Source organism: Marinomonas hwangdonensis (genome assembly GCF_003721245.1).
Lineage (GTDB): Bacteria > Pseudomonadota > Gammaproteobacteria > Pseudomonadales > Marinomonadaceae > Marinomonas > Marinomonas hwangdonensis.
The window spans coordinates 115,173-172,843 of sequence record NZ_RIZG01000007.1; the positions used below are offsets into that span (position 1 = coordinate 115,173).

Consider the following 57,671-nt stretch of genomic DNA (forward strand, 5'->3'; position numbering starts at 1 on the left):
TATTGAGGGTGAATTAAAGTCAGGATTGCTGAGCCCTTATCTCGCTTTATTCGCTAATGATATTGCTGGAGCCAATTTCGAATTCAGCTTACAAAGCTTAAAACAACAAATTGAAGCGCGTTATTAAGCCGTGTTCTATGAATGAACGCGGCTTCTGTATTGAGAGGTTATTTTGTTAAGAGCGGATTTTGAGCGTTTGCTCAACGATACATTATCTCCCAGTCTTTTTAAGGATTTTGCTCCTAATGGTTTGCAGGTTGAGGGAAGGGAAACCATTAATCGTGTTGTTACGGGTGTCACTGCCACTCAGGCACTTATCGAGGCTGCGATAGCTTACAAAGCAGATGCGATTTTTGTCCATCACGGGTATTTTTGGAAAAACGAAGCGCCTCAAATTGTTGGCATGAAGTACCGACGTATTGCCTCCCTCATTAAACATGATATCAATCTTTATGGTTATCATCTCCCTTTGGATGCCCATCCTACTTTAGGTAATAACGCGGGTTTAGCTGATGCTATTGGTTTGATAAATCGACGAGGATTGCAATCAGGTGTGGCTTTGCATGAATCAATAGGCGTTGTTGGTGAATTGTCTAACGCTGTGTCGACAGACCGTTTTCGAGAGATTATTGAGCAAGCGGTTGATCGTAGTGTGCTTTTTGAGTGTGTTAGCGATAAGGAAATACGTCGAGTCTCTCTTTGTACTGGGGGCGCTCAAGGATATATAGAACAAGCTATTCAAGCCAATGCAGATGTTTTTATTACTGGTGAAATGTCTGAGCAGACAATTCATATTGCTCGTGAAATGGGCATTCATTTTGTCGCCGCTGGGCACCATGCAACTGAGCGGTTTGGTGCTAAAGCTATGGCAAAATTCTTATCTGAAGCGCATGGGCTAGAAGCCATTTTTATAGATGATAATAGCCCTGCATAAAAAGTAATACAGTAAAGCAAAAAAAATGGGCCTGATAGGCCCATTTTTTGTTTCAAATTTAGTAAAAATAATCGTCAGGCAGTCAGTTATGCGATGGCTAACGCTTTACTATGTCCATCAAAGACTTAGATAGTGCGTTTCGGCTCAAGGTCTCTTTCGTTATCATGAAGACCGAAGGAGTCACTTAGCATGCCTGTATCGTTATCTTGTTTGGACGCATAATCTTTTGGAGGTGAATGTTCTTCAAAATCCATAGGCGTCTGCAAAGTGCGGCTTTTGTCGCTTGGTTCAATCACGACATGACTTATCTGTGCGGCATTTTCTGCCAAGCTATCTCTTAGGCTGGCTAGGTTTTTTTCTACGGCCAATAATTTTTCACTGCTTTGAGTGAAAAAACTGTCAATCACAGCTTGTTTGCTATCAAGTTCTTCCTGCAAGGTTTTCATCGTTATGATGTTTGAGTGTGTGTTTGCTTTTTTATCACTGTTTTTGGCGCTGATGTTTTTAATGACCAATGTGACGATGCCGCCAATGATGATGCCGGTGACAAATATGATGATGTTAAATTCTTCTAAGTTCATGACTCTCTCCAAAAAACGGTTCATTTATTATAGCGAAAGCGTGCCACTGATAACAGTGTGATAGGTGTGGTTTAAGTTGCAATTTGGTAGAATGAGTATAAATCATTTATTTGAAAGTTAGAGCAACGATGACCCCAATATCACGATATAAGCAAGACTTGGAAAAACCCGATTTTAACTACGATCCAGCACAAGAAGAAGCGGTGGAAGCGCTGCAAGATTTGTTTGAGCGATTAACCTCGAACGATCAGAATTCATCCTCGGCTGGCCTATTGGGAAGATTCCTTAAAAAGAAAAAGCCAAGTGTTGTAACTGGTCTTTATTTTTGGGGGGGTGTTGGGCGTGGTAAGACGTATTTAATGGACACCTTCTATGATTGTTTGCCAACCGAAAGAAAAATGCGTCTGCATTTTCATCGGTTTATGCAAATGGTCCATCAAGAAATGCGCAAGCTTCACGACGTGAAGAATCCTCTAGAGATCGTAGGCAAGCAAATTTCGGACAAAGCACAAGTGTTGTGTTTTGATGAGTTTTTTGTCACCGACATCACAGATGCAATGATTTTGGCCGGGTTGCTAGAGGTGCTGTTTGAAAATGGCACTACGTTAGTGGCAACGTCTAACATTGAACCAGACGGTTTGTATAAAAATGGCTTGCAAAGAGCGCGATTCTTGCCCGCCATAGAGTTGGTCAAAAAGCATACCAAAGTCATGAATGTGGATGGTGGTGTTGATTACCGCTTGAGAACGTTAAAACAAGCGAAGTTGTACCATTATCCGCTAAGTGAGTCAGCTGATCTGGAGCTAAATGCGCGTTTTATGAGTTTAGTATCAGACTCTTCTCATGTGATTGAAGGGGGAGCGGTGGAGATTGAAGGCCGTGATATACCTCTGGTTAGGAGCTGTGAAGACATGGCGTGGTTTGATATTAAGGCTTTGTGTGATGGGCCAAGAAGTCAAGTAGACTACATAGAGATAGCGCGTATCTATACGACGGTAATCATTGCCAATTTGCCACAAATGGATTCTTCAAAAGACGATTTGGCTAGGCGCTTCATTAACCTTGTTGATGAGTTTTATGATCGACATGTTAAAGTGATTTTTTCCGCCGAAGTGGCCATTACGGATATTTATACGGGGAAAAGGCTCACTTTCGAGTACGATAGAACGATCAGTCGTTTGTTGGAAATGCAGTCTGAAGAATATTTGTCTTTAGAGCACCGCCCTTAATGGAATGGGCTTTTTTATCGGCATTTAATAGTGTACAATTCGTTCGCCTTTTTGAAGGTAAGTGTACGTTGATCTAATAATTTATTAGGTCAACCAATAATAATAGGTATAGCGTGTCATTGGACACGTGTATTGATAGGGTTTTTTGATGAAAACTTTTACAGCTAAACCTGCTGAAGTACGTCGCGACTGGTTCGTGGTCGATGCTGAAGGCAAAACTCTAGGCCGTTTGGCTACTGAAATCGCTCGCCGTCTACGCGGTAAGCACAAAGCGGAATATACTCCACACGTTGACACTGGCGATTACATCGTCGTTATCAATGCAGAGAAAGTTCACGTTACAGGTAACAAAGCAGCTGCAAAACAATACTACCGCCATACTGGTTATCCAGGCGGCTTGCGTTCTATGAATTTCGAGAAGTTGATTGATCACGCTCCTGAGCGCGTTCTTGAAATCGCCGTAAAAGGTATGTTGCCAAAAGGTCCTTTGGGCCGCGCAATGCACAAGAAAATGAAAGTGTACGCTGGTACTGAGCATCCACATACTGCTCAACAGCCTCAAGCCCTTAACATTTAATACGGAAGATCATTATGTCAGCTACTCAATACTACGGTACAGGTCGTCGTAAAACGTCTACCGCTCGTGTTTTCCTTAAAGCCGGTACTGGTAACCTAGTTATCAACAACCGTACGCTTTCTCAGTACTTTGGTCGTGAAACAGCTCAGATGGTTGTTCGTCAGCCTCTTGAACTTGTTGATGCTACTGAAAAATTTGACGTTTACATCACTGTTAAAGGTGGTGGTATCTCTGGTCAAGCTGGTGCGATCCGTCATGGTATCACACGTGCATTGATGCAATACGATGAGACTCTACGTCGTACTTTACGTTCTGCTGGATTCGTTACACGCGACTCTCGTGAAGTTGAACGTAAGAAAGTGGGTCTACGCAAAGCACGTCGTCGTCCTCAGTTCTCCAAGCGTTAATTTTCAGCTTGAGAATTATTTTAAAACGCTTGGTGTGTTCGCCAGGCGTTTTTTTTGTTTTAAATAAAGTTTATTATTTTTATATGCGATAAAGCGGGTTTTCGAAGAAAAACTCTTCTTAAATCGTGTTAGAATCTTTGTACATAATAATTTGTAGTTCGTCTCCTTTGCACAAAAGGAGATTTTGATGTTTTCAATATAGGGGTTAGACATGGGTGTTATTGCAAAGCGCTCCTCAATGACGTTCTTTTCCGATGGAGAGGATCATTACAGTCACAGAGTTCGTATTGTATTGGCTGAAAAGGCCGTCACAGTGGACATCATAGATGTAGACCCATTTAACAAGCCGGACGAATTGGCTGATGTTAATCCGTACAATGAATTGCCCGCTTTAGTCGATCGTGACTTGGTTCTATATGAGCCAAATACTATGATGGAATATTTAGATGAGCGTTTTCCTCATCCGCCTTTGCTTCCAGTTTATCCGGTTGCACGAGCTGAAAGTCGTCTTTTTATGTACCGTATTCAGCGTGATTGGGCTGATCTTGTCGATTTGATCCTATCAAGCAAAGACAAAGAAGCCGTCGCTAAAGCTCAGAAAGAATTGCGTGAAGGTCTTATTAGTGTTGCGCCAATTTTTGAAGAGAAGCCATATTTTATGAGCGATGAATTCACCATCGTTGATTGTTGTTTGGCACCTATCTTGTGGCGTCTTCCTATATTAGGTGTGGAAATACCCAAAGAGCAAGCAGGGCCATTGCACAAGTATATGGAGCTAGTGTTTGCTAGAGAGTCTTTCCAAGAGAGTCTTTCCGAAGCAGAACAAGACATGCGTCTAGACTAAAGAATCATTAGCCTAGTCTGTTGTACGTGTAAAAAAGGAGCTTCGGCTCCTTTTTTACACGTATTTTTTAGAAAAGTTTTTACAGATTTTTAATCAATCTGTGCAGTTGGAGAGAATATGTTACCAAAGCGATCGTACTTATTAAATGCCGCGTATGCTTGGGTTGCGGATAATGATATGACGCCTTATTTGCTGGTGGATGCGGAGCAAAAAAACGTCGTGATACCAACCGAGTTTGTGAAAGATGGCCAGATCGTCTTAAACATAGGTATGTCGGCAGTGCGGCACTTGATCATGGACAAAGATGCCATTTCTTTTGAGGCACGCTTTAGCGGTAAACCCATGCAGGTGTATGTCCCCATTCAAGCGGCCTTAGCTTTATATGCAAAAGAGAACGGAGATGGCTTTGTTTTCCCTGATGAAGTCTTTGAAAGCGAGCCGCCCCCAACGCCACCTGAACCAAAGAAAGGTTTTCAACTAAAAGTCGTTAAATGATTTTTAGTCTTCAAGGTGATGGCTTAAGCATGTCTCTGCACGACGCTTGAGGGCAGTGTTCTTATCTTGTCTGTCGAGTGCTTTAGTCATCACTGCCAAACAACTGGCGCTCTAGTAAGTCAACCAGTATGTGAATAACCGTAAGTTGGCATTCATGTACTCTCGCTGTGCCTAAAAGATTGATTTTAATTTCAGTGTCATCTTGTGAGGTCAAGGAAGAAACATTTTTTGCTTCAGGGCTAGTCAGTGCAACAATGCTCATTTTGCGCTCATGAGCGGCCTGTATTGCTTGGATGATAGGGGATGTGTTGCCTCGGTTAGCGACCACAAAAAGAATATCGCCCGAATTACCCAGTGCCGTAATTTGCTTAGAATAGACATCGTGGTAGCTGTCGTTATGGGTAATTGCCAGCAAAGCAGAACCATCACCACTTAGGTTTATAGCGGGCAGCCCAGGCCTTTCTCTGTCCATTCTGTCTAGCATTAGGGTGCTAAAATATTGTGATAAATGGGAGCCTGTGCTATTTCCGATACATATGATTTTACCGCCTGACACAATGCTTGAAAAAATCACCTTGGCGGCGTGCTCAATATAAGGTGGTAGGCTTTCCAGTGCTTGTTGTTGTGCCTCAAAGCTCTGGGCGAATTGTGTGTAAATTGCTTCTTGAAAATCCATAGTGATCAAAATACTGCTTTTAGCCAAGTTAAATGGTGTACGTCTATTTTTCCGTCGAATAATATCGCATCGAAACGACTCGTGTGGTGCACTTTATGGTTTTTTTGTAGCCAAAGAGCGGCGCTGTTGCGTACTCTTTTAAGCTTGGACTTACCTAGACTTTCTGCTGCCGTGCCATGTGCGCTGTTGGCACGAAAGCGAACTTCGATAAAAACAATGCTGTCTTTATCAATGAAAATTAAGTCGATTTCTCCTATTCGGCAGAAAAAATTTCTTTCTACAAAATGCAGGCCTTGGCTAAGTAGAAAGTATTCTGCTATCTGCTCGGCTTTTTCACCGTTATTCTTCGGTGATTTCCTCTTGCTCAAAGAATTGTTGACTGTTTGCATATACCAAATTTCCTTTTCGGTAAGTCATAATAATGGGCCGTTTGCGAAAGATGCCATTCTCATCCAGCGTAATAATGCCCGTGTTTGCTGAGATTTTTGTGCTAGGCAATAAGGTGAATAATAAATATTTGTTTGCTAACAGATACGAGTCTGCGCCAAGCGCTTGCAAACGTCGTAAGATATTTGAATCTTGATTCTTTGGTAGCTGGTTTAGTACCGTGCTTTTTGGCGCCAAAGCGGGGACTTCGGTAAATAAGATGCGTTCAATATCACCCGGTTTTATGGTGCGATCAGGCGCGCTATCGTTTAAGGTGCTGGCAGCAAGCATGGGGACTTTATCAGCGAAATAAAAGTCTAAAAGAGGTCGAATTTGTTTAGCATCATTGAGCTTACCTACATAGAAGACGTAGTCTAAGTCTTCTCGCGGACGGGCAATACTCTCTACGCTAGTGCCAGTCCATTGTTCGATTAAACGTTTGCGCGCGTTGCTCTCGTTGACAAGCAGTAAAGAATGAATGGCGTCTTGTCGACCTTGAGGGGTGTTGGCATAAGTTTGGTTTGACGTGACCGTGATATTTTCTTTATTCGCGGTGGAACGAAACTCATCGCTTTGTCTCAATGCCCATGTTTCGTTAGTGTTTAAAATGGCGGCCCTTGTCGCCCCTTCTTGTTTTGCAAAGGTGATTAATTCGCGAATTTCATCTTCCGCATTCAGCGAGAAATGAAACAGATTTTGTTTGTTTTGTACAAAATCCAATTGATTAAGTGCAATCACTGGGTAAGGCAAATCGAGTCTGTTCAATTGTGCTACGTTATTCTTTTGTAACGGGCCAATAATGACATCGGGTTCAAAATTATTGGCGACCGCTAGGGCTTCTTCGATGTTGTTATAGTCATCGACATTAACAAGGTGAACGCTGGGTCGTGATTCTTTTTGGTTATAAAAGGTGACGAAAAACCCATCAACAATGGCCTGAGACGCGCGTTTTAAATTACCGCTCATAGGTAACATTAAGACAATTTTTTCGGGTGCCATTTGTCTCACAGACGCCATAACCGCAAAGTCGACTGGTGGTTTGATGGCCGCTGGGTGATCGGCATTCTCTGATTGCCAATTTTCAAATACCGTCAGCTGCTGTTCTAGTGACAAAGATTGATTTCGTAAAATGCTACTGATCGTTAACCAGCCATTCAATAAAGGTTGTTCTTGTTCAAAAAGGTCGTCTATCTCATTCTGTGAGAGGTTTTGAATTGCCAACCAAAGCTTGGTTTTGTTGTCCTCACCTTCGTCAAGGGGCAAGCTGTAGGTTAGATCTAACCGCAGAGTGACGACGTTTGGCCAATTCCCAAAATGTTCAAAAATGCTCGCTTTGGTTTCTTTGAGTGCATTTTGATTGTTTGGATGGTTAGCAGCGACTAATTGGTTTGCTTGATTAATAAAGGCCATGGCGTCGGTGGCGTTACCCAGCTTTGACGAGGCGATTGCCGCCAACAAATAAGCGTTAAACTGAATAGACGAGGTTAAGGGCAGAACGTACATGGTTAAGGTGTCAACGGATTTCTGAAATTCGCCGTCTTCAAAATAGGTTTTGGCAATACGATAGTTTTCCGCCATAGCAGGTGAAATGTCAGAGGTATTTCTTGGGTGATATATGCTAGGCGGCGGTGTTCTTTCTTCTGTCTGTGCGCTGCTAATGAATTGAGCACTTGCTGGTGGTGCGTCTGTGTTTAAATTCACGGAATTACAAGCACTCAACAGAAAAGTACACAAGGTTAATGATATGATGCGGTAATTAGGTAGGCACATAAGCTTATAAAATGACAAAGAAAAAGAGGTTACATGGTATCACATAGTTCAAATGATGCGAGAGGGGCACTGTACATAGTTGCGACTCCAATAGGCAATTTAGACGATTTTAGTAAAAGGGCTGAGCAAACTCTCAGGGACGTGGATTATATCGCCGCGGAAGACACCAGACACACCCGCCGTTTATTGAACCATTTTGCGATTGAAGCCAAGCTCTTTTCGATCCATGATCACAACGAAAAAGACAAAGCGGCCTATGTGGCAAGCTTATTAGAGGACGGAAAGAATGTTGCTCTGGTGTCTGATGCTGGCACGCCCTTAATTTCTGATCCTGGTTACCATGTGGTCCATGCTCTGCGCGAACTGGGTCATAATGTTATCCCCATCCCTGGTGCCTGTGCCTTGGTTGCGGCTCTATGCGCTTCTGGGTTACCAACGGACCAATTCTTTTTTGCGGGATTTGTGCCGGCTAAGTCAAAAGGTCGTTGCGACTTATTTGAATCTTGGAAGAATCAGGTTGGCACGGTTGTATTTTATGAATCTACGCACCGCGTTTATGACTCCATAACGGATGTACAAAAAGTCTATGGCGATGACGCGCAATTAGTATTAGCTCGTGAAGTAACGAAAACCTTCGAGACGTTTTTGTCGGGGACAGCGTCTGAGATTCTTGCTAAGTTCGATGCCGATGCCAACCAAATGCGTGGCGAGTTTGTTGTTATGCTGAGTTTCACGCAAGAAAGCGGTAACGAAGCCGAGTTAGAAGCGAAGCGTATTCTGACTATTTTGTTGGAAGATTTACCGGTTAAGCAAGCGGCCGCAATGGCAGCCAAGTTAACTGGCGAAAAGAAAAATTATCTCTACAAAATGGCGCTGGAAATGCAAGACGAATAGTTTTTCGTACTAAACACCCATTGAAAATGTGGGTGTTTACATTCCGATAAGACTGAGTATACTCCACTCTACTTGTCGGAGTGCCATTTGGCTGAGATCGCATCATTGAATGCGGGATCCGCAGAACCTGATCGGGTTAATACCCGCGTAGGAAACAAGAAAGTCTCTATTTTTCTTTTCTGCATCGAATGAACTCCTGTCTTTTTACGACAATAGATTCGATGCTGGCTGTTACCACCGTTCCGCCTCACCCATCATTCGTCAGTAAAAATTCAGGGTTCATGTTTTGCAATCAACGCCTGTAGTGCGTTAATCGTTGTAAAGCAGCACCCCAGACAAGCCATTCTCCATTTTAATAATAAGGGAAGCGCTTATGTCTACTAGTAATGAGTTACACAACACCTCAGCGAATTTATCTAAAAAGCAGTCTCGTGAAGAATCACGCCAAGCGGCGAAATCCTTTATCGAGTCATTGCAGGCCAAACCTTTTCCTTCGTCCGAGCGCATTTATTTAACGGGCTCTGACGACTCCATCCGCGTTCCTATGCGTAAGATCAATCTGACCGATACCCCAATTGGATCGGATCCCGACAACTTAACCTTCGAGCCCAATGAAGCGATTTACGTTTACGACTGCTCTGGTCCTTATGCGGATCCACAAGAAAACATAGATGTGTATCGTGGCCTAGCGCCCATGCGTGAGTCTTGGATCGAAAAACGTGGCGACACGGAAATATTGCCAAGTGTGTCATCTGAGTTTGCTCAATCTCGTCTGGATAACGCGGCGCTGGACGAGTTACGCTTTAAAGCCTTACCTAAAGTGCGTAAAGCTCGCCCAGGTAAGTGTGTGACGCAAATGCATTACGCACGTCAAGGCATTGTCACGCCAGAGATGGAATACATTGCACTGCGTGAAAACCAAAACATTGACGCTATCAACAGTGAATTACTGCTAAGACAGCATCCAGGTCAAAGCTTTGGCGCGAACCTACAAACCCGTATTACGCCGGAGTTTGTTCGTGACGAAGTCGCACGAGGCCGCGCTATTATCCCCAATAATATTAATCACCCTGAATCCGAGCCAATGATCATTGGCCGTAACTTCTTGGTGAAGGTCAATGCTAATATTGGTAACTCAGCCGTGACCTCGTCTATCGAAGAGGAAGTAGAAAAACTGGTCTGGTCGACCCGTTGGGGCGCAGATACCGTGATGGATTTATCGACGGGTAAAAATATTCACGAAACCCGCGAATGGATCTTGCGTAACTCGCCGGTTCCTATTGGTACCGTCCCCATCTATCAAGCCTTGGAGAAAGTGGATGGCGTGGCTGAAAATCTAAATTGGGACGTGTTCCGCGATACCTTGATTGAGCAAGCAGAGCAGGGGGTCGACTATTTCACTATTCACGCGGGTGTGTTGTTGCGTTACGTGCCGATGACCGCCAAACGACTTACTGGCATCGTGTCTCGTGGTGGTTCCATCATGGCGAAATGGTGTTTGGCGCACCACAAAGAGAGTTTTCTTTATGAGCGCTTCCGTGAAATTTGTGCGTTGTGTGCGGAATACGATGTGGCTTTGTCGCTTGGTGATGGCTTGCGTCCGGGGTCTATTATGGATGCCAATGACGAAGCGCAAATGTCGGAGCTTCGCACCTTGGGCGAATTGACAAAAATTGCTTGGGAATACGATGTACAGGTGATGATTGAAGGTCCTGGTCACGTCCCCATGCAATTGATCGAAGAGAATATGACAGAGCAATTAAAGCATTGTCATGAAGCGCCATTTTATACTTTGGGGCCTCTAACCCAAGATATTGCACCGGGGTATGATCACATTACCTCTGGCATTGGTGCCGCGCAAATTGGTTGGTACGGCTGCGCTATGTTGTGTTACGTGACGCCAAAAGAACATCTTGGTTTACCTAATAAAGAAGACGTTAAGCAAGGTTTGATCACCTACAAAATTGCCGCTCATGCTGCGGATTTGGCCAAAGGCCACCCAGGAGCACAAATTCGTGACAATGCCTTATCTAAGGCGCGTTTTGAATTTCGTTGGGAAGATCAATTTAACCTGTCTTTAGACCCTGAAACCGCTCGCTCTTACCATGATGAAACATTGCCGCAAGCGTCAGGTAAAGTGGCGCATTTCTGTTCTATGTGTGGACCAAAATTCTGCTCGATGAAAATCACTCAAGAAGTTCGCGACTATGCCAAGGGCTTAGAGGATGCCAAAGGCTTGGAAGGCGCTCAAAAAATCGACATGAGTGCTTTGGAAGGCGATGCTGTTGCTAGCGAAGCCGAAACAGGCATGCAGAAAATGTCGGCGCAATTCCGTGAGCTAGGCAGTGATGTCTATCTCACTACGGATAAACTAAAAGAAACATCGCTGTAGGCGAAAGGAGGATTTATGTCGATAAAACCTCCTGTTGTCTGGTGCGTGGGCGGGTCGGATTCGTCCGCCCACGCTGGACTCCAAGCGGATTTGCTTACAGGGCAAGACCTAGGTTGCCACGTGCAAACGATAGTGACGTGCATCACCGCACAAAATTCTAAAGAAGTGCGGTCTGTGGAGCCGGTTTCGCTGACTGTGTTCAATGAACAGTGGCAAGCCTTACTCGATGATGTGCCACCAGCGGCCATTAAGGTTAGCTTGCTGCCTTCCATCCACATGGTGAAAGCGTGCTCGGTTTGGGTGCAGCGCATCAAGGCAGACTTTCCAAATGTGAAGGTGATCTTCGATCCTGTGATGGCGGCGAGTAGTGAATCGGGTAATCGCCTGCAACAAGATTCTGTTGGGGCTTCTTTATTGGAGTCTTTGCTTCCACATGTGGATGTGATTACGCCCAACTTGCTGGAATTTGAGCGATTGACTGGCTTGTCCAGCCAGCAGCCAGTGGTGGACATACAGAGTCAATTGGCCGCGTATTTAATATCGTCAGAATGCACGTGGTTACTGAAAGCAGGACATTCAGATTCTGAGCAAGCAACGGATTGGCTGGTGAGCCAGGATGCTGTCGTCGGTTTTTCTTATGAAAAACTCACTGTGCACAATACCCGTGGTACAGGTTGCACCTTATCGACAGCGTTGGCGAGCTTTATTGCCCATGGCTACGATCTTCTAGATGCCATGACCATGGCTAAGGCCTATATCACTGGGGCGTTAAAAAGAGGCGTGCAGATTGGTGTTGGTGCTGGGCCATTGGGGCGACCGGGTTGGCCGCTTCAGATTGAAAATATGCCAACGATTGTCTCACCATTCTCACCAATAATGTCCATGAATCAGCCGTTTGCCAAGATGGATCTTGGTAAAATGGGTTTGTACCCTGTGGTGGATTCCGTTGCTTGGTTAGAGTTAGTGCTTAAGCAAGGAGTGAAAATTGCCCAGCTGCGCATCAAAGACCCTAACGATGCTGATTTAAAGCATAAAATTCAACAGGCGATTACCCTAGGAAAAGAATACGACGCTCAAGTCTTTATTAATGACTATTGGCAGCACGCTATCACGTTTGGTGCGTATGGCGTTCATCTTGGTCAGGAGGATTTGGATGTGGCGGACTTGACGCAAATTCAAGCCGCCGGACTGCGTCTCGGCATCAGCACCCATGGTTACTATGAAATCGCTCGCGCTCAGTCTATTCAGCCAAGCTACATCGCGTTAGGTCATATTTTCCCTACACAAACCAAAGAAATGCCTTCTCAGCCACAGGGTTTAACTCGACTGGCCCATTACGCCACTTTATTGAAAGGCACGTTTCCTACGGTGGCGATTGGTGGCATCAATGCAGAGCGGTTACCAGCCGTGGTGAAAACGGGCGTGGATTGTATTGCTTTAGTGACGGCCATTACCAAAGCAACAGAACCCGAGGCCGCGACACGATCTTTGATGATGGCCTTTGAGGCCAGTTTAGGAGATGAGCGATGAAGATTGTGCTAAACGACGTACCTTATGAATTTACTGGAAACACTCTCGAAGACTTATTGAATGAGTTGGGGAAAAGTCAGCAAGGTATTGCCATTGCGATCAATCAACAGGTGGTGCCAAAAAGTGTGTGGTGCGCTACTAAGTTGAATGAGCAGAGTCAGGTGTTTATTTTTGAATCCATTGCTGGAGGTTAATATGTCGTCTTTATTGATTGCAGGGTACGAATTTCACTCTCGACTTTTTACGGGTACTGGGAAATACGCCAGTGCTGATGCCATGATGGATTCGCTAACGGCCAGCGAAAGCGAACTGGTGACCTTATCGTTGCGTCGCATGGATTTAAAAAATCACACGGATAATATTCTTCAGCCTTTGCAGCAGCATGGCATAAAGTTGTTACCCAATACCTCCGGCGCGCGTACCGCCAAAGAAGCCGTTTTTGCGGCAGAGTTGGCTCGTGAAGCATTGGAGACCCATTGGGTGAAGTTGGAAATACACCCTGATCCGCGTTACTTGATGCCAGACGGCATGGAAACCCTGCTGGCGGCCGAAGAGTTGATCAAAAAAGGTTTTGTGGTCATGCCTTATGTTCACGCCGATCCTGTGCTTTGTAAGCGATTAGAAGAAGTCGGTTGTCAGTGTGTCATGCCACTGGGTTCACCTATTGGTTCAAACATGGGCTTGGCGAGTCGTCCATTCTTGGAAATCATCATTGAGCAGAGTCGAGTGCCTGTCATTATTGACGCCGGCATTGGTGCGCCTTCGGATGCGTCATTGGCCATGGAGCTTGGTGCGGATGCGGTGTTGGTAAACACGGCCATGGCCGTTGCCAAACACCCTGCGCAAATGGGCAAGGCTTTTCGTCTTGCTGTGGAAGCAGGTCGAATGGCCTATGAGTCTGGTTTGGGAGCAAAGCGGATACAAGCGCAAGCGACTAGTCCATTGACGGATTTCCTTGGAGCCTTGTCATGATAGATGGAGTCAGCCAGACAATTCGCGTGTTAGAGCAAAGCCCAGCAATAGAAGATCAGTTTAGCCAGTTTGTCGAAAGCACAGATTGGCAAGTTGTGACGCTAACGCATCAAGCAAAAACCGAGCAAGATGTGTTGCGAGCCTTGGGGAAAAGCAAACTCGAAGTAGACGATTTTGCGGCCTTGATTTCCCCTGCGGCAGAGCCGTATTTGCTGGAAATGGTGACCAAAAGCGAGCAACTGACGCTGCAGCGCTTTGGAAATACCTTGAGTTTGTTTGCGCCCTTGTATTTATCCAACACGTGCGCAAACGAATGTACCTACTGTGGTTTTTCCATGAGTAATGCGATTAAGCGCCTTACGTTGAATGAAACGCAAGTGGGAAAAGAAGTGGCAGCCATTAAAAGTAAAGGCTTTGACCATATTCTTTTGGTGACTGGAGAAACCAACAAAGTCTCCATGCCTTACTTTGAACGCATGATCCCTTTTATCAAGCCACACTTTAGTCAGCTATCCATGGAAGTCCAGCCATTAGAGATGGAAGAGTACAAACGGTTGCAAGGTATCGGCTTAGACGGTGTGTTGGTTTATCAAGAAACCTATCGTCGTACAACCTATCTTGAGCATCATTTACGAGGCAACAAATCCAATTTTAATTATCGGTTGGACGCACCGGATCGTATCGGTCAAGCCGGCATCCATAAAATTGGCTTGGGTGTATTGCTTGGCTTAGAAGACTGGCGCACAGATTCATTAATGATGGCGCATCATTTGCGGCACCTTCAAAAGCGCTATTGGCGAAGCCGCTTTAGTGTAGCGTTTCCCCGTATTCGCCCTTGTGAAGGTGGCATCGTGCCTAAGTCTGTTATTTCCGACCGACAGCTCGTCCAGCTTATTGCCGCTTGGCGTTTGTTTGATCGTGATTTGGAAATGAGCTTGTCAACGCGCGAATCCCCAACGTTTCGTCATCATGCGGTGCGTATGGGGTTTACGACAATGAGCGCTGAATCCAAAACCCAACCAGGTGGCTACGCAGAAGATTCCCAAGAAGCGCTTGAGCAATTTGAGATCAGTGATGAGCGCTATGTGGCTGAGATTATGGCGATGATTCGAGAGCAGGGGCGCGACGTTGTTTGGAAAGATTGGGATCCGGCATTGTCAAGTAACGTTTAGAGAGGTCAGATCCCTTTACGATCTGACCTTTTAAAAATAAAGCCAACAACTAGCTAGCTATAGTATTAAATAGCTCAAAGTAGGTTGGGAAGGTTTTTGAGGTACAGCCTGGATCGTTGATGGTGACTGGTGTATCGGAGAAGGCAACCAGAGAGAAGCACATGGCAATGCGGTGATCATTGTAGGTGTCGATGGCCGCATGTTGAAGTGTCTCAACGGGAGTGATGGTAATATAGTCTTCACCTTCGATCACGTCAGCCCCGAGTTTTTTTAACTCGGTTGCCATGGCGTATAAACGGTCGGTTTCTTTGACTCGCCAGTTGTAGATGTTGCGAATGGTGGTTGGGCCTTTGGCGAATAGAGCGGTGGTTGCTATGGTCATAGCCGCATCAGGAATGTGGTTCATGTCCATATCTATGCCGTTCAGTTCGCAACGTTCGGCTTCAATCCAGGTCGGGCCGTAAGTGATTTTTGCGCCCATTTTGGCCAGTACATCAGCAAATTTTACGTCGCCTTGTACGCTGTCTGTTCCCACGCCGTGGACTTTGATTTTTCCGCCTGCAATGGCCGCGGCAGCCAAAAAGTAGGAGGCAGAAGAAGCGTCGCCTTCTACCATGATTTCACCAGGGCTTTGGTACGTTTGCTGACCTTTCACTACAAACGCTTGGTAGTTCTGATTTTCCACTTCCACACCGAATTGTTTCATGGCGTGTAGCGTAATATCAATATAAGGTTTAGACACCAATTCGCCATCGACTTTGATGGTCAGATCGCTGTTTGCCATGGGTGCACTCATCAAAATAGCCGTCAGGAACTGGCTTGAGATATTGCCTTTAATAGACACTTCGCCGCCAGATAAGCCATTTGCTTTAATGCGTAAAGGCGGATAGTTCTTCTCGCCTTCGTAAGCAATATCAACCCCTAATGCTTGTAGCGCATCGACTAGATCGCCAATAGGGCGCTCGTGCATACGTGGCTCACCATGAAGGTGGAATTCGCCTTTGCCTAAACAAAGCGCGGCGGTGAGAGGGCGCATTGCGGTGCCCGCATTTCCAAGAAACAAGTCACCAAGATCGGCCTGAATCGGGCCTGCCAGACCGTCAAGAATACACGTTGTGCCATTGTCTTCTAGCGTATAGTTCACGCCCAGTTTGGTTAGGCTTTCAAGCATGTGACGAATATCGTCGCTATCAAGCAAGTTGGTGATTTTCGTCGTGCCTTTCGCCAGTGTGGCTAGTAATAAAATACGGTTTGAAAGGCTTTTAGAGCCTGGGATTTGGATCTCTCCATTGGCATTGGAAAGCGGGCCGAGTGTTATTGAATTCATTATTAAGTCCATCACAGTGTGTTTCTGTTGTATGTTTGAGTGTGTTGCTGCGAGTAAATTATAAGTGTTCGGTTTTGCCCAAAAAATTGTCCGTGTTAGGTGGTCGCGTCGCTCTTTTTGAAGAGGTCAGTCTTGAATGCGCACTAGTATACCTTTGAAGGCGTTTCCTGTCAGTTCTGCAAATTCACTCAGTGTGCTGTTTTTTACAGCGAAGTCTCTCTAGAATGTGGGTCAATAAAATAATGACGTATAGGAAACAGTGTATGAGACACCAATATCATCCCCTTGGCTTTGAAGGGTCACGTATTGCCCAAGGTTTTTGGCGCCTGCAAGAATGGAACATGACGTCTTCAGAAACGCTTGGCTTTATTGAAGCCTGTTTAGATTTAGGGGTGACAACATTAGACCATGCGGATATTTATGGTGGTTACGAATGTGAAGCATTGTTTGGTGAGGCGCTAAAACATAAGCCCGCTTTACGAGACAAAATGGAGATTGTCACAAAATGCGGGATACTGCTGCCATCAGAGAATCGTCCTGACATACAGGTTCATCGTTATGACTATCGTGCTGAGCATATTTTAGCCAGTGTTGATCGTTCTCTTGCTAATTTACAGTGTGAGTATATTGATACGTTACTCTTGCATCGCCCAAGCCCCTTGATGGATGCAGACGAGGTCGCACAGGCGTTTGATTTGTTATTTACACTTGGCAAGGTTAAGCACTTTGGTGTGTCAAATTTTACAACTCATCAATTTGACTTGTTGCAGTCTCGCCTTGATGCACCTTTGATTATCAATCAGGTAGAGCTATCACCATTGGCGTTGCAACATTTTGAGGATGGCACCTTAGACCATTTACAACAACATGCCGTAACCCCCATGGCGTGGTCGCCATTTGCTGGTGGTGAATTGTTCTCAGGCTCCAGTGAAAAAGCAAAACGCGTTCAAATGGTATTGAGTGAGTTAGCACAGCAAAACAATTGTACTGTCGATCAAATCGTTGTTGCCTGGTTATTGCGACACCCGTCTGGTATTTGTCCTGTTATGGGATCAGGAAAGATTGAACGTTTGGCCATGGCGGTTGACGCCTTATCTATATCTTTGAGCGACGATGATTGGTTTCGTATTTGGGTTGCCTCTCTAGGCCAGCCCGTTCCTTAATTATCTGTTTATTAAAATTCAATAAATTATGCTTTTCTGATTTAAATCATTAGGCTATCTTGTCCCTTAGCATGGAGCAAAAATTAAACCTTGTGCTTACAACAAGTACAAAGACGATTCTTTAATAGGTGTGCGCATGAAAAATAAAATAGTGTTGGCAGTAGGTGCCGCATGTGTTGTGTTTGCTTCTTGGTCACAGGCAGCTCAGTTACCCAGCCCTACTGGCAGAGTCATTTTGACGGTGTCTGGTAATATAACCAATACCAACACAACAAATAATACAGCGGAATTTGATCGCCAGATGTTGCAGGGTTTAGATCTGGCAACACTTGATACAACAACGCCTTGGACAGAGGGCATTAACTCCTACGAGGGGCCTTTGCTCAAGTCATTGTTAGATTATGTTGGCGCAAAATCTTCCAGTTTATCGGTTACAGCGCTGAATGATTACTCAGCCAGTGTTCCTGTCAAAGATGCCTATGATTACGACACCATTCTCGCCATGAGTTTGAATGGTAAATCTATGGGAGTACGTGAGAAAGGTCCGCTATTTTTATTGTATCCTTTTAGCCAGAATCCCAGCCTAAATAATGAAGTGATTTATAATCGATCTGTCTGGCAGATTAAAGCCATTAACGTTGAGTAAATATTAATGGTACGGCTCAGAAAGGCTTGGTTCAATGATAAGTCAAAAATGACGGTGTCCAAAGTGAACGTTTTGGTGTTTTTATCCATCGCGTTTCTTGTGGTATCCATACTCATATTTTCTGAGCTATTTCAGCGTCAAAGGCTTGTTCTGTCTGCTGCAGAAGAGGATGCCTTATGGGCGTCCTATCAGCTAGACAGAGAAGCGCTGAAGTTAAACAATGCATTAATGTTACTTGAGCATGATATTAATGTAGACAAAATCGAAGAGGCTCGTCTTCGGTTTGATATTCTTTATAGTCGGATAAACCTAATCAAACAGGGGCAGCTTGGTTCCTTGTTTAGCAGAATACCGGATTCAGAAAAACTTTTGTTTGAAATTGAGTCAGAACTTCAGTTCATGGATCCTTTGTTGTTTGACGATGATGATATTTTTTCCGATACTGCCATTTCCGATCTCATTGAACAGAGTTCACTTTTATTAAAAAGAACTGAGAACATTGTTTTTGAGATATTATCAATACGATCGACTGATAAAGTGCAACACAGAAACGAATCGATTGATTTGTTTGTGACGTTAAGTACACTTTTGGCCGTTCTTACCATCACTATCATGTTTATTATTTACATGCTTTTTAAGCAGTTAAAAGAGGTGCGTCTTTCTTATAAAAAATCACAAGATATGACAATCGAGCTGGAAAATGCAGTGGACTATGCACAAAAGGCCCTCAAAATTAAAACGGAATTTGTCTCGACTATGAGTCACGAAATGAGAACGCCAATGAATGCGATTATTGGTTTTAGCCACCTGATTCTTGCTGATGATATTCCAGCCGAAACACGATCAAAAACCAAAAAAATTCAAAAAGCGGCGAACAATTTATTGTCTCTAATAAACAGTATTTTAGATTTTGAAAAAATCGAGTCGGGAAAAATTCACGTTGAAAAAGACTTATACGATTTAGACAGTGTCTTGGAATTTGTGTATCACATTAACGAGGAAGAAGCGAAAAGGAAAAACCTTCATTTCACCGTGAGTCGAGATTTTTCTATGTCCTCGACTTTCATGGGTGACCCGTTTAGATTGCAACAAATTTTAATTAACCTTGTGAGTAACGCCATCAAATTTACTCAAACAGGTTTTGTTTATGTCAAAGTGTGTTTAAAGGATGATAAGTTAGTATTTGAAGTGGCTGACTCAGGTATTGGGATTCAAGAAAACGCCAATGTTTTTGAGGCTTTCCATCAAGCCGACAATAGTACATCAAGAATCTATGGTGGTACGGGGTTAGGGTTAAGTATTTCTCAAAAACTGGTGGCTTTGATGGGGGGGGCAATTGATTACGAATCGACCTTGTCGGTAGGGACACGATTTTTTGTCTCAATACCGTATGGGGTTGATACGGACGAAGCCGAGGTAGCAGGCAAATCTGTTGCGTACGAAGAAACGCATTTTAATCAAATATCCGTAATGAAGGATGACAATAACATTATTAAGCAGCTCGAAGACATGCATTGTCACGGGTTCTGCTTGTTAGAGGACAGTCACCTTGTTGGCGTATTCAAGGCTAACGTAATAAGCCTTGAATACTTGAGAAAAGAGATTGAGCCTAATAAAGAGATGAGTGAAAGCTATCTTGATAACGTGATTGTTCTGCACGGTGACGGCACTTTTCACGCAAATGGAAAAATGACAGGGTTACTGACGCCTAAAAATATTTTGAGATACATTGACGTCTCGTTGCTAGAAATGTCACAAAAGAACACAAGGGTAGAGGTGTTTGATACAGCACAGATTCCCGATATAACAGCACAAACTGACGTTCTTAAAGGTCGCTCTGAATCATCGACGAAAGGTAAGGTCACTACTCAGCAGAAAGATCTTATACGTAAGGAAGAATTAAGAAAAGTCACTGCGCCATTTCTTGCTAAAATCATTGATCTTGAAAATAGCTTAATGAATGGAGAGGCTGACAGCGAGATGGCAATTCATTACATACTGGCTGAATACCCAAAAGAGTGTGACCGTGCGCTCTTACAAAGTGCCTTGCTTGATATTGAAGAATACGAGTTTGATTCAGCCGTCCTCAAGATCGAAAAATACAGAAAGACATTGGTTATTTAACTCAGTAAATCTTCATGGTGAATTCTATGCTAAGAGAGACGGCGTCATCCGTTGAAAGTAAAAAAGTGCTCATTGTTGATGATGTGCCTCAAAATATCGACTTATTGAAGGATATTCTGAAAGAAGAGTATCAGGTGCAGGTTGCAAAAAGCGGAAAAGTTGCGTTGAGTATTATTGAACGATCACCACCAGACATTATTTTGTTAGATATGATGATGCCGGAAATGAGTGGTCTGGAAGTGTGTCATAAACTTAAAAGTAATCCTGTGACACAAGATATTCCTATTATATTTTTAACTGCGGTAACGGACGCAGAGCATGAGCGAGAAGCATTTGAAACGGGCTGTGTGGATTTTATTACTAAGCCGATTACGCCGCTCACCACGTTAGCTAGAGTACGCACCCATTTACAGCTTTCAGAAAAAAATTTACACAATAAACATCTCATCAAAATTAAAACTCAAGAGCTTGATGACTCACTGAAATCTGCCATTGGAATGCTAGGTGAAATGGGGCATTTAAACGATGTAGATACCGGTGTACATATGTGGCGTATGGCCGATTATTGTGCGATTTTAGCAAGAGCCGTGGGTTGGGATGAAGAGCGTGTTGAATTGCTGCGATTGGCTGCGCCATTACATGATACTGGAAAAGTGGGCATTCCAGATGCCATTTTGAAGTCCCCCAACAAGCTAAATGATGAAGAATGGGAAATAATGCGTCAGCATACTGTGATTGGTTACCAAATACTAATTCAAAGTGAAGCTCCATTATTTAAGTTAGCCGCTGAAGTGGCCCTTGGACACCATGAAAAATGGGATGGCTCCGGTTACCCTAAGAAATTAGCAGGCAAGGCCATACCTGAATCTGCGAGAATTGTTGCATTAGCCGATGTGTTCGATGCTCTAACGATGGAGCGGCCTTACAAAAAAAGCTGGTCTAACAAAGAGGCTTTAGAACATATACGCAATGCAAAAGACAGCCATTTCGACCCCTATTTAGTAGATTGTTTTTTATCGATAGAAGATGATATCCGTCAAGTTCAAGAGAAATGGGGGATTGCTAACTAGATTGCAGCACAACATTTCTTATACTTTTTCCCTGATCCGCAGAGGCAGGGTTCATTTCGACCGGCTTTGGGAGCCTGAGAGTGTTTTAAAGGGGGATTATGGCGTATTTCATGATCCCCTGAAACATAAAACCACTGGCCATCCATTTTTTTAAACACAGACCGTTCTGTTAACTGACCTTTATGGCGTCCTTCTTCAAAATGGGCGCTAAAAGTCACCGTACCGGTATTATCTATTATTGAGCCTGCCTCTGTTGAATGGATCTCAAGTTTAGTCCATATGGTTTGCGCTCCCGTCTCATCCGCATCGCTCTCAATCAGCGATTTGTCATCGCCAAGCTTTTGCGTTGCATTAATATAGGAATAATTCCCAACAGCAAACGCTGAGTAGCGTGAACGCATTAAGCTTTCGGCAGTAGGCGCTGTGCCTGGATTTTTATGGTATACACCACAGCACTCTTGATAAGGGTGCCCCGTCCCACAAGGGCAATCGATTGGGGTTAGCATAGACGACTCCATTAATGTCATTCTTTAGTTATGATGCTGTTTTGAAGACTGTTTGGCTTAGGCTTTCGTGTTTAGAAGGGTGCATCTTTACAAACGCCTTTTCACAAACCTACTTCAAGATGCGTATAATACCCATTAATTTAATGGCTAACAGGAATAATTTGTGACCTCTTCGGGCCCTACTTCATTTTTTTGGTTTGATTTTGAGACAACCGGAATAGACCCTGCGCGTGATCGTCCAATGCAATTTGCGGGTATACGAACGGATCTTGATTTTAACCCGATTGGCGAACCTATCATGTTTTATTGTCGCTTGGCGGAAGACGTGCTTCCACATCCGGACGCCTGTCTGCTGACGGGGATCAGTCCTCAAGAAGCAAACCGTGATGGGTTGTGTGAAGCCGAATTTATGCAAGCGGTTGAAGCCGAGCTGTCATTACCGGGTACCTGTGCTCTGGGTTATAACTCAATTCGCTTTGACGACGAAGTGGTACGTTATGGCTTTTATCGCAACTTTATTGACCCCTATGCTCGGGAGTGGCAAAACAACTGTTCACGATGGGATGTCATTGATTTAGTGCGCATGGCCTATGCTATACGTCCTGAGGGGATTGTTTGGCCGAAGGGGGAGGATGGTCAAGTTTCGATGAAACTGGAAGCCCTCACGAAAGCGAATAATATTGCCCATGAACAGGCTCATGATGCCTTATCAGATGTGTATGGCACCATTGAGATCGCTAAGCTTATTCGCAGTAAACAACCTCGACTCTTTGATTATTACTTTAAAATGCGTCAAAAGCATGAGCTGCAGCAATTTATTGATGCGGCTAGGCTGAAACCTTTTCTGCACATATCAGGTATGTTTGGACAGGCTAAGTATTTTTCGGCATTTGTTGTGCCGATTGCACCGCACCCAACCAACAAAAATGGCGTTATAGTTTATGACTTGATGGCAGATGCTAAGCCATTGATCGATCTAAGTGTCGAAGAAATCCGCCATCGTGTATTTACTCGTCAAGATGCGTTAGGTGATATTGAAAGACTGCCCCTCAAAGTCATTCATTACAATAAATCTCCCGCTGTTGCCCCAGCGACCTTCTTGAAAGATGAAACAGTGGTTAAGCGTCTAGGGCTGGATGGGGCTGTGTGTCGTCATAACCTTGCTTTGATAAAAAGTCATTCTGGTTTAGCCGCAAAACTCAGTGATGTTTTCTCACAAGAGGAACGAACCATTCATAAAGACCCTGATGTGATGTTGTATTCGGGTGGTTTTTTCTCTCGTGAAGACAAAGTGAGGATGGAAGAAATCCGTTCGACGCCTTCAAATCTATTAGGTGAGTTGGCGCTTTCATTTGATGATCGTCGTTTACCCGAAATGTTAATGCGGTATATTGGGCGTAATTATCCAGATCAGTTAAATGAACTGCAAAGGGCAGAGTGGGAAGAGTATCGTCAGGTGAGGTTGCTGGAACATGACGGCGGCGGCTCTATTACCATGGAAGCTTTTTTTGAGCGTTTGAATCAGATTGCTCAAACCCCTGAATTGTCTAAGTCAAAGCAGGTGATGTTACAGGATTTAGCAGATTACGCTCAAAGCATCTATCCTATCGAACTTTGAGAGCCGTAACATGAATGAACAGAATAAAGCCATTCAGTGGCTTGTCGGTTTTGCGGCTTTTATCATCATCATTGCAGGGTTAAAAGCAGCGTCACAAATTGTCGTTCCCTTTATGTTGTCAGTATTTATTGCGATCGTTTGTGCGCCAATAATGGCGAGTTTGCGTCGGCGTAAAGTGCCAACGTGGTTATCAATAGTGGCTGTTGTTATGCTCATACTGCTTGTCATTAGTACCATTGCGGTTTTAGTGAGCGCGTCATTAGATAACTTTTCTGGTCAACTACCAAACTATAGGCAGCGTTTTGAAGATGAAACAGAGAAGGTTTTACAGTTGTTCAGTCATTTTGGCTTACAGATACCGTATGACCAGGTGAAAGGCTACATTGATCCTTCCTCAATCATGCAGATGGTAGCGAATACCCTAAGAGGGTTAGGTAATGCATTAACCAACTTCATTTTAGTGGTTATGATCGTTATCTTCATACTATTTGAGGCCGTTGAATTACCCAAAAAGCTGTCTCTTGCTCTAAATGATGCGACTTCCTCTTTACAGCGGTTTGAATCTTTTATTCAGTCGGTAAATCGTTATTTAGTAATTAAAACAATTCTGAGTGTTGTCACAGGGGTATTGATTACGATTTGGTTATGGGTATTGGGCGTAGATTTTCCGGTCTTGTGGGGTGTGTGCGCGTTTTTGCTAAATTACATACCTAATATTGGCTCTATTATAGCCGCTGCCCCAGCAGTACTGTTGGCCTTCGTTCAGCTTGGTAGTCTATCGGCTCTGTTAACAGGGACAGGCTTTTTGGTCGTTAACTTAGTTATCGGGAATTTGGTTGAACCGCGATATATGGGGAAGGGTTTGGGGCTTTCAACTCTAGTCGTGTTTCTTTCCTTGGTGTTGTGGGGATGGGTGTTTGGGCCAGTAGGGATGTTGTTATCGATTCCTCTGACGATTATGATGAAGCTGGCGTTTGAGGCCAATCCTAAAATGCAATGGCTTGCAATCATGCTTGACTCTGAAACTATAGCGAAGAAGTAACGGGAAAATCTCAGATGCATTCTGCTAGCATATTATGATTTTTTCGTATATACTATGTCATCAGTTTTTCCTCAAAGAATTTCTAGAGAATTTCATTAAGGCATGTAAATAATTACAGGCCTTATCCTCACCAAAAAAAGGTACTTATTTACATGTCTGATGCTGATACTCAGCCTACATTTGATTCGTTGGGTCTAATCGCCCCTGTTCTTAAAGCGGTTGCTGACCTAGGTTACGAGCAACCATCTGCTATCCAAGCGCAAAGTATTCCATATCTATTAGAAGGTCGTGATCTTCTTGGTCAAGCGCAGACGGGTACTGGTAAGACAGCGGCATTCGCATTGCCGTTATTGTCGCGCATTGACGTAACAGATAAAACGACACAATTACTTGTTCTGGCTCCAACTCGTGAACTTGCTATCCAAGTCTCTGAAGCTTTTCAGAGTTATGCTCGCAATCTTCCTGATTTCCATGTCCTTCCTATTTACGGTGGCATGTCTTATGACACTCAACTTCGTCAGCTAAAGCGTGGTGTTCAAGTTGTTGTGGGTACGCCTGGTCGTGTTATGGATCATATTCGCCGTAAAACGCTGAAGCTAGATGGCCTTAAAGCCCTAGTGTTAGATGAAGCGGACGAAATGTTGCGTATGGGCTTCATTGATGATGTCGAATGGATTCTTGAGCAAACGCCGCCAACGCGTCAGATTGCTTTGTTCTCAGCGACTATGCCTGCGGTGATTCGTCAGGTGGCTAACCGCCATTTGAACAATCCGAAAGAAGTGAAGATTGTTACTAAAACATCAACTGCCATGACCATTACGCAAAAGTATTGGCCAGTGAGCGGTTTGCATAAACTTGATGCCTTAACGCGTATCCTAGAAATGAACGAACACGATGGCATGATCATCTTTGTTCGTACAAAAGCGGCTACCGTTGAATTGGCAGAGAAATTGACCGCACGTGGTCATGCCTGTGAAGCCCTAAACGGTGACATTAGTCAAAACCTTCGTGAGCGTACCGTTGACCGCATTAAAAATGGTCAAATTGACATTCTTGTTGCAACAGATGTTGTGGCTCGTGGTCTTGACGTTGAGCGTGTTAGCCATGTTGTTAACTATGATATCCCATATGACACTGAGTCTTATGTTCACCGTATCGGTCGAACAGGTCGTGCAGGTCGTTTAGGGACAGCGATATTGTTCGTTGCTCACCGTGAGCGTCGTATGTTGCAAGCGATTGAGCGTGCCACTCGTCAGCCAATCGAAAGCATGACTTTGCCAACCGCTTCCGATATTAATGCGCATCGTGTTAATCGCTTTAAGCAAAGCATCACGGATGCCATGGATAACGAAAACCTTGATTTCTTCTTGGAGCTTGTTCAAAGCTACCATAAAGAAAACGACGTTGATCCAGTGAAAATGGCTGCAGCACTTGCTTTCATGGCACAGGGCAAAACGCCATTGCTTCTTTCTGAAATGGAAGTTCGCCATGAGCGCAAAGAGCGCCGTGATGACCGCGAAAGTGGTCGTGGAGACAGAGGTGACCGTGGTGATCGTGGAGACAGAGGGGATCGTGCACCGCGTGAGCGTAAAGTTCGCCCTGTGACTGCTGAAGCAATGCCATTGAAAGATGATCCAAACACGTCCATGACGCGTTATGTTGTTCAGGTTGGTTACAGTGCAGGTGTTAAGCCTGGTAACATTGTTGGTGCCATCGCCAATGAAGCAGAAATTGAAAGCCGTTACATCGGTCATATTGAAATATATGAAGATTTCGCAACGGTCGATCTGCCTACTAATCTTGATTCGGCAATTTTAAGCAAACTGAGCAAAACCCGCATCTGCGGCCAACGCACCGATATTGCTAAATTAGACAATGCCGACGAGCTTAATAAGCGCGCTGCTGCACCGTCAACGCGTAAGCGTCCTACGGGTGGTAGTGGTGATCGTAAGCGTCCATCTAATGGTGGTCGTGACCGTGATGCGGCTCGTACTGGTGAGCGCCGCCCAAGAGCGCCTCGTAAGAACGTTTAAGCGCGTATCTTAGCTATATTAAAAGCCGAATCTTATTAGATTCGGCTTTTTTGTTGGTTTCGAGTGCGTCTTTGTTCTGCTATAGCCGATGAACATCTGATAAAATTTAGTTACCCCTTTTTATCCATACATCAAATAGGTTGCCAATGAACGAAATCACTATTATCAAGCCAGATGACTGGCATCTGCATTTTCGCGATCAAGACATGTTGCTGGAGACGGTTCCGGCCACGGCTCGCTGTTTTGAGCGAGCTGTTGTCATGCCTAACTTGGTGCCACCAGTGACGACCGCTGAGTTGGCGATGAGCTATAAAGCGCGTATTTTGGCGGCTCGTCCAGAAGGCAGCACTTTTATGCCTGTTATGACGATTTACCTGACTGACAAAACCAGCGTTCAAGACATCAAGGACGCAAAAAAAGCAGGCGTGCTAGCAGCCAAGATGTATCCGGCAGGGGCGACAACTAACTCGGATTCCGGTGTTAACTCGCTTGAGTCTCTTTATCCTGTATTTGAAGCATTGGCCGACAACGATATGCTGTTGCTTATCCATGGGGAAGTGACGCAAAAACACATTGATATTTTCGATCGTGAAAAAGAATTCATTGATCAGCATATGGTGAAGATCGTTGAGCGTGTGCCACATCTTAAAGTGGTTTTCGAGCACATCACCACCAAAGATGCCGTTGATTTTGTGTTGTCTGCCCGTGAGGGAGTGGCAGCGACTATTACGCCTCAGCACTTGTTGTTAAACCGCAATGACATGCTGGATGGTGGTATTCGCCCGCACAACTATTGTTTGCCAGTATTGAAACGCAGCACCCATCAACAAGCCCTTCGTGCTGTGGTGCAATCCGGTTCTCCAAAATTCTTTTTAGGGACGGATTCGGCGCCTCATGCAAAGCACCGCAAAGAATCCGATTGCGGCTGTGCGGGTTGTTACAGTGCATGGTCAGCGCTAGAGCTTTATACCCAAGTGTTTGATGAGCTGGACGCATTAGATAAGCTGGAAGGTTTTGCAAGCCTGTATGGTGCAGACTTTTACGGTTTACCCCGCAATACAGAAACAGTCACCTTGGTGCGTGAGTCATGGGAAGTACCGAGCAGTATCACCTTGCCAAACGGCGAGCCTATTGTGCCTTTCTTTGCTGGCAAGCAAGTAGCTTGGAAACTAAAGTAAGATTTTCTGCTTGATATTATGCTAAGCCGAATGCAGTAATGTGTTCGGTTTTTTTTTGTGTATCTTATGGATAAAACAATAAGCAAATACGCTCAGAAAGACAGGTTAATTCTGAAGCACTAGATTGAGAAAATAAATATTGAGGGGGATAAAAAGATGGTGCGGATGGAGAGACTCGAACTCTCACGCCGTGAAGCACTGGAACCTAAATCCAGCGTGTCTACCAATTCCACCACATCCGCATGTCGTGATAACGTTGCGAATCATAATGATATTTGGATAGGATGCAAGTGAAATTCATCTGTCTGCAAATAAATATTACGTTTAGATTCTACCTTTCATGTTTCTGGGCAGGGACATTTTTCACAAAAAATGATTTAATATCACCATTCAATTCAGTCATGCCAGATGAGCGAAATCATGGAAAGTCGACCTGCCTCTTTACTGTTAAATACTCTTGATCTTGTCACACTTGCGGTCTTTGTGCTGTGTTGGTGGGGTTATGCTTTTTATGCGCTTTATCACTCTAAGCGTCGTGCATGTTTAGTCAGTGTGTTGCATCAGTTTAGATTGGCGTGGATGTCTCGTTTATTAAGACGCGATAACCGCATCGCCGATGCCTCTGTGATGGCGAACCTAGAAAGAAGCAGTCTATTTTTTGCGTCGAGTAGTTTGTTGATTATTGCGGGTTTATTTACCGCTTTTAATTACTCTGAAAAAGCCATTGGGATTTTATCCGATTTTTATCTTGTTTCCCCAATGAGCCAGCAAGAATGGGAGCTGAAAATTATCGTGTTGGTGATTATTTTCTCTTATGCGTTTTTTACTTTCACTTGGTCGGTTCGACAATACAATTTTTGCTCTGTGTTGGTTGGCAGTGCGCCTTTGGCGACAGAGAGGGGGATCGAAGACAGTGAGCGTGAGCTGTATGCCATGCACATGGCGCAGATATGCAGTCTTGCGGCCAACCAATTCAATTATGGGCTAAGGGCCTACTATTTTGCTATGGCCTTTTGCGGGTGGTTTCTGGGGCCGTATTTTTGTATGGCGGCCAGTGTGATTGTCGTCGCTGTGCTTTATCGCAGAGAATTTCGTTCTAAAACATTCAAAACTCTAAGCCGAGGCTTGGTAATGAAGTCCCATGCTTCCTAATTTCCCCAAACCCGTATCGGAAGATAATAAACCGGTAAATCGCACCGTAAAGCTCGATGATAGACTGTATCAATATCTTCTGGATGTGTCGGTTCGTGAGTCCGATTTATTAAATGCCTTGCGCCGAGAAACCGCTCAATACCATATGGCGCGTATGCAGTTGTCACCAGAAGTGGGTCAGCTGTTGTCTTTACTGGTGAAGATGCAAGCGCCGAAAAAACTGCTGGAAATTGGCGTGTTTACTGGATACAGCACCTTATCAATGGCCACCGCTATGCCAAAAGATGCGTCCCTGATTGCCATTGAAAAAAAGCAAATGTGGCTGGACATTGCAACGCGTTATTTAGAGCAAGCCGGTGTCATGGATCGAGTGACAACCTATTGCGACAAGGCGTTGTCTGTTTTGGAGTCGTTTTTACCGGCTGAGCGTGAATCTTTTGATTTTATTTTCATTGATGCCGATAAGAGAAATCTACTGGCGTATTATCACCTCGCCAAACAATTGCTTCGTCCTGGAGGTTGCTTGCTGATAGACAATACGCTCTGGTGGGGCAATGTCGCAGACAGTGCCTTTACCGATAGAGACACGCAAATTGTTAGAGAGCTTAATAAAACCATTCACGCTGATGAAGAAGTCGAATTATCTCTTATTCCTATTGGTGACGGACTGACCTTGGTTCGAAAGAATTAGCTTGTTAACACCGCTCAAAAATACAGGATAGCGTTTTATAAAAGCAGGCGTCCGTCTGCTTTATCCTTTCTCTACGTTCTAACCCTCTGATAGCCCTAGAAATAATGTGTCTTTTTACTGTTTTTCATCTCTCGGCCTCTTGAAATTCAATCAAGAGGCTTTATGTATAGGGCACAAGTGAAAAGAAATACGCCTTTGAACTTTGGTTCGAAGGTCCACTCAAATAGGAGCAAGCTACAACATGGCAACTGATACTCAAAAAGAAACGTTAGGGTTTCAAACCGAAGTAAAACAACTACTTCATTTGATGATCCACTCTTTGTACTCCAACAAAGAGATCTTTCTGCGGGAGCTGATTTCGAACGCGTCTGATGCCGTCGATAAGCTTCGCTTTGAGTCTGTCGCTAACGCAGACCTTCTCGCTGAAGACCCTAATCTTCGTGTCCGTATTGAATTTGACAAAGACAGCAACACGGTCGTTATTGATGACAACGGCGTGGGTATGTCCCGTGAAGAGGCTATTACTAACCTAGGTACGATTGCCAAATCTGGTACCTCTGCGTTTTTAGAGCAATTAAGCGGCGATCAGAAAAAAGACAGCCAGTTAATTGGTCAGTTCGGTGTGGGTTTTTACTCAGCCTTTATTGTGGCCGATAAAGTTACTGTAGAAACACGTCGTGCAGGTGCGGCGGCAAATGAAGCGATTCGCTGGGAGTCTGATGGCTCTGGTGAATTCACCATCGAAAACATCGACAAAGCGACTCGCGGTACACGTATTACCTTGCACCTAAAAGGTGACGAAAAAGAATTTGCTGATAACTACCGTCTACGTCATTTAGTAACCAAGTATTCAGATCATATTTCTATTCCAGTGGAAATGGAAAAGCCGGTTTATCCTGAAATGGATGAAGAAGGTAATCCTAAGCCAGTTGACGAGAACAAAGCGCCCGAATTTGAAGCGGTTAACTCGGCAAAAGCCCTGTGGACTCGTTCGCGTAATGACGTGACCGACGAAGAGTACCAAGAATTTTACAAACACATTTCTCATGACTACCAAGAGCCATTGAAATGGTCTCATAACAAAGTAGAAGGTAAGTTGGAATACACCAGCTTGTTGTATATTCCTTCAAAAGCACCGTACGATTTGTGGAATCGTGACATGCAGCGTGGTTTAAAACTGTATGTACAACGTGTCTTTATTATGGATGAAGCTGAAGCCTTCCTACCGCCTTACATGCGTTTTGTGAAAGGTGTGGTGGATTCTAACGATTTGTCGTTAAACGTGTCTCGCGAAATCCTGCAAAATGATCATGTCGTTGATTCTATGCGCTCAGCATTGACGAAACGTGTATTGGATATGCTGAGCAAGGTGGCGAAAAATGAGCCAGAAGACTACCAAACATTCTGGAATGAATTTGGTAATGTGATCAAAGAAGGCCCAGCTGATGACATGGGCAACAAAGATAAAATCGCCGGTTTGTTGCGCTTTAGCTCGACTCACACAGACGCTGCCGCGCAAACCGTCTCCTTGGCTGATTACATCGGGCGCATGAGTGAAGGTCAGGATAAGATTTACTACATTTATGCTGAAAGCCATAACACAGCAAAGAACAGCCCGCATTTGGAAATCTTGCGTAAGAAAGGCTTTGAAGTCTTGTTGCTAAGTGATCGCATAGACGAGTGGATGATGTCCTCTCTACAAGAGTTTGAAGGCAAATCCTTCCAAGACGTTACCAAAGGTAAGCTTGACTTAGTTGACCAAGAAAACGAAGAAGAGAAGAAAGAGAAAGAAGAAAAGGCTGAGCAAATCAAGCCGCTTCTGGATCGCATGAAAACCGTGCTTGAGTCGAAAGTGACAGCCGTAAACAGCACCGATCGTCTCACCAATTCACCTGCGTGTTTGGTGGTAGGGGAATACGATATGGGCTTGCAGATGCGTCGTTTGCTTGAGCAAGCGGGCCAGAAGCTTCCTGAATCTAAGCCAACGTTGGAAGTGAATCCAGATCACCCCATTGTCGCTAAGATGGACGCTGAAACAGATGAAGAGCGTTTTGCGGATATGGCGTGGTTGCTATTTGAACAAGCGACTTTGTCTGAAGGTGGTCAGCTAGAAGATCCAGCCACCTTTGTTAGCCGCATGAACAAACTGATTGTGCAGCTAAGCAAATAAAGCTTAACTGATGAAGTTAAAAGCCCATACTTTCCCGAGTATGGGCTTTTTTTATGTTTAGGGCATTTGCTTTTTTTGATGTTTTTCTTTAAGTTGTAACGACACTAAGGACAGTGTGTTTGTTTTCAAAGGAGTGATCTATGTGTTTTAAAAAGTGTCTAATTGCCTGCTTGTTGTTGGTGCCCGCCCTCGCATTTTCTCAGCCTGAGGTGCAGCTTGCTTCCTCGTATTCGGATGATATTCAAGTTGACGAGTATTTGATCAGTGAAAAGTTTGATGGTATTCGAGCCATTTGGACTGGTGAAAAACTCATGACCCGACAAGGAAATCCTATCCACGCCCCCGATTGGTTCATTAAGCCCTTGCCTGCCGTTTGGTTAGACGGTGAGCTTTGGTCTAAGCGCAATGATTTTGCTTATATAATGTCAACGGTAAGAAAGAATGACCCTGTGGACAGTGAGTGGCAGAAAATTCATTACATGGTGTTTGATGCGCCTGATGAAGAAAAAACGATGCCATTTTACCAGCGCTATGAGCGTTATGCGCACCTTGTTAAAAATGTGAACGTACCTCATGTGCAGGCCGTCGCGCAATTTTCAGTCGCAGATAATCATGCCTTAACCACATTACTGGATTCCTACGTGGAGCAGGGGGCCGAAGGCTTAATGTTGCATCGCAAGCAGGCGTTGTTTGAAAGCGGTCGTACAGACAATTTATTAAAGCTAAAACCGTACATGGATGCAGAGGCCAAAGTGATCACCATTTTAAATGGCGCTGGCAAATACGAAGGTATGATGGGATCTATTTTAGTGGAAACGCCGTCAGGCATTCGCTTTAAGATTGGCAGTGGGTTTTCTGACGAGGAAAGGCGTAATCCGCCACAGCCTGGTGATCAAGTTACTTACAAATACCATGGTTATACGGAGCGAGGCATACCCAGATTTGCCAGTTTTCTAAGAATTCGAGGGTAGGAGCTTGTCTGGCTTATCCGAGTCCGCTTTGTAAAAACATGCGCGGACTCGTGTCTGACTACGACTAACCTTGCGCCACTGCTCGGCTACTTGTGCGATTAACCGACTAAAGGGTAGGGCAAAAAAGGCGGTGCAATGTCTGAATGAGCTCTTTTACTCTGACATCGCCTATCGAGTAATGAATGGTTTGAGATTCCCGACGGGTACTGACTAGGTCGTCTTTCCTTAGTACAGCCAGATGCTGCGACAGAGCAGACTGGCTTAGCGGCAGCTTTTCATTCAAAGCCGTGACAGACAATTCTTGATCCAGCAAATGACACAAAATCATCAATCGATTTTCGTTACTCAGTGCTTTTAAAAAGACCGCTGCTTGAGAAGATTGTCGCAGCATGTCTTCCATGGTGAGAGTGTTGCTCATTATTATTCTCTTATAAAAAGGACAAATAGTTGGGCCTACTTTTCAAAAAGCATCCACATTATCTGTGGATAAACCCGGTAGTGAATAATCATAACGGCCACATAGCAGTGCTAAGCGGTCATATATTGGCGCTGTATGTTATTCACACAGCGCGTGTTATTTTGATGTTATGCCTCGAGATTGAAGCGAGACCAAATGGGAGCATGGTCAGACGGCTTTTCTAAACCGCGCAGATCATAGTCAACATCGGCTTCTTCTAAGAAGGGCGTAAGACCATTAGAAGATAAGATAACATCAATGCGTAAACCTCTTTTCGGTGTGTCTTCAAAGCCTTTTGAGCGATAGTCAAACCAACTAAATCGATCGTTTTTAGTCGGGTTGAGTTGGCGATAGGTGTCGGTAAGACCCCAATTCACCAGGGTAGAATACCATTCTCTTTCTTCTGGTAAGAAGCTGCATTTACCGGTTCTTAGCCAGCGTTTGGCATTCACTTCACCAATGCCGATGTCTAAATCGGTAGGCGAAATATTAATGTCCCCCATGACGATGATTTTTTCTTCAGGAGAATGTTCAGCCAGATACGCCATTAAATCCGCATAGAACTTTCTTTTAGCGGGAAACTTGGTTTCGTGATCTCGACTTTCACCTTGGGGAAAGTAGCCGTTAAGCACTTTCACAGGCCCTTGAGGTGTATCAAACGTTGCGATAATCATTCGACGCTGTGCGTCTTCGTCGTCACCAGGAAAGCCATATTCCACTTTAGTCGCTTCTTGTTTGCTAAAAATGGCCACGCCGTAATGAGATTTTTGACCAAAATAGTAGGCATGATAGCCAACAGAGGCAGGGATCTCATGAGGAAAAGCCTCATCATGGACTTTGATTTCTTGTAAGCCAATAACGTCCGGTGCGTGCTTCTCAACCAGCGCCGCGATTTGATGGGGGCGAGCACGCAAACCATTGATATTAAAAGAGACAAATTTCACGGGAATTCCTAGTTCAACAAATTTTATCAATCATACCTTTATGTGAAGCTGGCTTAAAGCAGTTACGTTCCCCCTATGAAGATCTTTTAACTTCTTGAGTTCGCCCTGTTACACTGTGGAAAGAGTTTCATTCAAAAAATTGGAGATCAAGATGTCCTATCAGTATGATTTATTTGTAATCGGTGCAGGGTCAGGTGGTGTTCGTGCGAGCCGTGTAGCGGCATCGAAGGGTTATAAAGTGGCCGTTGCCGAAGGCAGTGCATTGGGTGGTACCTGCGTCAACATAGGTTGCGTGCCTAAGAAGCTTTTTGTGTATGGTTCAGAGTTTGGTCATGGCTTTGATGAAGCGGCAGGCTTTGGTTGGTCTCACCAAGGGGTCGAGTTTAACTGGTCCGTCCTTCGTGACAATAAGACCAAAGAAATCCAACGCCTAAACGGTATCTACGGCAACTTGCTGAGTAACGCGGGTGTTGAATTGATTTCTGGCTACGCGAGTTTTGTCGATGCGAATACCGTGATGGTAGACGGTAAAACCTATACAGCAGAGCGTATTCTGATCGCGGTCGGCGCCAAGCCGTTTATCCCTGAATTCAAAGGCAGCGATCTGGTCGTCAGTTCTAACGAGATGTTCTTTTTAGAAGCGCTTCCCAAAAAAGCACTCGTTGTGGGCGGTGGTTACATTGCCGTGGAATTTGCCGGCATTTTGAATGGTTTAGGTGTAGACACCATTCTTGCCTACCGTGGTGATCAGTTGCTGCGTGGTTTTGACCAAGATGTTCGGGATTTCGCCAGTCAAGAATACAAAAAATCTGGTATTGATATTCGTCTAAATACCGACGTTGACTTCATTGAGTTAGCCGACGCGTCGAATCCACAAGGTGCCCGAACTGTACACTTTAAAGATGGTCATGTAGAAGAATTTGGTTTGATTCTTTATGCCACTGGTCGTGTGCCCAATGTGGCGTCTTTGTCACTTGAAAAGGCCGGTGTTGAAACCGGTAAAAATGGTGCCGTGATCGTTGATAAAAACTTCACCACCTCTGCACAAAGCGTTTTTGCTCTGGGCGATGTGACCGACCGTGTCCAGTTAACGCCGGTTGCCATCAAAGAAGCCATGGCGTTGATCGCTTATTGGTTTGAAGGCAAAGAAGTGACCTTCGACTATGACAATATCCCCACTGCTGTGTTCAGCCAACCAGCCATAGGCACCGTCGGTTTAACCGAACAAGAGGCAGAAAAACGAGGTATGGACTTCCGCGTTTATCAGACGGACTTCCGCCCAATGAAACACACACTCAGTGGCGGTACCTCACGTTCCTTAATGAAATTACTGGTCAACAACGCCGACGATAAAGTCATTGGTGCGCACATGGTAGGCGATTACGCTGGCGAGATTATCCAAGGCTTAGGGATTGCGATCAAAGCTGGTGCAACCAAAGCGGATTTCGACGATACGGTAGGGGTTCACCCAACCAGCGCGGAAGAGTTTGTGACTTTTTCAGCTGCGTCTTTAAAGAAAAAATAAGACGGACAACGACGCTCGAGTAATGCACTGAAAAAAGACGCCTTGATACGGATTATCAGGGCGTCTTTTTTGTATGTCTAATGTTTGTCCATTTAATCTAGAATTTGGCTTCTTCTTCACGATCAAATTGTACAGCGTATACGTTTTCTCTATCAGCATAGTCTTAATTTCGATTGCCTCAATGGCGGCACTTCATTAGTGTGGCTAGCATTCGCAACATGTTCTTAAAAAAATACACGAGACTAAAATGAACGAAGTACTAACGACCTTACAACCTGCTGCTATTTGGTGCCATTTTCAAACCTTATGCAACACACCGCGCCCGTCTTACCACGAAGCCGCATTAAGAGCGCACTTGATTCAATGGGCGAGCCAACTAGGGCTTGAAACCTACGTTGATCCTGTTGGCAACCTATTAATCCGCAAAGCCGCGAGCAAAGGCATGGAGGACAGAGAAACCGTCGTGTTACAAGGTCACTTGGATATGGTGGCGCAGAAAAATGCCGACATCGACCATGACTTCACCAAAGACCCGATTGTCACCCAGGTGATCGATGGCTGGGTTCACGCTACCGGAACCACCCTTGGTGCGGACAATGGCATAGGGGTCGCTGCCGCTATGGCGGTGTTAGAAGCGATCGATTTAGTGCATGGACCTATTGAAGCCTTGTTTACCATCGAAGAAGAGACCAGCTTACGGGGGGCTTTACAGCTCGAAGAGGGGATTTTAAAGGGCAAGATCTTATTAAACTTGGATTCTGAAGACCGTGGCGATGTGTACATTGGCTGTGCGGGTGGCATGGACATCAATGTGGAAAAACACTATAGCGCTATCGCGGCTGACAACGACAGAAAAGCGTTTAAGATCAGCGTTTCTGGCTTACGTGGTGGGCATTCTGGCTTAGATATTCACAAAGGTCGAGCCAGTGCGAACATTTTGATAATTCGTTTACTGAATTTATTAAAAGAAAAATGTCACTTTGGTTTAAGTTCGTTCAATGGCGGTACATTACGCAATGCCATTGCCCGAGACGCCACAGCCACCATAAACATAAGCAAACAAGATCAAGCCCAGCTTTTTGCCTTTATCGAAACGTTCGAGAAAGCCACACAAGCGGAGTTTTCAGCCACCGAATCCAATTTAACCGTCACGCTTGCCCCGGCGGATTTGGATTCAGAGCTAGAGGCCAATGCCAAAGAGGCCTTATTAAATGCCCTGTATTGTGCGCCCCATGGGGTCCATCGTATGAGTGCGGACTTGGAAGGAGTCACAGAAACATCGTGCAACTTCGGTGTGATGAATCTTTACAACACCGCCGACGGTAAAAAAGCGTTTGAGGCGTGTTTGTTAGTGCGATCCCTAGTGGACTCCGCCGTAGAACACCTGGCTTACGTGGCGAAATCGGCCTTTTCCTTGATCCAAGCGGACGTGAAATTAGAAAATGGCTATCCTGGCTGGCGTCCTGATCCAAACGCAGGCTTGCTCAAGCATTTTTTAACCGTCCACACTGAGGTGATGGGGCATGAAGCCAATGTAAAAGTTATCCACGCTGGCCTAGAATGCGGCATCATAGGCGCGAAATACCCCGGAATGGAAATGGTCTCCTTTGGTCCTAATATTCGCGGAGCCCATTCACCAACAGAGCGCATGGAAATCGACTCCGTTGGGGATTTTTGGCGACTGCTTGTCGCGTTATTGGCGTCCGTTCCTTATGCCGTCTAGCCTCGTTTCATCATCTTAATTTTCGAAATAGCAAAGGGGTTTTGCGCAAGATTATTCACGATAGTGAAATAGTAGGTTAACGGGATGTGTATTGATCGCGGTGCGTGGCAAGCCTAGACTAGACAACATCGAATAGGGTCTGTTTAGCGATGTGCAAACAGATCCATTAACCCTGTTGAAAGGTTTATCCTCATGCTACCTACTTACTTTATTTCCCACGGCGGCGGCCCATGGCCTTATATTCCAGACATGCGTGCCGTCTTCATTCATCTTGAAGCCTCCTTGGTCAAAATGACCGAAGACTTATTAGAAAAGCCTAAAGCCGTTCTTATGATTTCTGGTCACTGGGAGCGCAAAACCTTTGGTGTTCAATCAAATCCAGCCCCCGGTATGGAATACGATTATTATGGTTTTCCAGCGCACACCTATAAAGTGACATACCCAGCACCCGGTGCCCCTGACGTTGCCGCTCGCGTTGCTGAACTGATTAAAAATGCCGGTTTCCCCGTTGATTTAGACAACAAAAAAGGCTTTGATCACGGGGCTTTTGCTCCTATGGCTGTGATGTACCCGGAGGCGGATATGCCATTGGTGCAACTGTCGTTAAAGTCGAACCTAAATCCAGAAGAGCACCTGGCATTGGGGAGAGCGTTAGCGCCATTGCGTGAAGAAGGGGTATTAATCGTCGGCAGCGGTTTAAGCTTTCACAACTTGGGGTTGCGTGGACCAGACGCGATTATACCGTCTAATGGTTTTGATTCTTGGTTGCAAAACACCTTGTTGGAATTAGAACCCGTACAGCGCAGCGAGCATATAGTCGCATGGGACAAGGCCCCATACGCTCGTGTTGCTCATCCTAGAGAGGATCATTTAATCCCACTGATGGTCGCGTTGGGGGCGGCTGAAAACGGCAAGGCCCGTTGTGTTTATCACGACCAAGGCCTCTTTGGTGGTTGGACAGCCTCAAGCTTTCGATTTGATTAGGGCTTTTTAACCCGTTTTGTTGTGTACTTCTTGGTGGCTCTGGATCGAAAGCCTGATCTAGCGCCTACCTGCTTAATGCGGCCTTTCATCTCTAGCATGGCGAACTTGGTTTTCTTATGCGACGCGGCCAGATTCTTTAACCCTTCTATCTCGTTCAATGCCTCAGCAAACTGTTTTTGCGCAAGCAGAATATCCACAATAGCCTGCATCTGTTTGATCAACAGCGCATGATCAACCTCAACCGAATTAAAACTCATCTTAAACGCCTCTCGGCTAGCGGCTAACCCCTCAGAACCATCGATAGAATGGTCATCAGACTCGGCAATGGGGGCAACGGACGGCGTAAGTGTTGTCATGAAAACCTTAATAAACGTGGAATAACAGAATCCGTATTTTACTGGCAAACTAAGGCTAGGCCAAGTAGGGTCAAAATTAAGCCCGAGTAGTGCTATAAATCATCATAATCTCACTGGTTCACACTGGCAGCAGACGAGAAAGCGCTTTAATATCAAGGAAGACGATTTTTCTTATGCGTTCAAAGTTTACTTAAAGGAGAGAGTGCTTGCCGCAGAAAACCAGTGTGCTATTAGGCTGTCTTCTTCAGTGGTCATCGCACCGAGAAGGAGAAGTCGCAGACCAGATGATAGCGCTGTCGGTAAGTCATCAAAGCGCTGCAGCTAAGATATGACACAGTCACACTTTCGTACAGAAATAGGGCTTCTATGAATTACATCTTACTCGTATATTTGCATCTGGCCACCGTGGTTCCAGCATTTTTCATTGGTACTTATCTGTTGCTATATCGCAAAGGCACTAGGGCTCATAAGCTGCTGGGAAAGGTATACATGCTGCTTATGCTACTAACAGCGTCGATTACTCTGCTTATGAGTTCAGCGCTGGGGCCAGTGTTACTGAACCATTTTGGCTTCATCCACCTCTTTAGTTTATTAGTTCTTTACTCAGTACCCGCCGCGTATATTGCCGCTAGGAAAAACGACATAAAGGCACACCGAAACAACATGATTGGCGTATACGTTGGGGGCATTTTAATCGCGGGAGCCTTTGCATTTATGCCTGGACGGCTACTTCATTCATGGCTTTTTTGACAGCGCGTTCTTCATGCTGACGAGCAATCAACACCACCGTCATTCCCACGAAGGCGGAAACCATTGGCCCTAACTGCCAAAACCGAAGCAAAATAACCACATTGTGAACAAATAAATAAAACTGTACATATATACAGTTTATTTTCCAAGCCGCCAAATTTCAGCTCGGTTTGTGTAATTAATAATCATAACCTTGCCCGTTTACACTGGCACCCAACCAAAAAGACCTTTAGTATCAATGAATAACAAACCACACCACAAAAAATAACGCGCTGTGGATAAAAGGCATAACCCGTACGCTCGGATTTGCAATTAACCAGCCTGTAAGAAAAGATAAATAAGCACCATAAAATCAGTCTTTTATAGGGATTTATATGGAAATTAAAAACAGTGTAGATGCTCATGCGCATTAACAAAATGTTAGCTGTCATATATCGCTGATTCCTGATCGCTCCCCAAATGTGGAAGATATGAAAGTAAATCGATTCGGGTTGTCACGTGACATACCAGCCAGGGTAAAGAGAGCAGTTCGACAAAATAGTAGGTTTGGATGCGTTCTGTGTAGATCTGCAGTGTATACCTATGAACATATTGATCCGCTGTTCATTGATGCTGAGCGTCATGATCCAAATCGAATTGCACTGCTCTGTCCGACATGTCATGCGTTAGTTACAAAACAACGTGTCCCAAAAGAACATGTGGCTAAGGTCTATAGCTCACTTAGAGAATCAGGAAAAGCCGATCCCCCCTCTGACCAAGAGTTTTTTGTCCACTATGGGAGGGAGCTTGTTGTAAAGCTGGGATCCTGCGAGTTTCGCGAATTTAGGTCGGTTATAAACATTGACGGTACAGACGTATTGTCTTACAAAAAATGCAGCGAAACCGGTACGTACACAGTAAGTGGGATTTTCTATGATCAGCGCGGGACAGAGCTGTTTAGAATAGTTGATAACGAGTGGATTGGCCCCCTTGACGTATGGGACGTGGAGCAGGTTGGTCGTCGTTTGACGATTAGGAACTCGCCAAGGGGAGTAGTTTTCGAAGCCATAAAAGATAATGAAAATTCCTTATTGTCAATTACAAAACTCGATATGCATTTTCTTCCTTTTCATGTGGTCCTAGAACCAGGCCGTCTTTTGGTCGGTCAATATGGGGAAGGCTCAAGTGAATCAGTATATTTTGAAATCGACGGATCATTTTCGCATGGTTCATGTTCGCTTTATTTAGACTCGAGTCGCTCCCCTCAATTAAAACCTTCTGAAGTAAAGATGGTTGGAGGCAAAGGTGCGTGGATAGAAGGTACAGGAATCTGGGTCGGGTATGGAGCGGGTCGAATGTTGTTGCGGCAGATTAAGGTCGCTAACAATGGTTGCCAGTTTGGGGATAAGCCAAAAAACATCAAATTGATAGACCCAAAACCTGACCAGAATTATTTTGTTGTGGGAAGTCTTGAAGTTCGTGTGGTTCAACATCCGATCTGGACCGAAGAGGAATATTATCTTAATGGTCAGAAATTGAGCTCAAAGCCTTTCTCATGGGGAGCCATTGGTGAAGATGGAGGTAAGAGAGTCGAGGTATTTCACATTTCTCGCTCAGAACCTGAAGATTTGGCTATAAATTCTGGGTTTATCGGATTCTATGCTGATGATGTACTAGCACAAGAGTGGTCGGACTGTGTTTTCGAAGTTGAAGTTGAACATATTGCTGGTGAAGGTACCTCCAGGCGGCGAGTGAAACGTTCAGACGTCGGTGGGAGACGCATTGTAAATGAAACAAATCCAACCACGGGCAAGCCGTTTCATCCTCAGGAGTTCGCTGGCACAAGTCCTTGGAAGGATGAGTAGCTCGCCGACGATTTTACAAGTGTAAGAGAGTCAGCTAACAAGTGCAGGCACGGCGACGCCCACTACATTGCGCCTTCGGCTCCATTCCGTGGGCGCGCATGCTGCAAGCGTTATGCATCAAGGAGAGTGAAGTGACTCTAAGTGGAGAATGCTTTTGCGGAGAGATTAAATACCGGGTTGAAGGCCCGCTCCGAGACGCTCGTTCCTGTCATTGCTCACGCTGCAGGAAAGCATTTAGCTCTCAGGCTTATGCATATGCTTTAGTTGAACCTGACCACTTCAATTGGGTATCGGGGAAACACTTGCTTACTTCATATATTGGTGGGCAAGGTTTCGGGTTGCAATTTTGTAGCAAGTGCGGATCGACCCTTTGTGGTATCTACAATAATGAAATACATGGCATTACCTTGGGTTGCCTGAATGAAGATCCAGAGATCGAAATAGGCAGGCATATTTATGTAGGTTCTAAAGCAAGTTGGGAAATCATTCCAGACGGTGCACCGCAGTATCAAGAAGGAGCGCCTCAAAATGCATAACAAAGCCAAGCACAGCGACACCTTTTTCGTTGCGGCTTCGGTCTGATTGTAAATTTAATTATGATTGTGTGAAAATTTAGTAGGCCTTGGTAAATAATGTCGGTTTATAACAAGCGCGTGCATCAAGGACTAAATTTCCGTCGCGCTTTTTGGCATTGCTACGCAATTATATGCCAAAAACTGTAACAAAAATTTAGCCTGTGACGCGGGCGTTATACCTAAAGTCGAATGTCGAGTATGGAAGAAATATTTAAAGTAATTTCAGAAAAGCCCGAATACGCAGCATGGGCATTTGGCCTTATAAATGCGTTGTGGTTAGCGTTCTTATACTTTAATAAGAAGAGGCATGAGCGCGAACTTATTGCGGTTAAGCAGTCTTTTGATCTTGATCTCGAAAGGCGTAAAAAAGTTTTTGAAATGAAAGCAACTCAATACGAGTCTTATTTTAGGCATATTGACGCTATACATAACAAGCATCAAACCGACTACCAAGATGTGCTTAATCCAATAATGAATGAATTTATGTCCTCCTACTTACAAGCATGTGACCGAAATGATGAGGCTGAAGCTACTCAGGCCACAATTCGGTTTTCTGAGCAGATATCAAAAATAACTCGCGATGGATTCCAAGAGCTTGGCGTTATCGAAACCGAGACAAATAGTTTGCGTTTAACGGCCAGTGACGAAGTTGCTGTTCTTCTTGATGAAATAAAGGAGTTATATGATCAGCTATTTACGATCTCAGGAAAAATGATGTCTGATTTAGCCAAAATCACTATTGAAAACGACCAAGAGCTAGCGGCCGCGAATCAAGCTGAACTTATGAGAGTAGGAGAGCTAGCTAAAAGTAAGGCTAAGGAACTCCGTGAGCAAATGCGTAATGACCTTAAGCAAATATAGTTATAACAAAGCTGTCATAGGGACATTCTTTGCTTCGCTCCGTTTTGGGGTGGCTTCGCCACTTTACCCCAAAACCCCAATACACAAAAAATGCCCCATACAGCGGCGTTATGCATTACATCAAATACAGCGTAAAAAGGATGAATAATGCGCGATAAAAAAGTAGTTGTTATTACTGGTGGTAGCCGAGGGATTGGTGCAGCGACAGCAAAGCTTTTTGCTCAAAACGGTTTTTCCGTATGCATAAATTACAAATCTAATACTGAGGCTGCTAATACTCTCGTTGAAGAAATCAAAGCGTTAGGTGGTCATTGTATTGCGGTTCAAGCTGACGTTTCCAAAGAAGGTGATGTTGTTAAACTGTTTGAAACCGTTGATCAAGAGCTTGGTGTTGTTTCTGTTCTTGTCAACAATGCTGGTATCTTAAAGAAGCAGATGCGCTTAGACGAAATGAGTGCAGAAAGGATTAACTCAATTCTCATAAACAATGTGACAGGTTATTTTTTGTGTTGTCGGGAAGCAGTGAAACGAATGTCAACTCGTCATGGTGGTCTCGGTGGTGTCATAGTTAATGTTTCTTCGGGAGCCGCTCGAACAGGTTCACCGAATGAATATATCGATTATGCGGCGTCAAAAGGTGCAATTGACACGTTAACAAAAGGTCTGTCGTTGGAAGTTGCCGCGGAAGGTATCAGAGTTAACTGTGTTCGCCCAGGATTGATTTATACCGATATGCACGCTGACGGTGGAGAGCCTGACCGTATAGAACGACTCAAAAATAAAATTCCAATGCAACGTGGTGGTTTGCCTGATGAAGTCGCTGAGGCCATTTATTGGTTAGCGTCTGAAAAATCATCATTTTCCACAGGTAACTTTCTGGATTTAGCTGGTGGTTTGTAATGCATAACAAACGCTTCAAGAGGGACAGCCAACGCGCAGCATTTTCATTATGCGTTGGTTTTTGTGATTACAGTGTTATGCGGTAAGTTGGTATTAGCGTTGGCTGAACCTTAACGCGGCGTTATACGGAGATATAAATATTGAAGAATGTTGAAGCTTATTTGGTAAATTCCTTTACTTCGAATGGAACTGGTGGGAATCCTGCTGGTGTAGTGCTTCACGCGGATCACTTGTCGAATGAAGAAAAATTACAAATAGCACAAGTTGTTGGTTATTCGGAAACTGCGTTTGTATCTCTCGATGATGAAGCCGACTTTGAGTTGTCTTTTTTCACCACAACCGGTGAAGTTGATTTTTGTGGACACGCCACATTGGCTGCATTTTCGACAATGTATCAAGACGGAATCATAACGGCAGGTAAGTACCTTCAAAGAACCAAAGTCGGTTTGCTTGTGGTCACTATAGAGGCTAATGGTCATATAGTTATGGACCTGAAGTTACCTGAATTTCGTGGAGAGTTCAGTTATGAGGTTATATCTCAGTTAATTGGACTAGACTCGACAATACTTGAGTCAACTCGGCTACCGATTGAGGTTATTACGACAGGCTTACCTGATATTATTGTCCCAGTGCCTTTTGGGTATCTTGATCAAATTCAAGTGAATGAAAATTTAACCAGTGAGTTCTGTGAAAGGCATGGTGTAATTGGTATCCATGCTTTTGAGCTGTGTGAGCAAACAAGTAAAGTGACAGCAAGTTGTCGTAATTTCGCTCCATTGGTTGGTATTCCTGAGGAGTCAGCGACAGGAAGTGCGAGCGGTGCATTAGCTTGTTATTTAGCCAAACACCTTCCTAATACACATTCGAATAGTTTTACTTTTGAGCAGGGTCGGGCGATGGAGTGTGTATCAAGAATTACAGCGTCAGTGGAGTCGAGCGACCAGGGAATTATTAAGGTTAGGGTTGGTGGTTTTGCTCATAGAGTCGGTAGGCAGAAAATCTTCGTGTAACAAAGCATCTAAGAGTGATTCGCAGCGCTTGCCGATTTCGCTTCTCAAGTATGGCAAGCGCTTGCTACACCTTAACGCCATGTTAGCTGAAGAAAAGTATCACTCATACAAAAAGTGTTGGAGGCAATATGAAGGGTAATGGTAAGTGCTTATGCGGTTCGGTAGTTTTAGAAGTCGAGTATGCTAGCAGCGAGATTGCAGCATGTCATTGTAGTATGTGTCGTAATTGGGGTGGCGGTCCAATGCTAGTAATCGACTGCGCTGATTCTGTAAAAATATCTGATGAAACCAGTGTCATTAGGTATGCATCATCAGAATGGGCGGAAAGGGGGTTTTGTAAACAATGTGGAACACATTTATTTTACTTCCTTAAGCCTGCTAATCAGTATCATCTACCTATCGGCTTGCTGCAAACTGATAACGGTTTTACGCTTACCCACCAAATCTTTATTGATGAAAAACCCGAATACTATGAGTTCAAGAACGAAACACACAATATGACGGGTGCCGAAGTATTTGCTCATTTTGAGTCAGAAGGGTAAGAAGCGAAACTAGCGAAAGCAAAGGCAATGCTCTCGACCAGCATTGCCTTTTGTTTTAGTCAGTGTGTTCATTTCTCTCTCTCAATAAAACCAAGTAATCTTCAGGTGTCATGGGTTTATGGAAGTAATAACCTTGGCCTATTTCGCAGTTTAGCGCTTTTACCGTCCGCATTTCTTCGTAGGTTTCAATGCCTTCGGCGATGCTTTGAGCGTGGATTTTTTGGCATAGGTTGATGATGCAGTCGCTTAAGATATGATTAATGTTGGAAGTATCAATTGAGCTGACAAACATGCGGTCCAGCTTGATCTCAACGGGTGAAAGTGAAATGACGTTACGCATGGAGCTGTAGCCGGTACCAAAGTCGTCAATTGAGAAGTTAAATCCGTGCTCTTTTAGACGTGATAGGTTGGCTTTGAAAATGCTGCTGTCATCAAAGATCGCGGTTTCTGTGACTTCTAATAAAATTTGATTAGCTGGGACTTTGTAGCGTTGTTTTAATTCAACGATCTTGTCGCAAAAGCCTGGTTGCAATAGATCTTTGGCGGAGATGTTAATCGATAAACTCCGGTCTTTGATCACATCGGGGTTCTCACTTACCCACAAAAAAACAGCATTAAAGATATATTGGGTGATTTTAACAATCAGCCCCGTCTTTTCAGCAAGCGGGATAAAAAGCGCCGGGGAGACGTTCCCAAGCTCTTTGCAATGCCAACGCAGTAAGACTTCTGCGCCTATGATGCGCTGATCGTTTAGGTCTAATTGTGGCTGTACCGCAAAGTTCAGTTGGCCAGTCTTCAAGTCTCTGTTGAGTAACGACAGCACATGCAGATGGTACTTATGATCAGTCTTCATTTGTGTGTTAAAAATACTCCAATCATCATGACTATGCTGACTCACTTCGGCCGCTAGCTGCGCATTCTGATATAACCTCTCAATCGTATTCGCGCTTTCTGAAAAGGTGGCGACGCCAATTTTGATGGGGTAGGAAAATTCTAATCCTTCAATTGATAGGCTTTTTTCTAGTGTCGGTATTAATTTAGGTATGATGTGCTCGACATTACGTAGCTTAGTAACAAACACGCCATTATTGGTACTGGCTCGTATAAGCTTTACCTTGCTGTCTTCAAGCCAAGGCATATTTTGCACCTCATGCATAGGCATGAGTGCTCGGTTGATGTTGATAAACATTTGTTTTACAGCAAGATCGGCTTTTGCAGGCCCTACTGCTTGTATTAAAGAGTAGTGGCCAGACAGAACAATCAATACAAGACAATCAGCATTGCTTTTGTCGTCTATGGGGTGCCATGAAGACGGCAATACAGTGAGTAAGAATTGGCGATTTGGAAGCCCCGTTAACGAGTCGGTTAAGTTGGTAAAATGTCGGTCTTCGTTGAGTTGTCTAATACGAGCGCTGTAAGCAAAGGAGAACCCTAGTAGCTGACACAGTGACGACAACAAAAATGCGTATTCTGTCCAACTGTTGTAGGGTATCAGTTCCCAATAAATGAGGGAGCCAGTCAGTGCGCCTAAGATTAAAATACTCCACGAAAACAAATACAGACGTGTTGCTAAGGTATGAACGGACTTTGTATAAAATGCCCAGTAAGTACACAAGGCAGAGCCAGCTATTTGCATAGTCAGAAAAATTGGCGCCATTTTGTTTTCTTCAAGTAAGCCACTAATTACGACCAAGGCGGCAAAAATGGCATCCATTTTAAAGCGATGCGTCCAGAAGAAAGGGTGGTGCTTTTCAATATTGAGGAAGCTGAGGCTAAAACGGCACACCGTCCAAAGCAGTATTGAGTGCAGCGTTAAGATATTCACCGAAAGCCACTCATGCACCCGGTCATTGGGCACTAGGTAGCGGCTAAACCCTAAGATAAACCCGAGAGACAAAATCAGTCCAGCATTGAACAATACGTAATAGAAAAACGATCGCTCGCGAGTCATTAGATAGATCAGAATGTTGTAGCCAAGCAACAAGACTAACGCGGTCATTGACATGACCCAGAGGGTGTTTTGCTGTTTTTTGGCTTGATCGATCATGCTCTGATCGTACAATGCAATGGGGAGCAGGATAGGGCCACTGCTACTACGGCGAATCAGTAAACGGGTCGTTTCATTGGTGTCCAAGGTAATGGGAATCCAAATGCCTTCGTAAGTTTCATTGTCATTCCAAGTCTGATGATCGCCTCTTGCCCATTCTTTTACTAAGCTCGTTCCGTGGAACAGATAAAAATTAAGCTCATCGATCATAAAGTTACTGGCTTTAAGGTAGTACGTTGTAGCGTTACTGTGCCCCGTGGCTGGGAAGGTCAATTTATGCCAGTAAGCGTTATTAGAGAACCCACTAGTTGGATAATGTTCGGTTAAGTAGACTTGATTCAATGCTTGCGTAGGTGAAATGGTCTCGTTTTCAATCCATGTGGGTAAGGGCTCGTTAAGATACGTGCCGTTTACATCAGACCTGTCTATACCGTATGCCTTGATCGACATAATTATAAGAGTGAGACAAAAGAGAACAATCTTCATCCGTGATGCCCTGGGTGCTTGGTATAATAAGTGTATATCGTATTTAGCGTACGTCAAAAAAAGAGGCAGATTAAATGAATGTATTGGGCGCGGCTTTTATCATTGCCATTTCTTTTTAGGAATGGGTTCTAAGAAAGGGCGAGGGTGAGGCGTGAGACTATGTCATAATAGCCAAATCGAAGAGGAGGTTGGATGATGGATTCACAGGCGCTGACGATTGAGTTGGATGATGAGCAGTATGAGGCGGTGTTAGGCGAAAATTTGCTGACGTCTTTGCTGAATCAGGGGGCAGCTGTTCGTTACGGTTGTCGCGCTGGGGCTTGTGGTGCGTGTCGTCTTTATGATGCGAGCCATGGCGAGTCGATTCTTTCCTGTCAAACTACGGTGGCGTCGTCTATGTCGCTGACTCGGCAAGTACTGGCTGAGTTTTCTTTTTTTTCTGTGTTAAGCAATGTTCCCCTTAATGATCATTCTATCGAGCTTGTCTTATTAGGGCCGAGTGATGAATCCTTCGGTGACCGTGTTTCGGTGGCTTTCCTGTCTAAAGCCTTGTCTGAAGAACTGCCCAAAGCTTCACTGGGTGAGCGAGCTCATTTTTACGAGTGTATGGCCCTAAACCCTGTTGGAGCGCCTTTGAAAATTGTGCTTCAGAAAGACCATGTTTCCGCTGAGGATTGGTTGCGAGCCTTGGCGCTTTCGTCTGATGATAAGCTTGCTGTTCAATTATCCACGGGGATTAGAAAAGGACGTTTGTTGTTTGAAATGGACATTGCCGATGCGCCTGTGGTGGTGATTTCTTCTCCGGATAACGCCATTTTTGAATCGTATTGGCGTGAGGCTTTGCTGGATTATACGCCAAGTTTTCTTGGGCATCTTGTTTTGCCTGCGAAGAGTGATCTCACGCTGAGTTTGGCGGATGACGCGCTGTTGGCGTTTCTTCAAGCGGCGCTGGTGGATGCCGGAGGCGCCTCTTTACAACTTATTTACCATGGTCAAAACGTATCTGCGAAGGATTGGAGTAGGGTGTTACGTCCTTTGCGGATTCATCCGAATCAGCTGCATTTTGTTCGGTAGCTTGGCCTTTTTATTTTTATGCATATTTTTATGCTTTTTAATTTTATTCACGGATTCTATTAATGAAAATTCTACATACCTCTGACTGGCATCTTGGTCAGCACTTTATGGGGAAATCCCGCCGAGATGAGCATAAGGCCTTTATTGATTGGTTGTTGGCGCTGGTGGATCGAGAGTCAGTCGATGCGGTGATTATCGCGGGCGATGTGTTCGATACTGGTTCTCCGCCAAGTTATGCCCGTGAAATGTACCATCAGTTGGTGTTGGATATGAAGGCTCGCCACTGTCAGTTGGTGATTGTGGCGGGTAATCACGATTCGGTCAGTATGTTAAATGAATCGAAGAGTTTGCTGATGTATCTTGATACGCAAGTGTCTAGCCAAGCCACTCTCGAAGATATTGACTCTCATGTTGTTGCGCTGAAAGACAAGACCGGCGAGGTGGCTGCTTGGGTGTGTGCTGTGCCGTATTTGCGCCCAAAAGACGTGATGCAAAGCGTTGCTGGGCAATCTGAGCAAGACAAGAAGTTGGGTTTGTTGCAGTCGATTGGCGAATTTTACCAGCAGGTGTATGAAGCAGCGCGTGAGAAAAATACAGCGCTGAAAACGCCAGTGCCGATTATTGGTACTGGGCATTTGACCGCGGTGGGCGGGCAAGTGAGTGAGTCGGTTCGCGATCTTTATGTGGGCACATTAGAAGCCTTGCCGACGTCTGTGTTTCCGGCGTTTGATTACCTTGCGCTTGGGCACATTCATCGTGCTCAGCCAATTAGCAAAAGCGGTCGATTCCGTTACAGCGGGTCGCCCATTCCGTTGAGTTTTGATGAACTGGGACGAGACAAGACGTTGGTGATTCTGAATACCGACTTGTTAGGTGAAGACACCTTTGTTGAAGACTTGTTTGCTGAGCCGGTGGACCCCGTTCAGTTGGTAACGATTCCTAATTTTCAGCCCATGGCGAGTGTAAAAGGCAATTTGAAAGATGTTATTAAGCAGATTTCTGCCTTGCCATTAGACGAAGATAAAACTTTATGGTTGGAAGTCACTGTGATTGCGGATGAGTATTTGAGCGATGTGCATAAGCGTTTGCTAGAGGTGATTGAGGGCAAGCCAATCGAGTTGCTGCGAGTCATGCGAAGAAGTGCCATAGAGAAAAAGAACGACGGTTTTGAGGCGCGTAAAACCTTGTCGGAATTGACGGTCGGTGATGTGTTTCAGCAGAGTCTTAAATCGAATTTAGAGTTGGATGAAGAAGAGTCTAAAACCCTGACGGAGCTTTTTAATGCCTGTTTGACGGAGTTGGAAGCGCATCAGCAAAATGGCGAGGAGAAGCAATCATGAAAATTTGCAAACTGCGCCTAAAGAATCTGAATTCCCTCAAAGGCGAGTGGGAAATTGACTTTACCAAAGCGCCGTTTGACGATGCGGGCGTGTTTGCTATTGTTGGGCCAACGGGCGCGGGTAAGTCGACTTTATTGGATGCGATTTGTCTGGCTTTGTACCATGAAACGCCGCGTTTGAAAGTCTCGCCGAGTCAAAATGATGTGATGACGCGTCATACGTCTGAATGTTTGGCGGAAGTGGAGTTTGAAATTAAAGGGAAAGGTTATCGCGCTTTCTGGGGGCAACGACGCGCCCGCGGTCAAAGCGATGGCAAGTTACAACCCATGACCTGTGAGTTATGCGAACGTGATGGCACCATTATCACCACTAAGATAAATGAAAAGATTGATAAAGTTGCTGAGATCACTGGCTTGGATTTTTCGCGTTTTACTAAGTCTATGTTGTTGGCTCAAGGTGGTTTTTCGGCCTTTTTGAATGCGTCGCCCAATGACAGGGCCGAGCTATTAGAAGAGTTAACCGGCACGGAAATTTACGGTGATGTGTCTAAGTGGGTGTTTGATAAACACAAGCAAGAAAAGCAGGCCATCGCTGCCTTGGAAAGCGTCAATGAGCAGACTCAATTGCTAACGAACGAGGCTTTTGCAGAGCTAAAACTCACCGAGTCGAGTTTTGACGCCAATGAAAAAGCCAATGCTCGAGTGCTAAAAGCCCATCTAGCCGCTCTTGAATGGCGACGGTCTGAGCAGACATTGCAAGAGCAGGTGGCGCAATATCAGCAACAATTCGACGAAGCAACCCAGGCTCTTGCGGATTTTGCTCCTCAACAGCAACAACTTGAGCAGGCGTTGACCGCGCAAGTATTGCAACCAGATTATGAAAAGCAACAAGGTTTAAAATCGCGTCTAGATCAGAATCAAGCTGACGTTAGTCAATACACTGAAATGCAAGACGCACAGCTCAAGCAAAGCCAGGTTTTAGCCGAATCGGTTGAGCAGGCAAAACAGCAGTTAACCAAGGCCCAAGCTGAATTAGTGGCGTTGAATAATAAGATCAATGATGAGATTCAGCCTGTCCTGACACGCCAAGAAAGTGTGAAGGCGCAGCACCAAGATGCGTCTGCTCGATTCATGCAAGCCGCTGAAAAAGTCGAAAACCAACAGGCACAATTAGTCGTCGTCAACGAAAAGCTGGCCGACATTGATAAGGCGTGTGAGGAAAGCCAAGCGATTTTGAGTCGCTGGCGCTCGCCGGAGAAGATTGAAAACCAATTAGCCAGTTGGCAGCATCAAGCGCAAGGCATGACGTCGAATACCCAATCGATTGTTGAGCTTGAGCAGCAAATTGCGTCGAATACAAAGGACTATGAGGCGGCTCGCGCTTTGTACTCAGAAAATCAGGTCAAGCTTGAGCAGTATCAGGCACACATGTTTGAGCGTCAGCAAGCCTTGCAGAGGGATATTGACGCTTTTATGGCCTTGTCTTCGCAACGTGACTACACAGATTGGCAGAAAGGCTATCATCAGGCTGAACGCGCTCAGTATCATGCGCAATCCCTTTGGAAGCAGTGTCATCAGTACCAAGAACAGCAAGCACAATTAACCGAGTTAGACGCGAACTTGAAGGCAATGACGCAGCAGATTCAGCAGCGACAAACTCAGCTTGAGCAGCAGCGACAGGCATACAAAGATAAACTTCGCCTGCAGAAATCCATCGAAAAACTGGCAGAGGCAGAGCGTCATATCGTGGCGCTCACTCAATTACGGGATGAACTGGGCGAGCATGACGCTTGTCCTCTTTGTGGTTCAGCCGAGCATCAACTTGCCAATGCTTTGTACCAAACAGACTCCGGTCGCCAAGAAGAATTTACTCGCTTGGGCAAAGAACTTGATATTTTGAAAAGCCAAGGAATGCAGTTGGCTGCAGACTTAGAGTCCATGCAGAGAGAATTTACGTCTACTCAAACTCGTCGTCAGCCATTAGTGGATGTTTTACTGAAAACAGAGCAAGAGTTGAATGAGTGGCTGGCATCGTTAAATCACGGCAAGAACGGTCAAGGCGCCAATGTTAATCTTTCTGATAAAGAACAGGTGTTGGCTCTGGTGCAGCAGGTGGATCAAGATTGGCAAACCGTGCAAGACATTGCCCCTAAGCTTGAAGCACTTCAGCAGTCTCGTTTAGCGTTAGAGACTGAGTTGCAAAACTTGCACACTCACCAGCAAGCCACACAACAGCAGGCGGCGAAAAATGAATCGCAATGTCAGTTACTCTGGCAAACCCTAGAGACGCTTCAACAAAATCTAGTCAGTAGGAAAGACGAGCAAGCGCAAACCACTGCGCGTTTGAAAGAAGATATGCAGCAAGCGGGTGTTCCTGACAGCTATTTTGATGCGGCTTTGTCCGAGGCATTGGTGCAGCTGCAAGATGCCATAACACAGTGGCGAGATAGTAAAGCGGGCTACGAGGTCTTGTTGCAGCAAAAAGACCAGCTTACTTACGAGATTAAGAATCTCGAAAACGCGTTACAAGACAGTCAGCAGTTACATGGCGAGGCGCGTGAAAACGTTGCAGGGTTTGAGGCGAGCCTACAGGCAATGGCTGAGCAGTTGAATGCCCTTTTGGGTGGCAAGAGTATTGGCGAGCGTCGTCACGACCATCAATCTCAGGTAGATCATGCTCAACAAGCGCTCGATAAAATTGAAGCCGAGCGGCAGCAGATGGCTCAGGCATTAGCGTCGAGTAAAGCGACATTGGCGACATTGATGAAAACGCATCTCACGTTAGAAAAAGAATATGGCCTCGCTTTGTCTGAATGGCAGGCGCGTTTGGCTGAAAAAGGCTTTGAGGACGAGGGTGTTTGGTTACAGGCGATGTTATCCACAGAAGAGGTCCGTCATCGTCAAGCAAGGTTGACGTCATTACAGGAAGCCGCATCTCGATCACAGACCTTACTGAATCAATCTGCTGAGTCTTTGCAAAAGCATAATAAAAGTGTGCCTGACGAAGCGGCGTTGATGGTATTACCACTCGATAGCTTGGTTGATAAATATGCTCAGCTTGACGCTGAGCGTCAAACACTGCACCGTCAGTGGGGCGTGGTGACCCAGCAAATCCAAGAAGAAGCACAGCGTAGAGAGCAGGTTAGTAGCGCTAAGGCGGCCCTCGAGGTTCGTCGTGAAGCGTTTGTGCACCTTGAGCGCTTGAATCATTTGATTGGCTCGGCAGACGGGGCAAAATTTCGTCGTTTTGCACAAAGTCTTACCTTGGATCATTTGGTGTATTTGGCCAATCAGCATCTGGCTATCTTGCACCGTCGGTATCAATTAATGAGAAACGCAGAGGCGTTGTCTTTGTTGGTTGTTGATACTTGGCAAGCAAACGCTTCTCGAGACACCAAGACCTTATCTGGAGGTGAGTCTTTCTTGGTCAGTTTGGCGCTTGCCTTGGCACTGTCTGATTTGGTATCTCATAAAACCAGTATCGACTCTTTGTTTTTGGACGAAGGTTTTGGCACCTTAGACGGCGAGACACTTGAGTCAGCGCTAGACGCTTTGGATAACTTGCATTCTTCTGGCAAAACCATTGGCATTATCAGTCATATTAGTGCGCTGAAAGAGCGTATTCCTGTGCAGATAAAACTGACCAAGCAAAGTGGATTGGGGGTGAGTCGTTTATCGCCGGAATTTGCTGTTCGACCATTAGACGAATGATTTTTTTGAGATTCGTTGGTTGCGTAAAAGTTTTCCCCAGATACATGGGAACAAGTATGTAAGTAAGTTGTAAAATATTAATTAAATCATACGCTTAATCTTTCGTTCATTATTGTGCGTTTTACGTTATTCTTAGCGCCTACCAGTGTGATTTGGTTGCACTTGGTAACGTAAAGACACTATTTTTGCGGCTTTAATTAATTGTGAAGCTTGATAGAATAGATCTATTGGGCATATGTGAATATTTCATGATGATTTTTATATTTAAAGCCTTTTAAAGCACTCAAAAAGGACATGCTTCATGACAGACTCTGGCTTCCGACTTAAAGGGAGCGTTGTAACAACGATTTTACTTGAAGTTCAAACCTTTTCATTAGATGACATCCTTTTTCATCTAAAAGAAAAGATTGATCAGGTTCCGCATTTTTTTAATCAAGCGCCGATCATTATTGATATTTCGAAGATGAAGCGTGGTATTACGCTGGATCAGTTTGAGACGCTGATAAAGTCAGTGAGCTCATTGGGGCTTGGCGTTATTGGATGGCGTTGTGATCCTGACAGTACGCCTGTGTGGGGGGCGTCTGTGACCATCCCTCTGTTGCCTGCGAGTAAAGCTCGGCCGATCAGTCCTCCATTGCCTTTAAAAGAAGAGCCTTCACCCGATGTGGTGGTGAAAACTGTGGTGGAAGAGCGTTTAGTACCACAGGCCGCTAAGGTCATTACCAAGCCAATTCGTTCTGGTCAGCAGGTTTATGCTGAAGGGGACTTGATTATATTGGCTCAAGTGAGTGCGGGCGCGGAAGTGTTAGCCGATGGTAACATCCATGTTTATGGCGCATTGCGAGGTCGAGCCTTAGCGGGCGTGAAGGGCGATACTGAGGCAAGAATTTTTTGTAAAAGCATGGAAGCAGAGCTGGTTTCCATTGCGGGTAATTTTATGTTGAGCGATGCGCTGCAAAATATTGTTTGGAAAGATGGCGCGCAAGTGCTATTAGTTGACGATAGCTTGGAAATTGTACCGCTTTAGGGTATTTAATCTATTAATTAGGTGATTTTGGAATGAAGTCACCGGGGGATACGGCATTGGCAAAGATTATAGTAGTCACCTCAGGCAAAGGCGGTGTTGGTAAGACCACGTCGAGTGCTGCAATTGGGACTGGTATTGCATTAAAAGGACATAAAACGGTTATCATCGATTTTGATGTGGGTTTGCGTAACCTAGACTTGATCATGGGCTGTGAGCGTCGTGTTGTTTATGATTTTGTAAACGTGATCAATAAAGAAGCCACCTTGTCTCAGGCGCTGATCAAAGACAAGCGTACTAAAGGCTTGTATATATTACCGGCATCACAAACTCGCGACAAAGATGCGCTGACGATTGAAGGTGTTGAAGAGGTGCTTCAGGAGCTCAGCAAAGAATTCGATTATATTATCTGTGATTCTCCAGCAGGTATTGAGAAAGGCGCTCAAATGGCGCTGTACTTTGCAGATACCGCGATTGTTGTTACTAACCCAGAAGTTTCATCGGTACGTGATTCCGATCGAATTTTAGGTATATTGCAAAGCAAGTCCAAACGAGCAGAGGGCGGTAAAGAGCCTATAGAGGAGCATCTTCTACTAACACGTTATCATCCTGGACGTGTTGCATCAGGTGAAATGCTTAGCGTGGCGGACGTTGAAGATATATTGGCGATCCCTTTGCTTGGCGTCATTCCAGAGTCTGAAGCGGTCTTAAAAGCGTCTAACCAAGGTACACCGGTGATCTTGGATACTGAATCAGAAGCTGGTTTAGCCTATATGGACGCGGTGGATCGTTTGATGGGAGAGGAGCGTCCTTTGCGTTTCTTAGAGGTTCAGAAGAAAGGTTTTATTAAACGCTTGTTAGGGGGTTAGAGTGGGAATTTTTGATTATTTTAAAACGAAAAATGCACCAAGTTCTGCCTCAGTCGCCAAGGATCGCCTGCAGATTATTGTGGCGCACGAGCGTAGTAAACGACAGCAGCCGGATTATTTGCCGCAAATGCAGCAAGAAATCATTGATGTGATTCGTAAGTACGTCAACATTGGCAATAACGATGTGCAGATTCAGCTTGATAATACGGACGACTGTTCAATATTAGAACTTAATGTCACGCTACCAGAGCAAAATTAACGGTTGAATTTGACAGCAGTTTCATATGACCCAATCAAGATGTTGATGTATGTCTTGGTTGGGTTTTTTTATTGATCATTTATTTAATAATAGTGATTATCATTAATTTACTGATCACCATGTCGGGTGTATGATTTACCGCATAAACTAAATAACGGTTAATTTGTGTGGTTGTACATGACGCGTGTGTCTGTTGGTGTGTGTTTAACGGCTTTATTTTTGGTTGCGTGCAGTGATTCTAATGTCACATCGAGCGTAGAATCCTCAAGTGCTGCTGTCGAGTTACCTCTTCCGCTGACTGATCCAAAAGCCTTGCTTGGTTCGCAGTTGTTTTTTGATACCAATCTTTCTATGGCCCGTAATCAGTCCTGTGCCACTTGTCATAGCATTGACAATGCGTTTGTTGATAATCGTAAGGACGGCCTATTGGGCGCTGTTTCCATTGGTAGCGATGGCGTGTCCATGGGCGGGCGCAATGCGCCTTCCGCTGGGTACGCTGCTTTTTCTCCTGCATTTCACCGTATGGCAAATGGCGGGTATCGAGGTGGGCAATTTTTAGATGGTAGGGCGTCAGGGTTGACGCAGCAAGCAGCAGGGCCTTTTTTAAATCCCCTTGAGATGGCGCTGCCTAGCGCTGCCGCATTAATCGAGCGTGTGAAAGAAAATCCTCAATACGAAATCATGTTTAATGAGCAATATGGTGAGGGCGTACTTGAGGAAGCGGACAAAGGGTTAGCGGCTATTACGAATGCTATCGCCACTTTTGAAAAAACGACGTTGTTTATGCCATTTGATTCAAAATACGATCGTGCACTTCGTGGTGAAGTGACTCTTTCACCAGAAGAAGAGCTTGGTAAAACCTTGTTTTTCTCTCAACAATTTACAAATTGTAATGCTTGTCACCAGTTAAATCGCTCTCCTATGAATGCTCAAGAGACCTTCACTAATTACGAATACCGCAATATTGGTGTGCCGGCTAACCCTGCGCTGTTGGCTTATGATGGTTACAAGAAAGATCTCGGTCTATTGGACAACTCAGCGGTCAATGATCCGATGCACGCAGGTAAGTTCAAAGTTCCTTCTTTGCGTAATGTGGCGGTTACAGGGCCCTACATGCATAACGGTGTTTTCTCTGATCTGCGCACTGTTGTGCTTTTTTATGACAAATATAACAATCCAACTCGACGAATTAACCCTGAAACGGGGCAGCCTTGGGCTGAGCCAGAGGTTGCGGACAATATTGATTTTGCCAGTTTGCAAAAAGCACCTGCTTTATCGGATCAGCGAGTCGATGCGATTGTGGCCTTTCTTAAAACAATAACCGATGAGCGATACGAAAATTTGCTGACAGAAGAATAATATCGAAAAATAGGCAATCAAGCTGCTTCGTGTATTATAGAGAAATCAGCGATTGCTGTTTCATTGTAGTCTTGAATTGTACGGAAGGATTGATGTTATGAAATATGTTCCACTAGGCCGAACTGGACTAAAGGTTTCTCGTGTTTGTTTGGGAACCATGACGTGGGGTACACAAAATACGCAGGCCGATGCAGATGTGCAAATAGAATACGCTTTGGCAAATGGTGTGAATTTTATGGATACGGCAGAAATGTACTCTATCCCGCCCAATGCCGAATCTTATGGCAAGACGGAAACCATTATAGGGGATTGGTTGTCTCGTCATTCTTCACGTCGTCAGGAGTTTGTGCTGGCAACTAAGATAGCAGGACCTGGTCTGAGCTATATTCGAAAGGGTGGCCCGATAACGGGGGAGTCTATTGTTTCCTCTGTAGAGGCTTCT

54 protein-coding genes, 1 tRNA gene and 1 riboswitch (2 of these 56 cut by a window edge) are annotated in these 57,671 nt (G+C 44.7%); of the genes, 43 read left to right on the top strand and 12 right to left on the bottom strand.

The genetic code is table 11. The features are described from left to right. A protein-coding gene (locus EBI00_RS12245; RefSeq protein ID WP_241557028.1) for an SRPBCC family protein crosses the window boundary here: on the top strand, nucleotides 1-127 show its final stretch. 323 nt of this gene lie to the left of the window's left edge; the window shows 127 of its 450 coding nt (coding positions 324-450); its start codon lies beyond the left edge, outside the window; the stop codon is at nucleotides 125-127. A 45-nt stretch (nucleotides 128-172) separates the two neighbouring features. Next, nucleotides 173-934, top strand: a complete 762-nt coding sequence (locus tag EBI00_RS12250; RefSeq protein ID WP_123096225.1) for a Nif3-like dinuclear metal center hexameric protein — start codon at nucleotides 173-175, stop codon at nucleotides 932-934. 125 nt (nucleotides 935-1,059) lie between these two features. On the opposite strand, the gene EBI00_RS12255 is transcribed toward EBI00_RS12250, so the two are convergent. Further along, entirely contained in the window at nucleotides 1,060-1,515 is a 456-nt protein-coding gene (locus tag EBI00_RS12255; protein WP_123096226.1) for a Z-ring associated ZapG family protein, read from the bottom strand. A gap of 128 nt (nucleotides 1,516-1,643) precedes the next feature. Between EBI00_RS12255 and zapE the strand changes: the two genes are divergently transcribed. The 5 genes from zapE (at nucleotide 1,644) to EBI00_RS12280 (ending at nucleotide 5,067) form a co-directional block, all read left to right on the top strand. After that, nucleotides 1,644-2,744, top strand: a complete 1,101-nt coding sequence (zapE, locus tag EBI00_RS12260; protein ID WP_123096227.1) for a cell division protein ZapE — start codon at nucleotides 1,644-1,646, stop codon at nucleotides 2,742-2,744. Nucleotides 2,745-2,892: 148 nt separating this feature from the next. Then, a complete protein-coding gene (rplM, locus tag EBI00_RS12265) occupies nucleotides 2,893-3,321 on the top strand; it encodes a 50S ribosomal protein L13 (protein WP_123096228.1) in 429 nt (142 codons plus the stop codon). Nucleotides 3,322-3,335: 14 nt separating this feature from the next. Next, nucleotides 3,336-3,728, top strand: coding sequence for a 30S ribosomal protein S9 (gene rpsI / locus EBI00_RS12270; RefSeq protein WP_114412871.1), 393 nt, complete (start codon nucleotides 3,336-3,338; stop codon nucleotides 3,726-3,728). Between the two features lie 211 nt (nucleotides 3,729-3,939). Continuing rightward, complete coding sequence (locus EBI00_RS12275; protein ID WP_123096229.1) at nucleotides 3,940-4,572, top strand: glutathione S-transferase N-terminal domain-containing protein; 633 nt, start codon at nucleotides 3,940-3,942, stop codon at nucleotides 4,570-4,572. 117 nt (nucleotides 4,573-4,689) lie between these two features. Next, the gene (locus tag EBI00_RS12280) at nucleotides 4,690-5,067 is read left to right on the top strand and encodes a ClpXP protease specificity-enhancing factor (protein WP_123096230.1); all 378 of its coding nucleotides are present in this window, start codon (nucleotides 4,690-4,692) and stop codon (nucleotides 5,065-5,067) included. Between the two features lie 82 nt (nucleotides 5,068-5,149). On the opposite strand, the gene EBI00_RS12285 is transcribed toward EBI00_RS12280, so the two are convergent. Genes EBI00_RS12285 through EBI00_RS12295 form a run of 3 tightly spaced genes read right to left on the bottom strand, consistent with a single transcriptional unit; the run spans nucleotide 5,150 to nucleotide 7,870 of the window. After that, nucleotides 5,150-5,743 (bottom strand): SIS domain-containing protein, encoded by a 594-nt coding sequence (locus EBI00_RS12285; RefSeq protein ID WP_123096290.1) that lies wholly within the window; start codon nucleotides 5,741-5,743, stop codon nucleotides 5,150-5,152. A 5-nt stretch (nucleotides 5,744-5,748) separates the two neighbouring features. Next, nucleotides 5,749-6,132, bottom strand: a complete 384-nt coding sequence (locus EBI00_RS12290; RefSeq protein WP_123096231.1) for a YraN family protein — start codon at nucleotides 6,130-6,132, stop codon at nucleotides 5,749-5,751. Then, on the bottom strand, nucleotides 6,083-7,870 hold the full coding sequence (locus EBI00_RS12295; RefSeq protein ID WP_241557029.1) for a penicillin-binding protein activator: 1,788 nt from the start codon (nucleotides 7,868-7,870) through the stop codon (nucleotides 6,083-6,085). Before EBI00_RS12295 ends, EBI00_RS12290 begins: the two co-directional genes overlap by 50 nt. Before the next feature lie 102 nt (nucleotides 7,871-7,972). Between EBI00_RS12295 and rsmI the strand changes: the two genes are divergently transcribed. From rsmI to thiH, 6 genes are all read left to right on the top strand, one after another. Then, nucleotides 7,973-8,833, top strand: a complete 861-nt coding sequence (rsmI, locus tag EBI00_RS12300; RefSeq protein WP_123096233.1) for a 16S rRNA (cytidine(1402)-2'-O)-methyltransferase — start codon at nucleotides 7,973-7,975, stop codon at nucleotides 8,831-8,833. A 66-nt stretch (nucleotides 8,834-8,899) separates the two neighbouring features. Then, a riboswitch (TPP riboswitch) is annotated at nucleotides 8,900-9,004 on the top strand. A gap of 202 nt (nucleotides 9,005-9,206) precedes the next feature. After that, on the top strand, nucleotides 9,207-11,225 hold the full coding sequence (thiC, locus tag EBI00_RS12305; protein WP_123096234.1) for a phosphomethylpyrimidine synthase ThiC: 2,019 nt from the start codon (nucleotides 9,207-9,209) through the stop codon (nucleotides 11,223-11,225). Between the two features lie 15 nt (nucleotides 11,226-11,240). Continuing rightward, on the top strand, nucleotides 11,241-12,755 hold the full coding sequence (gene thiE, locus EBI00_RS12310) for a thiamine phosphate synthase (RefSeq protein ID WP_123096235.1): 1,515 nt from the start codon (nucleotides 11,241-11,243) through the stop codon (nucleotides 12,753-12,755). After that, nucleotides 12,752-12,949 (top strand): sulfur carrier protein ThiS, encoded by a 198-nt coding sequence (gene thiS / locus EBI00_RS12315; RefSeq protein WP_123096236.1) that lies wholly within the window; start codon nucleotides 12,752-12,754, stop codon nucleotides 12,947-12,949. The genes thiE and thiS overlap by 4 nt, the downstream gene beginning before the upstream one ends. A gap of 1 nt (nucleotide 12,950) precedes the next feature. Next, nucleotides 12,951-13,727, top strand: a complete 777-nt coding sequence (locus EBI00_RS12320; protein ID WP_123096237.1) for a thiazole synthase — start codon at nucleotides 12,951-12,953, stop codon at nucleotides 13,725-13,727. Next, entirely contained in the window at nucleotides 13,724-14,899 is a 1,176-nt protein-coding gene (gene thiH, locus EBI00_RS12325; protein WP_206612584.1) for a 2-iminoacetate synthase ThiH, read from the top strand. Before EBI00_RS12320 ends, thiH begins: the two co-directional genes overlap by 4 nt. 49 nt (nucleotides 14,900-14,948) lie before the next feature. Here thiH and aroA read toward each other — a convergent pair whose 3' ends face one another. Beyond that, on the bottom strand, nucleotides 14,949-16,226 hold the full coding sequence (aroA, locus tag EBI00_RS12330; RefSeq protein WP_123096238.1) for a 3-phosphoshikimate 1-carboxyvinyltransferase: 1,278 nt from the start codon (nucleotides 16,224-16,226) through the stop codon (nucleotides 14,949-14,951). Nucleotides 16,227-16,489: 263 nt separating this feature from the next. On the opposite strand from aroA, the gene EBI00_RS12335 reads away from it, so the two are divergent. From EBI00_RS12335 to EBI00_RS12350, 4 genes are all read left to right on the top strand, one after another. Continuing rightward, on the top strand, nucleotides 16,490-17,389 hold the full coding sequence (locus EBI00_RS12335; protein ID WP_123096239.1) for an aldo/keto reductase: 900 nt from the start codon (nucleotides 16,490-16,492) through the stop codon (nucleotides 17,387-17,389). 136 nt (nucleotides 17,390-17,525) lie between these two features. Then, complete coding sequence (locus EBI00_RS12340; RefSeq protein ID WP_123096240.1) at nucleotides 17,526-18,035, top strand: putative pterin-binding protein; 510 nt, start codon at nucleotides 17,526-17,528, stop codon at nucleotides 18,033-18,035. 48 nt (nucleotides 18,036-18,083) lie between these two features. Further along, on the top strand, nucleotides 18,084-20,159 hold the full coding sequence (locus tag EBI00_RS12345; RefSeq protein ID WP_158600756.1) for a sensor histidine kinase: 2,076 nt from the start codon (nucleotides 18,084-18,086) through the stop codon (nucleotides 20,157-20,159). A gap of 26 nt (nucleotides 20,160-20,185) precedes the next feature. Then, nucleotides 20,186-21,229, top strand: coding sequence for an HD domain-containing phosphohydrolase (locus EBI00_RS12350; RefSeq protein WP_241557030.1), 1,044 nt, complete (start codon nucleotides 20,186-20,188; stop codon nucleotides 21,227-21,229). Here the strand turns inward: EBI00_RS12350 and EBI00_RS12355 are convergent. Continuing rightward, nucleotides 21,226-21,735 (bottom strand): YchJ family protein, encoded by a 510-nt coding sequence (locus EBI00_RS12355; RefSeq protein ID WP_123096243.1) that lies wholly within the window; start codon nucleotides 21,733-21,735, stop codon nucleotides 21,226-21,228. The genes EBI00_RS12350 and EBI00_RS12355 overlap by 4 nt on opposite strands. 163 nt (nucleotides 21,736-21,898) lie before the next feature. Between EBI00_RS12355 and sbcB the strand changes: the two genes are divergently transcribed. The 4 genes from sbcB to pyrC all read left to right on the top strand — a co-directional run bounded on the left by sbcB (nucleotide 21,899) and on the right by pyrC (nucleotide 27,606). Next, nucleotides 21,899-23,353: an exodeoxyribonuclease I gene (gene sbcB, locus EBI00_RS12360; RefSeq protein WP_123096244.1), complete on the top strand. Its 1,455-nt coding sequence runs from the start codon at nucleotides 21,899-21,901 to the stop codon at nucleotides 23,351-23,353. 10 nt (nucleotides 23,354-23,363) lie between these two features. Next, the gene (locus EBI00_RS12365) at nucleotides 23,364-24,395 is read left to right on the top strand and encodes an AI-2E family transporter (RefSeq protein WP_123096245.1); all 1,032 of its coding nucleotides are present in this window, start codon (nucleotides 23,364-23,366) and stop codon (nucleotides 24,393-24,395) included. Nucleotides 24,396-24,547: 152 nt separating this feature from the next. Beyond that, on the top strand, nucleotides 24,548-26,428 hold the full coding sequence (locus tag EBI00_RS12370; RefSeq protein WP_123096246.1) for a DEAD/DEAH box helicase: 1,881 nt from the start codon (nucleotides 24,548-24,550) through the stop codon (nucleotides 26,426-26,428). Between the two features lie 146 nt (nucleotides 26,429-26,574). Further along, nucleotides 26,575-27,606 carry a dihydroorotase gene (pyrC, locus tag EBI00_RS12375; protein WP_123096247.1) on the top strand — a complete coding sequence of 344 codons (1,032 nt, stop codon included), beginning with the start codon at nucleotides 26,575-26,577 and terminating at the stop codon, nucleotides 27,604-27,606. 157 nt (nucleotides 27,607-27,763) lie between these two features. On the opposite strand, the gene EBI00_RS12380 is transcribed toward pyrC, so the two are convergent. Continuing rightward, nucleotides 27,764-27,848: transfer RNA gene (locus EBI00_RS12380), tRNA-Leu, on the bottom strand. Nucleotides 27,849-28,026: 178 nt separating this feature from the next. On the opposite strand from EBI00_RS12380, the gene EBI00_RS12385 reads away from it, so the two are divergent. From EBI00_RS12385 to EBI00_RS12400, 4 genes are all read left to right on the top strand, one after another. Further along, entirely contained in the window at nucleotides 28,027-28,758 is a 732-nt protein-coding gene (locus tag EBI00_RS12385) for a DUF599 domain-containing protein (RefSeq protein ID WP_123096248.1), read from the top strand. Continuing rightward, nucleotides 28,748-29,449 carry an O-methyltransferase gene (locus tag EBI00_RS12390; protein ID WP_123096249.1) on the top strand — a complete coding sequence of 234 codons (702 nt, stop codon included), beginning with the start codon at nucleotides 28,748-28,750 and terminating at the stop codon, nucleotides 29,447-29,449. The genes EBI00_RS12385 and EBI00_RS12390 overlap by 11 nt, the downstream gene beginning before the upstream one ends. A gap of 241 nt (nucleotides 29,450-29,690) precedes the next feature. Beyond that, complete coding sequence (htpG, locus tag EBI00_RS12395; RefSeq protein WP_123096250.1) at nucleotides 29,691-31,619, top strand: molecular chaperone HtpG; 1,929 nt, start codon at nucleotides 29,691-29,693, stop codon at nucleotides 31,617-31,619. A gap of 140 nt (nucleotides 31,620-31,759) precedes the next feature. Further along, complete coding sequence (locus tag EBI00_RS12400; RefSeq protein ID WP_123096251.1) at nucleotides 31,760-32,590, top strand: DNA ligase; 831 nt, start codon at nucleotides 31,760-31,762, stop codon at nucleotides 32,588-32,590. Nucleotides 32,591-32,696: 106 nt separating this feature from the next. Here EBI00_RS12400 and EBI00_RS12405 read toward each other — a convergent pair whose 3' ends face one another. Together EBI00_RS12405 and xthA are read right to left on the bottom strand one after the other, a co-directional pair. Next, a complete protein-coding gene (locus EBI00_RS12405; RefSeq protein WP_241557031.1) occupies nucleotides 32,697-33,008 on the bottom strand; it encodes an ArsR/SmtB family transcription factor in 312 nt (103 codons plus the stop codon). 167 nt (nucleotides 33,009-33,175) lie between these two features. After that, nucleotides 33,176-33,991: an exodeoxyribonuclease III gene (gene xthA, locus EBI00_RS12410; RefSeq protein ID WP_123096252.1), complete on the bottom strand. Its 816-nt coding sequence runs from the start codon at nucleotides 33,989-33,991 to the stop codon at nucleotides 33,176-33,178. A gap of 151 nt (nucleotides 33,992-34,142) precedes the next feature. On the opposite strand from xthA, the gene gorA reads away from it, so the two are divergent. The 3 genes from gorA (at nucleotide 34,143) to EBI00_RS12425 (ending at nucleotide 38,223) form a co-directional block, all read left to right on the top strand. Next, a complete protein-coding gene (gene gorA, locus EBI00_RS12415) occupies nucleotides 34,143-35,516 on the top strand; it encodes a glutathione-disulfide reductase (protein ID WP_123096253.1) in 1,374 nt (457 codons plus the stop codon). Between the two features lie 247 nt (nucleotides 35,517-35,763). Then, on the top strand, nucleotides 35,764-37,239 hold the full coding sequence (locus tag EBI00_RS12420; protein ID WP_123096254.1) for an aminoacyl-histidine dipeptidase: 1,476 nt from the start codon (nucleotides 35,764-35,766) through the stop codon (nucleotides 37,237-37,239). A gap of 192 nt (nucleotides 37,240-37,431) precedes the next feature. Next, on the top strand, nucleotides 37,432-38,223 hold the full coding sequence (locus EBI00_RS12425) for a DODA-type extradiol aromatic ring-opening family dioxygenase (RefSeq protein WP_123096255.1): 792 nt from the start codon (nucleotides 37,432-37,434) through the stop codon (nucleotides 38,221-38,223). Here the strand turns inward: EBI00_RS12425 and EBI00_RS12430 are convergent. Beyond that, entirely contained in the window at nucleotides 38,220-38,579 is a 360-nt protein-coding gene (locus EBI00_RS12430; protein WP_123096256.1) for a hypothetical protein, read from the bottom strand. The genes EBI00_RS12425 and EBI00_RS12430 overlap by 4 nt on opposite strands. 366 nt (nucleotides 38,580-38,945) lie before the next feature. On the opposite strand from EBI00_RS12430, the gene EBI00_RS12435 reads away from it, so the two are divergent. Next, nucleotides 38,946-39,329, top strand: a complete 384-nt coding sequence (locus EBI00_RS12435) for a DUF2306 domain-containing protein (RefSeq protein ID WP_123096257.1) — start codon at nucleotides 38,946-38,948, stop codon at nucleotides 39,327-39,329. On the opposite strand, the gene EBI00_RS16250 is transcribed toward EBI00_RS12435, so the two are convergent. Then, nucleotides 39,292-39,420: a hypothetical protein gene (locus EBI00_RS16250; protein WP_277749215.1), complete on the bottom strand. Its 129-nt coding sequence runs from the start codon at nucleotides 39,418-39,420 to the stop codon at nucleotides 39,292-39,294. The genes EBI00_RS12435 and EBI00_RS16250 overlap by 38 nt on opposite strands. Before the next feature lie 481 nt (nucleotides 39,421-39,901). Between EBI00_RS16250 and EBI00_RS12440 the strand changes: the two genes are divergently transcribed. From EBI00_RS12440 to EBI00_RS12470, 6 genes are all read left to right on the top strand, one after another. Then, nucleotides 39,902-41,173, top strand: a complete 1,272-nt coding sequence (locus tag EBI00_RS12440; RefSeq protein WP_148039078.1) for a hypothetical protein — start codon at nucleotides 39,902-39,904, stop codon at nucleotides 41,171-41,173. Nucleotides 41,174-41,271: 98 nt separating this feature from the next. After that, complete coding sequence (locus EBI00_RS12445; protein WP_206612585.1) at nucleotides 41,272-41,709, top strand: GFA family protein; 438 nt, start codon at nucleotides 41,272-41,274, stop codon at nucleotides 41,707-41,709. Nucleotides 41,710-41,946: 237 nt separating this feature from the next. After that, a complete protein-coding gene (locus EBI00_RS12450) occupies nucleotides 41,947-42,609 on the top strand; it encodes a hypothetical protein (protein ID WP_123096260.1) in 663 nt (220 codons plus the stop codon). A gap of 147 nt (nucleotides 42,610-42,756) precedes the next feature. Next, on the top strand, nucleotides 42,757-43,509 hold the full coding sequence (locus EBI00_RS12455; protein WP_123096261.1) for an SDR family oxidoreductase: 753 nt from the start codon (nucleotides 42,757-42,759) through the stop codon (nucleotides 43,507-43,509). Between the two features lie 140 nt (nucleotides 43,510-43,649). Continuing rightward, entirely contained in the window at nucleotides 43,650-44,519 is an 870-nt protein-coding gene (locus EBI00_RS12465; RefSeq protein WP_123096262.1) for a PhzF family phenazine biosynthesis protein, read from the top strand. Nucleotides 44,520-44,647: 128 nt separating this feature from the next. After that, nucleotides 44,648-45,061: a GFA family protein gene (locus tag EBI00_RS12470; protein ID WP_123096263.1), complete on the top strand. Its 414-nt coding sequence runs from the start codon at nucleotides 44,648-44,650 to the stop codon at nucleotides 45,059-45,061. 55 nt (nucleotides 45,062-45,116) lie between these two features. On the opposite strand, the gene EBI00_RS12475 is transcribed toward EBI00_RS12470, so the two are convergent. Then, nucleotides 45,117-47,594 carry an EAL domain-containing protein gene (locus EBI00_RS12475; protein WP_123096264.1) on the bottom strand — a complete coding sequence of 826 codons (2,478 nt, stop codon included), beginning with the start codon at nucleotides 47,592-47,594 and terminating at the stop codon, nucleotides 45,117-45,119. Nucleotides 47,595-47,786: 192 nt separating this feature from the next. Between EBI00_RS12475 and EBI00_RS12480 the strand changes: the two genes are divergently transcribed. From EBI00_RS12480 to EBI00_RS12515, 8 genes are all read left to right on the top strand, one after another. After that, nucleotides 47,787-48,668, top strand: coding sequence for a 2Fe-2S iron-sulfur cluster-binding protein (locus EBI00_RS12480; protein ID WP_123096265.1), 882 nt, complete (start codon nucleotides 47,787-47,789; stop codon nucleotides 48,666-48,668). A 62-nt stretch (nucleotides 48,669-48,730) separates the two neighbouring features. Continuing rightward, a complete protein-coding gene (gene sbcD, locus EBI00_RS12485; RefSeq protein ID WP_123096266.1) occupies nucleotides 48,731-50,008 on the top strand; it encodes an exonuclease subunit SbcD in 1,278 nt (425 codons plus the stop codon). Next, complete coding sequence (locus tag EBI00_RS12490; protein ID WP_123096267.1) at nucleotides 50,005-53,718, top strand: AAA family ATPase; 3,714 nt, start codon at nucleotides 50,005-50,007, stop codon at nucleotides 53,716-53,718. Before sbcD ends, EBI00_RS12490 begins: the two co-directional genes overlap by 4 nt. A 301-nt stretch (nucleotides 53,719-54,019) precedes the next feature. Further along, nucleotides 54,020-54,745 carry a septum site-determining protein MinC gene (gene minC / locus EBI00_RS12495; RefSeq protein WP_123096268.1) on the top strand — a complete coding sequence of 242 codons (726 nt, stop codon included), beginning with the start codon at nucleotides 54,020-54,022 and terminating at the stop codon, nucleotides 54,743-54,745. A 56-nt stretch (nucleotides 54,746-54,801) separates the two neighbouring features. Beyond that, a complete protein-coding gene (gene minD / locus EBI00_RS12500; RefSeq protein WP_123096294.1) occupies nucleotides 54,802-55,611 on the top strand; it encodes a septum site-determining protein MinD in 810 nt (269 codons plus the stop codon). Between the two features lies 1 nt (nucleotide 55,612). Next, complete coding sequence (gene minE, locus EBI00_RS12505; protein ID WP_123096269.1) at nucleotides 55,613-55,870, top strand: cell division topological specificity factor MinE; 258 nt, start codon at nucleotides 55,613-55,615, stop codon at nucleotides 55,868-55,870. Nucleotides 55,871-56,047: 177 nt separating this feature from the next. Next, entirely contained in the window at nucleotides 56,048-57,229 is a 1,182-nt protein-coding gene (locus EBI00_RS12510) for a cytochrome-c peroxidase (protein ID WP_123096270.1), read from the top strand. Between the two features lie 97 nt (nucleotides 57,230-57,326). Further along, on the top strand, nucleotides 57,327-57,671 hold the start of the coding sequence (locus EBI00_RS12515; protein ID WP_123096271.1) for an aldo/keto reductase. Its footprint extends 708 nt past the window's final position; the window shows 345 of its 1,053 coding nt (coding positions 1-345); it begins with the start codon at nucleotides 57,327-57,329; its stop codon lies beyond the right edge, outside the window.

Coding starts and splice junctions, on each gene's coding strand:
- EBI00_RS12255 (WP_123096226.1), bottom strand. CDS start 1,515: ATGAACTTAGAAGAATTTAACATCATCATATTTGTCACCGGCATCATC.
- zapE (WP_123096227.1), top strand. CDS start 1,644: ATGACCCCAATATCACGATATAAGCAAGACTTGGAAAAACCCGATTTT.
- rplM (WP_123096228.1), top strand. CDS start 2,893: ATGAAAACTTTTACAGCTAAACCTGCTGAAGTACGTCGCGACTGGTTC.
- rpsI (WP_114412871.1), top strand. CDS start 3,336: ATGTCAGCTACTCAATACTACGGTACAGGTCGTCGTAAAACGTCTACC.
- EBI00_RS12275 (WP_123096229.1), top strand. CDS start 3,940: ATGGGTGTTATTGCAAAGCGCTCCTCAATGACGTTCTTTTCCGATGGA.
- EBI00_RS12280 (WP_123096230.1), top strand. CDS start 4,690: ATGTTACCAAAGCGATCGTACTTATTAAATGCCGCGTATGCTTGGGTT.
- EBI00_RS12285 (WP_123096290.1), bottom strand. CDS start 5,743: ATGGATTTTCAAGAAGCAATTTACACACAATTCGCCCAGAGCTTTGAG.
- EBI00_RS12290 (WP_123096231.1), bottom strand. CDS start 6,132: ATGCAAACAGTCAACAATTCTTTGAGCAAGAGGAAATCACCGAAGAAT.
- rsmI (WP_123096233.1), top strand. CDS start 7,973: ATGGTATCACATAGTTCAAATGATGCGAGAGGGGCACTGTACATAGTT.
- thiC (WP_123096234.1), top strand. CDS start 9,207: ATGTCTACTAGTAATGAGTTACACAACACCTCAGCGAATTTATCTAAA.
- thiE (WP_123096235.1), top strand. CDS start 11,241: ATGTCGATAAAACCTCCTGTTGTCTGGTGCGTGGGCGGGTCGGATTCG.
- thiS (WP_123096236.1), top strand. CDS start 12,752: ATGAAGATTGTGCTAAACGACGTACCTTATGAATTTACTGGAAACACT.
- EBI00_RS12320 (WP_123096237.1), top strand. CDS start 12,951: ATGTCGTCTTTATTGATTGCAGGGTACGAATTTCACTCTCGACTTTTT.
- thiH (WP_206612584.1), top strand. CDS start 13,724: ATGATAGATGGAGTCAGCCAGACAATTCGCGTGTTAGAGCAAAGCCCA.
- aroA (WP_123096238.1), bottom strand. CDS start 16,226: ATGAATTCAATAACACTCGGCCCGCTTTCCAATGCCAATGGAGAGATC.
- EBI00_RS12335 (WP_123096239.1), top strand. CDS start 16,490: ATGAGACACCAATATCATCCCCTTGGCTTTGAAGGGTCACGTATTGCC.
- EBI00_RS12340 (WP_123096240.1), top strand. CDS start 17,526: ATGAAAAATAAAATAGTGTTGGCAGTAGGTGCCGCATGTGTTGTGTTT.
- EBI00_RS12345 (WP_158600756.1), top strand. CDS start 18,084: ATGACGGTGTCCAAAGTGAACGTTTTGGTGTTTTTATCCATCGCGTTT.
- EBI00_RS12350 (WP_241557030.1), top strand. CDS start 20,186: ATGCTAAGAGAGACGGCGTCATCCGTTGAAAGTAAAAAAGTGCTCATT.
- EBI00_RS12355 (WP_123096243.1), bottom strand. CDS start 21,735: ATGCTAACCCCAATCGATTGCCCTTGTGGGACGGGGCACCCTTATCAA.
- EBI00_RS12365 (WP_123096245.1), top strand. CDS start 23,364: ATGAATGAACAGAATAAAGCCATTCAGTGGCTTGTCGGTTTTGCGGCT.
- EBI00_RS12370 (WP_123096246.1), top strand. CDS start 24,548: ATGTCTGATGCTGATACTCAGCCTACATTTGATTCGTTGGGTCTAATC.
- pyrC (WP_123096247.1), top strand. CDS start 26,575: ATGAACGAAATCACTATTATCAAGCCAGATGACTGGCATCTGCATTTT.
- EBI00_RS12385 (WP_123096248.1), top strand. CDS start 28,027: ATGGAAAGTCGACCTGCCTCTTTACTGTTAAATACTCTTGATCTTGTC.
- EBI00_RS12390 (WP_123096249.1), top strand. CDS start 28,748: ATGCTTCCTAATTTCCCCAAACCCGTATCGGAAGATAATAAACCGGTA.
- htpG (WP_123096250.1), top strand. CDS start 29,691: ATGGCAACTGATACTCAAAAAGAAACGTTAGGGTTTCAAACCGAAGTA.
- EBI00_RS12400 (WP_123096251.1), top strand. CDS start 31,760: ATGTGTTTTAAAAAGTGTCTAATTGCCTGCTTGTTGTTGGTGCCCGCC.
- EBI00_RS12405 (WP_241557031.1), bottom strand. CDS start 33,008: ATGAGCAACACTCTCACCATGGAAGACATGCTGCGACAATCTTCTCAA.
- gorA (WP_123096253.1), top strand. CDS start 34,143: ATGTCCTATCAGTATGATTTATTTGTAATCGGTGCAGGGTCAGGTGGT.
- EBI00_RS12420 (WP_123096254.1), top strand. CDS start 35,764: ATGAACGAAGTACTAACGACCTTACAACCTGCTGCTATTTGGTGCCAT.
- EBI00_RS12425 (WP_123096255.1), top strand. CDS start 37,432: ATGCTACCTACTTACTTTATTTCCCACGGCGGCGGCCCATGGCCTTAT.
- EBI00_RS12430 (WP_123096256.1), bottom strand. CDS start 38,579: ATGACAACACTTACGCCGTCCGTTGCCCCCATTGCCGAGTCTGATGAC.
- EBI00_RS12435 (WP_123096257.1), top strand. CDS start 38,946: ATGAATTACATCTTACTCGTATATTTGCATCTGGCCACCGTGGTTCCA.
- EBI00_RS12445 (WP_206612585.1), top strand. CDS start 41,272: ATGCTGCAAGCGTTATGCATCAAGGAGAGTGAAGTGACTCTAAGTGGA.
- EBI00_RS12450 (WP_123096260.1), top strand. CDS start 41,947: ATGGAAGAAATATTTAAAGTAATTTCAGAAAAGCCCGAATACGCAGCA.
- EBI00_RS12455 (WP_123096261.1), top strand. CDS start 42,757: ATGCGCGATAAAAAAGTAGTTGTTATTACTGGTGGTAGCCGAGGGATT.
- EBI00_RS12470 (WP_123096263.1), top strand. CDS start 44,648: ATGAAGGGTAATGGTAAGTGCTTATGCGGTTCGGTAGTTTTAGAAGTC.
- EBI00_RS12475 (WP_123096264.1), bottom strand. CDS start 47,594: ATGAAGATTGTTCTCTTTTGTCTCACTCTTATAATTATGTCGATCAAG.
- EBI00_RS12480 (WP_123096265.1), top strand. CDS start 47,787: ATGATGGATTCACAGGCGCTGACGATTGAGTTGGATGATGAGCAGTAT.
- sbcD (WP_123096266.1), top strand. CDS start 48,731: ATGAAAATTCTACATACCTCTGACTGGCATCTTGGTCAGCACTTTATG.
- EBI00_RS12490 (WP_123096267.1), top strand. CDS start 50,005: ATGAAAATTTGCAAACTGCGCCTAAAGAATCTGAATTCCCTCAAAGGC.
- minC (WP_123096268.1), top strand. CDS start 54,020: ATGACAGACTCTGGCTTCCGACTTAAAGGGAGCGTTGTAACAACGATT.
- EBI00_RS12510 (WP_123096270.1), top strand. CDS start 56,048: ATGACGCGTGTGTCTGTTGGTGTGTGTTTAACGGCTTTATTTTTGGTT.